We start from the raw sequence: 57671 nt of genomic DNA, 5'->3' as shown, positions 1-57671 counted from the left end.
TGAAAGACCATCTGCTATAGAACTATCCATATTTACCACAATTGCTGTATCATAACTCGTTTTATCTGCTATTAATCCAGCCGTCTCGTATATGTTCTTACCTTTAATGGTATCTGATGTTAATGCACTTACATTAGGTGCGTTCATTAGAAATATAGCTAATGTTAAACCTAATGCTAAAACTCTTTTAATTGTTCTCATATTCTTCCCCCTTGATATATCAAGTTTAATCCAAAAATGACTATAACATAGTAATACATCTACGCTATAGTCATTTATTATAATTTAATAATTATATGTTTCTTATTATATCATAAATTACAAAAAGTTTCCATAATATTAGATAGATTAGAGAAAAAATTTACATTTTAGTTACAATTTTCCATTTTTTAATTCTAATGTATACATATTTGGTAACAATTTGTAATAAAAGATAGTAAATACACTTTGTATTCATTTTAATATTATACAATAATGAAATTTATTGCATATAAAAATTTAATAAAAATTATATAAGACTTTCACTATTGAATAAACATATTATAAAAAGCAATAAAAGATATCTTTTATTGCTTTATTTGAATAAACGAAATATAATGTATTGCGTAGGAGATAAGAACCAAGGAGTCAAAAAAATGATTTCTCTTCTGCTCCTATCTTTAATACCTGTACTGACTAGTGGTACTGTAGCTCTTTTCAATAACAGCACAAAGACAATTTAGGATTTGTTTTTTTCAAAAATCATATTATCATTTATCATTTGCATGTTATTTGCTATTACACTGTTCTTTCTATTTATTGTACTAATTGTTATTTTAAAGTTAATGAGAAAAATAACAATCAATATTTCACTGCTTCTTTCTTTAATGTTCGGTTTTGCTCTTGAAACCCTTATTATTGTATTTGTAACTACATGTGCAGGAACAATTGTAATAAATTTAAGCAGAAATATTATAGTAACAAGTGTAGCAGGTATGACTAATCCTTCATCATGATATTAAAATAGAAAATTTTAGATATGAAAAAGTTAAGAAAGGGCACAAAAATATAGCATTTAAGTGGATGACTATTATTCTAATTGATTATATAAAATGACTTTCCCATTTTAGAAATAGGAATAATTATTTTTTCAAAATAACCTAAAAAATAAGCTTCTAATAACTTAAAAATCTGGAATCTAACTTCTTCTATTAATCTCGTCTGTTATTAATGATTTAGAAATATACATTGCTTTTATTATATTTCTAAATCGTTTGTAATTAGTAGTACCCTCTGCAAATTTTGACTGTGCTTTTTCACATTTGCCTATACTTGAAGATACAGGTCGTAGTGCTTCTATTAATTCTTCTTTTGTATATTTATCAATTATATTTTCATCTGTTATTAATGATTTTGAAATATACATTGCTTTTATCCTATTCTTAAGGAGTGAGTGTTGAGAAGTCCCTTCCATAAACTTTAGTTGTGCTTTTTCACATCTTACGATAACTGAAGATACAACTCTTAGTGTTTGTATCAATTCTTCTTTTGTATATTTATCTATAAGTATTTCACCTCAAATCCTAATTTATTATTGTATACCTTAACTTACTCTAATATTTTTTCATACTATTATAACATATTTTTAGTGCTATTCTAATATATAATGTGATATATTCTAATTAATGGTATTTTCGAACTTAATCAAATGTTATTCTATTATAAGGTCATAGTATATATATGAAAATACATAAAAATACTTAACTTTTTTAAGGAGATCTACGATGAGCAACAAACAAGGTTCTAACATAAAAGATGTAAAAATTAAAAATAAGTTAATAATACTGAAACTACTTTCTACAAATACTCCTATGTCTAGAGTTGATTTAGCTAAATCTACAGGTCTTACTAAAATGACTTTATCAAACCTAGTCACTGAACTTATTAATGAAAATATGATTAGAGAGATAGAATCATCAACTTTAAATGCACATTCATCAGGTCGTAAACCTATTTTATTAGATATTTCTAATATCTCGCCTTGTGTTTGTGGCATTTTGATAAGAAGAAATATTTGTAAGGTAATCATTGCAGATTTAAAAGGTAATATTGTCAAACAACTTTTTGAGACTTACCCTAAATATCTGTCAAATGACGTTTTAAAAGATATAATAAAACGAATGTTTTCTAAAATAATGAAAAATAACAAAAGAGATATAATTGGAATTGGGATTTCTTCAATAGGTCCTGTAGATAATATAAATGGTATAATATTAAATCCTCCAGACTTTGGAAACGTATCAAACCTAAACATAGTAAATTTTATAGGAGAAATATCTGATTTACCTATATTTTTGATAAATGATGCTAATGCAGGTGCTTTGGCTGAAAAAATGTATGGTCTAGGTAAAGATATTCCAAATTATATATATCTACATATAATGAATGGAATCGGAGCTGGTTTAGTATTAGAAAATAAACTTCACACTGGTAATTTAGGGCAAAGTGGTGAAATAGGGCATACATCTATTAATTTTAGTGGTCCAGTATGCAGTTGTGGCAATAATGGATGTCTAGACTATTATACAAGTGTGAGTAAGTTAATTAAAAGAATTGAATCGTTAAGTCATATTTATCCAGATTCTCCACTAATTAATTGTAAAGATTTTTCTCTAGTCAAGTTAATAGATGAAGCCAATAACAAGGATAATCTAGGTATGTTTTTACTTGATGAATTTTGTACATATATATCATATGCATTAGTAAATACACTTACCTTAATTGATTGTAGTTCTATAATAATAGGTTATGACTTTAATATTCCTGGTACATTTATAGAAAATACATTATTAAAGAAATTGACTGCTTCAGCAAGTTTTTCTAAATATAAAAAAATAAATGTAAGGCATTCAAATTTTGGAGCAAATGCACCACTAATTGGTTCTGTAGCCATAGTAAGCTATAATTTTTTTAATGGTAGTATAAGTTTTGATTAAATATGTAAAATATTAAAATATTTAATCACTTTTGTTGAATATTTTTCCATTTAATATTATTATATCTTATAAGAGCGTTTAAAATTTGGAGGTATAAAAATGATTTCAGCTAAAATGGAAAAATTACTTAATGAACAGATTAACCATGAATTATATTCTGCATATCTTTACCTTTCTATGTCTTCTTACCTTGAAGCAGAAGGACTTAAAGGATTTTCTAATTGGTTTTATGTTCAATATAAAGAAGAAACAGACCATGCTATGTATTTCTACAAATACTTACATAATGTAGGAGGAAATGTTCAGCTTGATGCTATACCAATGCCAGATGCAGACTTCACTTCTGCAATGGATGTTCTTGAGCGTACATTAGCTCATGAACAAAAAGTTACTGCTTTAATAAACAATCTAGCTGCTGTAGCAAACTCTGAAGCAGACTTTAGAACTTCTCAATTCTTACTTTGGTTTATATCTGAACAAGCAGAAGAAGAGACAACTTGCGAAGACAATATAAAACGTGTTAAACTTGCTGGAGAAGGTGGGTTATTCTTTGTGGACCAAGAATTGGCTACTCGTACATATTCAGCACCAACAAATCCACCTGTAACAATATAAAAATATTACCATTAAAATTTTTAGTATAATAGATAAGGTGTATTAAATGTGGGGTGACTGAAAATCACAATCTATAAATTAGTGTGATTTTCAGTCAGTACTTTAATTATGGTTGAATACCAAAACTTGTTAACTATTTATATTTAACTATTAAGGCGTCTACTACACATACACCTTTTCCTTTAGGATATACGAACACAGGATTTAAATCTATTTCCTTAACCTCATCCTTGTTTTCATAAGCATATTTACCTAATTTAACCATCATATCTGCAAGAGCATCAACATCACAAGGTTCACTACCTCTGTATCCATTTAAAAGCTTAAATGATTTCAACTTCTTAAGCATCATTATAGCTTCATCATGATTTATAGGCAAAGGATATAAAGTAGTATCTTTAAATACTTCTACAAATACTCCACCTAAACCAACCAATAACATTGGTCCAAACTGGTCATCATTAGTTATACCAATAATTATTTCTATTCCACTTTCAACCATTTCTTGAACCAATATACCATCAATCTTGGCATTTGGCTTTGCTTCTTTTACGTTAGTTAAAATCTCATTATATGCGTTTACTGCCTCTTCTCTATTATTAATTCCTACTTTGACTCCTCCAACATCAGACTTGTGTAATATCTCTGAAGAGTTTATTTTTAGGACAACAGGATAGTTTATATAATTTAAAATTTCATCCAATTCATCAATACTTTTTGCAATACCTTGACCTGGCACTGGTACTCCATATTTCTTCATTTCAATTTTACTGTCTAATTCCGATAAAGCTACTACATTATTTGAGTTTCTTTTCTTAACAGCTTCAAATTCTAAAGTTCTCTTTGAATAATCATAATCTACAAATTTAGCCATTTTATTGAAACAAGTAAATGTAGTCCCAACTGATGACATTATAGGTACTTGGCTGTTTTCTAACCTAGCCCTATAATTCAGATATCTATTTCCTTCAAGTGTAGGAACTGCAAATACAGGTTTCTTTAATCCCTGCTCTCTAGCTTCGCTTACAGCTTGACAAAGAGTCTCATGCATTTCATTTTCTTCATCTCTTATATTTGCACCTATCATAGTAAATCCAACACTATCATCTTTATCAAATGTGTGTAATAATCCTACTATCATATCTTTTTCATGGAATAGTGCAGTCGTAGCATCCAATGGATTTTTAGGTGTTGCAAATCCTGGAAGATATTTTTTCATCTCTTCTTTAGTTTCAGCAGATATTTCTGCAAGTTCTACGCAATTTTCTTCTGCTAAATCTGCACAAATAGTATTTTCTCCGCCTGAGAAGTTTATTGCTGCAAAATTAGAATTTTTAGGTAAATTACCCTCTAAGACACTAAAAGCCTGAGCTAAACTCATAAATTGTTCTAAATTCTCTACAGAAATTACTCCATACTTTTCAAAAATACTTTCAAAAGCTTTACTTGAACCAGCTAAGTTTCCTGTATGGGAAGCAGCTGATATAGCTCCTTTTTCTGACCTTCCTGACTTCAAGATTATTACTGGTTTTCTTTTTTGAGCTGCTTTTTTTAGTGCATTTATAAATTTTTGAGGATTTTTTAGTCCCTCAAGATAAATAGCTATTACTGATGCATAATTATCATCTACAAGAAAGTCTACTGCATCTTCTAGTGTAACTATATTTCCATTTCCTGTTGAAAAACCATAAGATATATTAAAATAATCACTTGAAACAATTTCTGCAGTTATAAATCCACTTTGCCCTACAATTCCTATCCCTGGTTTTTTAGTATCCAAATCCCACTTAGAACCACCAGCCCATAGATTAACTTTATCTATACAGTTTAGTAATCCCATACAGTTTGGACCTAATATTTTCATATCATATGTATTAGATATTTCTATAAGTTGATTTTCTAAATCTACTCCATCTTCTGTTCCTTCTTCTGCAAATCCACTAGCATATACCACTGCCGTCTTTGTTCCTAATTCTCCAGAATCCTTTAATACAGATGGAACTACATTTCTAGGTGTGCATACTACCACACAGTCTACAACTTCTGGAACTTCTTGTATTGTCTTATAACATTTTCTGCCAAATAACTCTTCTCTTTTTGGATTTACATAATATACTCTATCTGTATCTTTACTTTTTACTATGCTAAGTGCAGCACTTCTACCAAAACCAAGTTTATCAGTAACTCCTACTATAGCAATACTCTTTGGTCTAATAAGTTTTTCCAAACTCATAAATTCACTCTCCTATATGTTTATAGTTGTGATTTTAAGTAAATTCCATCTCAAGATAAAGCTTCTCTTGGCACTTAAGATTTGCTAAATCTTGAGATGAATCACTTAAGATAAGGGTAATTTATTAAATGGCGTTATTATAGCCTTCCATGAATGCTGCTTCATTTTGAACATTAAATTTGCCTTTTCCTTTTTCCTCAAAGAAATCACACATAGTTTTTATAGCTAATTCTTTCTCAAATAATCCTGTTTTTGCAATCAATGCTCCAAGAACTACTACATTTGCGGCTTTTGGATTGTTTGCCTTTTGAGCTAATTCCTGACAATTTATTTTAACTACATTTACATCTTCTCTTAATACTATATTTTCATCTATAGCAGACGTATTAATAACTACTGTTCCTCCTTCTTTTACTAAATTTATATAATCTAAGGATGGCTTATTCATTGCTACTAAAACATCTATTTCTTCCATATCAGGTCCACCTATACTCTCATCAGAAAACTTAACCACACTATATGCTTTTCCACCTCTCATAGTTGGACCATATGCTGGCATCCAAGTAACTTGTTTTCCTAATTCAAGTGCTGATTCAGCCACAATTAAACCTAAAGTTAAGACTCCTTGACCACCAAATCCTGCAAATACTAACTCTTTTTCCATAACTATTCACCATCCCTTTGCTTAAATTCGCCAAGAGTATAATATGGCACTATTTCTTCTTCAATCCACTGGATAGATTTTTCTAATGATACACCCCAGTTAGTTGGGCAAGGTGCTAATATTTCAACCAATGAATATCCCTCTCCATTCAATTGAGCTTCTATAGCATTTTTTATATATTTTTTTAGATTAATTATTTCTTTTGGACTATGAACTGAACCTCTTGCTACATAGGCTACATCAAAGTAATTTGCCACCATTTCAGGAACTTTTAATGGACTACCAGTAGTTTTTATATCTCTTCCATTTACACTTGTTGTTGTAACTTGACCTGGCATAGTAGTCCATGACATTTGACCACCAGTCATTGCAAAGTTATTGTTATTTATTACAAACACAGTTATATTATGATTTCTATATGCAGTATTTAATGTTTCAGAAAGACCTATAACATATGCATCTCCATCACCTTGATAAGTCATAACTAACATATCTGGTCGTGCTACTTTTACTCCTATAGCTGTAGATGAAGCTCTACCATGTGCGGTTTGCATCTTATCTCCATTCCAGCTAAAATTCATATTACAAACACAGCCAACGCCTAAAGTTAATACATGATTTTTTTCATATCCATTTTCTTCTATCACTTCTGCTATTATACGGTTTACTATTCCATGACCACAACCTGGGCAAAATTTATTTGGTATTGAAACAATGCTAGGTGTTAATCTATCTGTAGCCATATTAGAACACCTCCTTAATTTCGCCAGATTTTATTTTGCTGTAAGTGTCCATTACTTGTAATGTTTTTGGTATATGATTTCCACTAAATAATCCATAAACAGGTACATTTTCTTTGCATATTTTCTTTGAAGCTAATGCAACATCCTCTACTAACTGCCCTGTATCAGTTGACTCTACTGAGATAAATCCTTTTACATCTTTATTTACCTTTTCAAATGCTTTATATGGGAAAGGCCACACTGTTATTGGTCTTATTATTCCAACTTTTTCGCCTTGTTCTCTAAGTCTTCTAACCGCATTCATAGTTGTTCTTGATGGTATACCGAACGCTACAAACACATATTCTGCATCTTCAACTTGATAATCTTCCCATTGTTGTTCATTTTCAGTTATTTTCATACGCTTTTCCATACAAAAAGCTGGTTTTTGGTTATCTGGAACTTTTGCATGGTCTCTATTGCTTCCATCATAAGTCCAACCTAAGTCTTCTTCTCTTTTCTTAAATTCAGGAAACTCTACTGGTTCCATCATTTGACCTAAAGCTGCTTCTGTCAAAATTTCAACAGGCACTCTATATTTCTCCGCTACATCAAATGAGTTATACATTAAATCTACAGTTTCTTGAATACTATTTGGTGCATAAACTATTAGATGATAATCTCCATTTCCTCCCCCTCTAGTGTCTCTTAGGTAGTCTGTTTGTGCTGAATCTAGTGAACCAAGACCAGGTCCCCATCTTTGCACATTTACAATTACACAAGGATAATGATTTGCACATAAATATGAGATTCCTTCTTGTTTTAAAGATATTCCTGGTCCTGAAGAACTTGTCATAGACCTCATTCCACTTGCATATGCTCCATATACCATATATATAGCAGCCATTTCATTTTCAGATTGTATAAAAGTTCTTCCAAGTTCAGACATTCTATGTGATAAAAATTCCATTACCTCTGTTTGTGGTGTAATTGGATATCCTGCATAAAACTCACAACCACCTCTTAGAGCTGCTTCTGCAATGGCGTGATTCCCCTTCCACATTTTTTTCATATTCTCCCAACTCCTTTTAAGCCTCTTGACATGCTTCTTCTTTAATTATTTCAAATACATTATCTGGACATACTTGATAGCAGATTCCACAAAGTATGCATTTGCTTTCATCGACTTCTACATGAGTATATCCTTCTGTGTTTATATTATCGGATATTTTTAATGCTCCTTTTTTACAAGATATAACGCAGTATTCACAACTTTTACATCTCTCTGCGTTTATTTTTAAACTCATAGTTACACCCCATTTCGTAATATTTCTATCTATTAGCCAATACTTGGCTCTTCCTTAAGATTTAATATTTCTTTTAAAACTGCTACAAATTTCTTGTTTTCTTCCATAGTTCCAATACTTACACGTGCATGTGTAGCATTTGGTCTTATTACAAAACCTCTTTGTTTTAAGTCTTCAAATAGCTTAGGTATATCTGTTTTCATATCTACATAAAGGAAGTTTGATTGTGAATCTACAACATCAAATCCCATTTTTGTGAACTCGTCTTTGAAATAATCCATTCCAACTCTATTTAACTCATATGTCTCCTTTATAAATTCATCATCATCAAGTGCTGCTGTTGCTCCACTTATCGCAACACGATTAGCAGAGAAAGGTTCTTTTACGGTAAATAAAGTTCTTATTATCTCATCTTTAGCAATACCATACCCTACTCTAAGTCCTGCAAGACCATATATTTTAGAGAAAGTTCTTGTCACTATAACATTGTAATTTTCTCTTACATATTTAAGCCCATCCACATAATTAGGTACTGTTAAAAATTCTATATATGCTTCATCTAATATAGTTATAATATTTTCAGGGACTTTCTTTAAAAATTCTTCCAATTCTTTATCATCTACAATTGTTCCTGTTGGATTATTAGGATTACATACACATATTAACTTTGTTTTATCTGTAATCTTATCTAATATACCTTGTAAATCATACTTATAATCCTCTGTTAAAGGTACCTCTACTGGTATTCCTTCATTTTTAACAGTTGCTGTTCTATAAGACGGGAATGTTGGGTCACAGTATATAACTTCATCCCCTCTATTTATAAAAGCTTCACCTATTAGCGTGATAACGTTATCTGCTCCATTAGCAACAATGAAATTTTCTGCTTTTAGATTCAATTTTTCAGCTAATTTTCTTCTAAGTTCATTAGCTTCTGGCTCTGGATAAAGTTGACCTTGTTTTAACATTTCAATCATAGCTTCCATTGCTTTTGGTGATGGTCCTAGAGGATTTTCATTTGAAGCTAGTTTTATTATTTCTTTTACACCATATTTTTCTTTTACTTTTTCTATTGGTTCACCTGGAACATATTGATGTAATTCTTTTACTGTATTTCTCAATAATTTTTCTATCATTTTTAAAAGCCCCCTCTGTATATGTATTTTCATTTATATAAACGCTATTGCGTCTACTTACTCTCACAACTAAACTAAGTCATTTACTCAAATTTTTTATTAAGCGTTTCTTTGATTTAATTCTTCTCTTATTTGATTTAATTTTTTATCACTTACTGGATATAAGATTGCTATAACAACAGCTATTATTAAAGGTATTGCCATAGAGTAAGAAATCATATTTATAAAACCTGTTTTAACTGCTGCTGTAACTACCATATCAGCTTGATATCCCATTGAATTCATTAAAATTGTTCTTATAGTAGTCGCAAGTAATACACCTACTTGTATTGCAACTGGATATAGTGACATACTTAAACCTGGTAAATCTTTTCCTGATTTCCAATGTCCATAATCACAAGAACCAGCAAAGAAGTTAAGATTTATTATTGATACTACATTTGAGAAACCTCCACCAATTGCCAATAACATAGTTACACCTAAAGTTGTTCTCCCCCAAGGAGTCCATGCAACTAACAAGTGACATAATGCACATATAGAGAAAGAAATTATTGAAGCTAATTTTTGTTCTTTACAAATTCTTATAAATACTGGTGCGAAAAACATAAAGCCTACACTTACCAAAGGCATTATTGCTAAAAATACTGCTAATCCACGTTCATCTTCTATTACATACTTAAAGTAATAAGGAGCTAAAGGTCCTAAACCTATAGATCTTATGCATATAAGAAACTCTAAACAGAATGCCATCATAAGTGGTACATTAGTAAATAAAGCTTTTAGCATTTCACTTGCTTTAATTTTTGGTTTTTCTTCTTTTTGAAGTACTTCAGCTTCTGCTCCAGACTTTATTATCTCTGTTGAAGAAAACCAAAATACTAGAAGACATCCTACTGCAAAGAATAGATAAGTACCTAAATAACCCATTCCTTCTCCACCTAGTACATCTGCAAATAAAACTAATAATAACGGATATGAAAAACCTACTAAAAATTTTCCAACTTCTTTGAATATATTTGTAGTAGTCGAACCTATAACTCTGTCTCTAGGTGTTTTAGTAACCACAGGGTAAATAGCATAGATTATAGTGAAAACTACTTGCTGAGCACAAGATGCTATTAACAATAATGCTGTCATTAAAGGTAAAAGCAATGTTGGGCTTATTTTCATTAATGGAACTATGAAAAATACTCCATATGTTAGTGCTAATGCTGCTGGTGTATATCTAAGCCAAGGATAATATTTTCCTTTTTTAAATGGTTGTTTGTCAAATACAGTCCCTGTTATCGGAGCCACAGCCATCTTTATGAAAGATTGTATTATTTGCATACCACCTGCCATAATTACCCCAAGCTTTGCTACATCAGTTAAAAATATGTTTGTTACTGTTGATACAAAGTAGCCTATAAAATTATATGCCAAATTTATAGAACCTGAGTAAGTGTATACTGCTCTCTTTTTAGGGTCTCTCATATCATCTCTAAAGTTTGATATAAGGTTTCCTTTTGGTTTGCTTTCTTGACTACTCACATCTACCCCTCCTTAATATAATTTATTCTTTATTTATTTTTATTCACGTATAATAATTTGAATTTCAAATCCAACTCTACACTTTCTATGATTCGAACCAAATTTTTATATGTGTATAATTTTAATTTAATTATATTCTTAAAATTCATAATTGTCAAACACTTTTTGGTTTTATTTTTTCATTACTTAAATGAACTAAAAAGGCATTTATACTTAATTTAAATCGTTATTTTTATTAATATATCCATATAAAGTGTCACCAAAGCATACATTCTAAATTATTTTATCAAAATTTTACTTATTTTAAATTATTATAAATTTATTCAAGAATAATTTTTATCTTCTTTTTATATACTACAATCAGATATTAAAAATATTTTTTCACCCTTTAAATTCCTTTTATTTTTATACATGTACTATTGATTTTAAAATAAAAGCATGTTACAATTACAAAAAAGAATATATCAAGTAAACGTTTATTATAATCTTTAATTTCAGAATTTTCAATTTTCTTATTTTATCTAACTTTTACATAACATAATATGTTAAATTATTGTAGCTACACTAATCCAAAGCCAGTTAAAGTCAATATTGTCTTACTTTTATATAAAATATATTTTATAAATATATTTTATAAATTTTATTTAAAAAATATTATATAAGGAGAAAAAATTATGTTACTTTTAATTGCTACATGTGCAGTGTACATATGGATTGGCTTTTATTTTTCTAAAAAAGTTAAAACAGCATCCGATTTCCTAATTGCGGGTAGAAATCTTCCTTTACCCATACTTGCCACAACTATTGCTGCTACGTCTTTTGGAGGAGGATGTTTGGTTGGTGGAGTTCAATGGGGAGCTGAAAGAGGACTATGGGTTGGTATGTACTCTACTATAGGTGCGGCTTTAGCTTGTTTTGTAAATGCGTTTTTTGCAGGAAAATTAAGAAGCTTATCATGTGATATAACACCTGCTGACTATATTGAAACTAGATATGGTCATAGTATATTCTTAAGAGCTTATCAATGTCTTGTAACACCAATATCAATATTAGCTATTATGGGCAGTCAACTAATATCTTTTGGTTCTGTATCTACTGCATTTGGTATCCCTTATGATATAGCTGTAATTGTAGGAGTCATAGTAATCATTATATATACTTATGCATCAGGAATGTGGGGAGTTGCAGTATCAGCATTTATTCAACTTGCTATTTGTGTAGTATTTTTGCCAATAGTAGCTTATATAAGCTTAAAATTAGTTGGCGACAATCCTTTACTTATGTTACAATCAATGGTAAAAGAACCATTCTTCCCAGGAAATAAGTCGCTTAGTGATTTTATGTATACAGTTTTACCATTGGTTTTAGGCTCAATATTTTCTTATGAAAGTTTTTTGAGATACCAATGTGCTGATAATGCTAAAAATGCAGTTAAAAGCAGTGTTATTGCAGGATTTATACTATTATTTCTTGCTTTCCCTATAGGCATAATTGGAGCTATTGGTGGTAGTTTATTTCCAAACATATCATCTGTTCAGGTTTTACCTCAAATGATATCAACAACTCTACCTCCTTTAGTTTCTGTATTATTCTTAGCTGCTATATTAGCTGCCATAATGTCCACTGCTGACTCATTAATGACCTCAATGAGTGCCATAATATCGAGAGATATTTATAATAAATTATTACATCCTAATATAGAGTTTAATGATTTAAAAAATACTCTTAAATACTCTCAAATCGCCTCAGCTTTAACAGCTATAATAGGAGCAATTATAGCACTCAAGTTTGACAGTTTATTAGAACTATTATTTTGGCCAGCACCATTATGTACAGGTGTGATATTTGCACCATTTGTCATTGGTCTTTCCTGGAAAGGTGCTACAAAAAAAGGAGCTATCTGTGCTGTCATAGTAAGTGCAATATTAGCATTTTTAAATATCATTGGCCTCCTTACTGTCTTTGACAGAATTTTAGTACCTATAATAGGTGGTTCGGTTACGATATTTATAGTTAGTAAATTTTCAAAAAAAGATTGAAAAGAAAGGTATACACAGTAAATATGTCAAAATCAGAAAAAGGTAAGGAAACAAAAGCTAGTATTATAAGTGCTGCTAGAGAATTATTTTTTGAACAAGGTTATCACAAGACAACCACTAGGCAAATTGCAGAAAGAGCCAATATAAATTTAGGCTTAATAAGTTATTATTTCTCAAGTAAAAGTGAAATAGGAGCTATAATATATGAAGATATAAGGGATGAAATGCAATCTTTAATCTATAATTATCATGAAGAAGGTACAATGATGATGTTCTTTCTTGCTATGAATGCTGACCTTTGTTTTCTTTTAAAAAATGAAGCGTATAGAAACTTTTATTTGGATATAGCTTATGAGGAAGCTATTTTAAGCTATCAACGAAGTGTAACTGAAATGGTCATGAAAAGATATGTTAATGAAAAAGAATCTATAGAACATGACGAATTGATACTTTCCTGTATTGGTATACTCGCTATGAAACCTGAGATAATTAGGGTCTATACTTCACATAAATATGATATATCTTATCAATCTGTAATAAAATATTTTACAAAACAGTTTCTAATTAACCTTGGTCACAGCACTGATTTATGCGAAGATATTTTAGAAGAATTGAGTAAATACTATATAGATATAGTTGATAATTTTACGCCAATAATAACTCGCATAAGAACTTAATAAAATTTTATTGAACTTTTAGAGACTGAAATTTTGAAATCATAATTGTATTTTAATATTTCAGTCTTTATTACGTTTAAAAATACTTTATAATATTTTGCTCTAATGACAATAAAATGCTTATCCAATTGCATCTATAAATTTCTTTATCCATAAATCCCATAGACGCCATTCATGACCACCAACACACTCTTCATATACAATATCAACATCTAAAGATTCTGCATATTTTTTAAAGGTTTGATTATTCTTATATAAAAAATCCCTATCACCACAAAATTGATAAATTTTAGGAATATCTTTATTACTCTCTTTAAGATTCTTAAGTATGTAAAGTAAATCATTCTCACTATTTCTAGCATCTTCTGGTTTCCCAAAGTCATGGAATAGAATATCAGCATTTGTTTCTATTTGCTGATTTTCCAACTCATGAATCATATCAGGTGAACCAGAAAAACTTGCTACTGCTGAAAATTCATTTGGTTTTGAAAGTGCTAATTTTAAAGCGCCATACCCTCCCATAGACATTCCAGCTACAAAATTATCTTCTCTCTTATCTGATAAAGGAAATATAGCTCTAACAAATCTAGGTAACTCTTCACTTACAAAGGTGAAATATTTATGTCCATATAACATATCTGTGTAAAAACTAGTTTCTACCCTTGGTATTACTAAAGCTATATTTTTGCTTTTGGCATAATGTTCTACATTAGTGTATCTAATCCATGAACTTTGGTCATCTTCTAGCCCATGAAATAAGTACAATGTTTTAAACTTACCTTCAAAGTCATATATCTCTTTGCCAGTAAATAGTTCTTTTCCATTTGCTATAGGTAAAACTACGATTATATCAGTCTCTCCTCCTGTATATTTTGATTTAAATTTACATTCTATAAATGCCACAAAAAACACCTCTTCTATAATGAATTTATTATCTAAAAAACACCAAGATTTTAATTGTCTCAGTGCTTTAAATATTTTATTAATTTATATATTTTTAACTACATATAATCAGAAGTATCTGTTGGTAATCCTTTTTTATCTAATTTACCCTCAATAATATCTTTAATTATAGAATAAATTACTGCAAATAGAGGAACTCCTATTACCATTCCAACAAAGCCTAATAATTTACCTGCAACCAACAATGAGAATAAAATCCAAAATGCAGATATCCCAATTGAGTCTCCAAGTATTTTAGGTCCTATAATATTTCCATCTATTTGTTGTATTATTAATATAATTAACAATAACCATAGTGCTTGTATTGGAGAAACAAACATTACTATTATTGTAGATGGTATTGCTCCAAACAGTGGTCCAAAGAATGGAATAATATTTGTAATACCAATTATTACTGATATTAATAATGTATATGGCATTTTTACCACTGTAAGTATTACAAATGTTAAAATACCTATAATAAATGAATCTAGTATCTTACCACCTAAAAATCTACCAAATGTATAGTTACTTCTGTGAGTTAATTCTAGAATTTTAGCAGCTTGTGTTTCTGTAAAAAGTGCATAAGTTATTTTTTTACTTAATCCATAGAATTTTTCTTTATCAATTAGCAAATATACTGAAACAATCAATCCTAGTACAATATTCCATATACTAGAAGCTATATCCTTCAACATATTTCCTAATATTGGTATTAAATCTGTTACAAATTTTATAATGTATGTGACAAATTCATTCCATTTATCTACTGCTAAATTAAAGTATTGTTCATCAAGATTTAAATCAGTCATTAATTTATCAAGAAGCTTAGTTGCGTTGTTTACATACATAGGTATATCATTTGCTAATCCAACAATACTCTCAATTACTTGAGGTAATACGAATTGCATAAATAAGTAAAGTATCAATGCAGCTGTTGCATATGTTAATAAAAGACCCAATCCTCTTTTTGATTTTTGTTTTAGGTTTTTTAATTTTTCACTTTTGATAAAAAGTCTTTCTTCATAAAATTTCAAAATAAAATTCAGAAGATATGCAATAGCAAACCCTATTATAAATGGCTGTAATGTTGTAAACATAATATCTAAATTGTTAGAGAATACATCAATTTGTGATGATATAAGATAGAATATAATACTACAAGCAGATATTATAAACGTATAAATTGCTATTGTCGTGTACTTTGTATTCCAATTAATTTTCATTTTTTCCTCCTTATTTCTATATAATTAAATTTTATCACAAAATTACTACTTTTATAACAAATATGCCAAATTAAAATTTTTAATTTGATAAAATATAATCAAAATATATATTTTTAATTTGATTTGTATTTTTTCTACAATATAGTTTACATCATTTTTTTAAGAATTTTAATTAATTTATCATTATATGGTGCATATCTAATAGGAATATCTAAATTTAATTTTTTCAATACACTTTTGTAATGCGTAAATGTATCAAATCCTGCTTTACCATGATATGAACCCATACCACTTTCACCAATACCTCCAAATGGTAAGTAGTTGGTAGCTATATGGATAATTGTATCATTTACACAACACCCTCCTGCTGGAATCATTTCTAAAACTTTATTTTCCAAATACTTATCTTTTGTAAATATATAAAGAGCTAGTGGATTTGGTCTTTGTATAATTTCTTGCAAAATTTCGTCTAAGTTTTTGTATGTCAAAACAGGAAATACTGGTCCAAATATTTCCTCCTTCATTATATCATCATCCCAACTAGCATCATCTATTATAGTTGGCTCTATTTTTAATGTATGGTTATTATAATTACCACCATATACTACCTTTTCCATATCAATAAGGGATATTATACGCTTAAAATGCTTTTCATTTATAATTTTAGGAAATTGCTCATTATCACATGGATTCTCTCCAAAATACTGTTCAATATAATATTTTATTTTCTCTATTAACTCATCTTTTTTATTCTCATGTACTAAAATATAATCTGGTGCTACACAAGTTTGTCCTGCATTTATTAGTTTTCCCCATGTCAATCTTTTTGCAGCAAGATTTATATCTGCATCTTCTAGTATAATACAAGGACTTTTTCCTCCTAGTTCCAAAGTTATAGGAGTTAAATACTTTGATGCTGCTTTCATAATTACTTTACCTACCGCAGTGCTTCCTGTAAAAAATATATAATCGAATTTTTCTAAAAGTACTTTTTCGCTTTCTTCTTGGTCACCTTGAACTACTGCAATATATTCTTTTGAAAATATACTTTCAAGTATGTCTTTGATTATATGTGAAGTTGATACAGAGTACTCAGAAAGTTTTATTATTGCACAATTGCCTGCTGCTAATGACCAAACCAATGGTATAAGAGCTAGTTGAAATGGATAATTCCAAGGTGACATTATAAGTGTAACACCATAAGGTTGAGGAACAACCTTAGATATAGATGGAAAATTGACCATACTTGAACGAACTCTTTTTGTTTTGCTCCATTTTTTTATATTTTTTATAGCAAAATTCAACTCACTATATAAAATACCTACTTCTGTCATAAATCCTTCAAAATTTGATTTATTTAAATCCTGTTTTAATGCCACAAGTATTTTATCTTCATTTTTTAATATAACTGACTTTAGCTTTTTTAACTGCTCTAAACGAAATGATACATCTCTTGTTTTACCTGTATTATAGTATTCCCTTTGCATCATTACTATCTTATTTATATCCACTATTTAAACCCCCCTCTTTAAGAATTAGACTACTCTATTTTTAAAACAAATTGTTTAAATTTCTATTAATATAATTTTTATACAATAATAAATTCATATCAATATAACATAAATTTACAAATAAAAAAAGCCCCCCTTTTAGATACAGGAGAACTAATAAAAAAATTGTATTTTTAAGAATTAATTACTCTATAAATTACAATATAGTTATAAGCTTGTGTTTTGAAGTTTATCCACATAATCAAGTATAGGATTTAGATACTTTTTATCACACCAATCAAAATCTTCTCCTAATAATAAAGGAGCTTCTATTGGATTAAAACCTTGACGTTGTTTTTTAGCTATTGACTTTTTAAGAAAACTACAAAGAGTGGTATCAAGCCATGACATTTTTGTTTCATTCCATTCGCCACGGCAGTAAAAACAAGGAATATTATTCAACTTATCCTTAAAATTAACTTCTCTCAGTTTTCTTATTACTGAATCATCATATGGAGATGCTCCTACACCAAAAACAACTAGATTTTTACCTGCTAATTTCTCATAGTGCTTTTTAAAAAAAGAAATTCCTGCTATATTACAAGCATAAAGACCTCCACCTAAAATAATTGTATCGTAATCTATAATCTTTTCTAGATTAACATCCTTAATTTCAAAAATATCACAAGCTAATGATTCTGAAAGCCATTTAGCATATTTTTTTGTTGAACCATACTTACTTTTATAAATTATCACTATATTTTTCATGTTAATTATCTCCTTAATCTTGATAATAACTATAATTAGTAACTAGTTACTTTATATTATAGTAATTAATTACTTTTGTGTCAATAATCTTATTTTTTATCATATATAATGAAGCGGTATAGCTTAGATAACTATACCGCTTTATACAAATTATAATTTATAATAATTTTACAACTTAACTCCAAACTAACTACTTTAAATAAATTCTAGATTACAATACCTTTTAAAAAGTTTATTCTAAAACATACTTTTTATACTTGTTATATTCTATATTACTACATTCTACATCTAAAAGAGTTCCCTCTTCCATATATTCTGTATTTATGACACTTGTATTATTATTAAAATAAGAAGCTACATTTCCTTCACTGTATGGAATCAAAAACTTACATCTTATATAATCTTTAAATATGCTATCACAAATGCATTTTACCATTTTGTCTATATTTATATTTTTTTTGGCTGAAACAAATATACCTTCCTTGCCTATATCATCTACAATATCATTTAATAATTCTTCATCAACTAAATCAATTTTATTGTAAATATTTATTATAGGGATATCATTTGCGCCAATTTGATTTAAAGTATCTACTGTTACTTTAATATGATTTTTATAGCTTGGATTTGAAACGTCAATAACATGTAATAACACATCTGCTTCGCACACTTCTTCTAATGTCGACCTAAATGCTTTTACTAAATCATGTGGTAGATTACTTACAAATCCAACTGTATCAGACAATAAAAATTCTTTATTATCTTGAAGAACTATGCTTCTAATAGAAGTTTCTAATGTCGCAAATAACATGTTTTTTTCAAATACTTTCTTTTCTTCAGAGTTTTTAAATATATCAACTAATTCATTCATTATTGAAGATTTTCCGGCATTTGTATATCCAACTAAAGCTACATTTGGAAGATTAGATTTTTTTCTCATATTTCTTTGAGTTTCTCGTTGGAATTTTAAATCATCTAATTCCCTATTTAGAGAAGTTATCTTTTCTTCTATTCTTCTACGGTCGAGCTCTAATTTCTTTTCACCAGAACCTCTATTTTTAGTACCTACTCCTCCACTTTGACGCCCTAAATTTTCATTTGAGCCTATAAGTCTTGGTAACATATATCTTAAACTTGCTACTTCCACTTGAAGCTTGGCTTCTCTAGTTTTTGCCCTTTGTGCAAATATATCAAGTATCAATGCTGTTCTATCTATAATTTCACAGTTTAATTTTTCTTCAAGGTTTTTAAGTTGTGATGTAGAAAGCTCATTATAAAACACAACTATATCTGCTTTTTCTTGCTTTATTATATTTAATAATTCTTCAACTTTACCTATACCAATATAATATGCTCTATTAACCTGCTTTGCATTTTGAGTTATACTTCCTACAACATCAATATTGCATGCAGAGCATAAGTTTTCAAGCTCAATCATTAGTTCGTTGAAATCCTCAGATTTACTATTTATGTTTAGTCCTACTATTATTCCTTTTTTTGCCATATCCATATTCTCCTTATATACTATTTTTTATTTAATATATAGCACGAGATTATGGCTCTATAATTAAATTCATTAAGAATTTGCTTGTTTAATTTTATCCTTAAATGATACTTCTAATTTAATATTATAATAACCATAATCGTGCGTTATTTTCTTAATCTTATATAAAAAATCACTTTAAAACACCTCTCCTCAATTATATTATGTAGTTTTTTCAATAAAAAAACTCCTTATAAATCTAAGTAATACAAAACAATCTACTTACATTATAAGAAGGATTAAAATTCTAAATATATATTAAAAATATGTCAATTTAATTGACTCATATGTGATTATTATATTATATTTAACCCAATTCTTAAATTTAAGTAGTTTTTTACACAACTAATAAAAGTAACTAAAGTAGATAACTTTACATAATTGTTAACTATTAAAATTAAATTTTATTATTAATAAAATTTAAAGAATACGATTAAATATACATTTTGATAATCACCTCCAACATTTTCCTTATTATATATTATAACAAAATACATAACTTTGTAAATACATAAAAAAATAGATAAGATTATATCTTACAAAATATAATCTTATCTAAATAGTTTATTCTATATTTCTCTTACAACGATACTCATATTTTAAAGTAAATTCTTACTACATTGCTTCATCTTCTTCAAATTGAGAATTGTAAAGATTAGCATAGAATCCACCTTTCTTTAGAAGTTCCTCATGGTTTCCTTGTTCAACTATATCTCCTTCATTCATAACAAGAATCATGTCAGCATCACGTATAGTTGATAATCTATGTGCTATAACAAAGCTTGTTCTACCTTCCATAAGATTATCCATAGCTTTTTGAATTAATACTTCTGTTCTAGTATCAACAGAACTTGTAGCTTCATCCAATATTAAGATTTTAGGGTCTGCTAAAATGGCACGAGCTATAGTCAATAATTGTTTTTGACCTTGAGAAACATTGCTTGCTTCTTCATTTAATTTCATGTTGTATCCATCTGGCAATGTTTTGATAAATCTATGAACATGTGCAGATTTAGCTGCTTCTATAACTTCTTCATCTGTAGCATTTAGTTTACCATATCTTATATTTTCCATAATTGAGCCACTAAATAACCATGTATCTTGAAGAACCATACCAAACATTTCTCTAAGCTCACTACGATTGAAATCTTTAATATTATGACCATCAATTAGTATTGAACCACTATTAACATCATAAAATCTCATTAAAAGCTTAACTATAGTAGTTTTACCTGCTCCTGTAGGTCCAACAATAGCAACTTTTTGACCAGGTTTAACATTTACTGAGAAATCATTTATTATAGTCTTATTTGAATTATATCCAAAATTAACATTTTCAAAATCAATCTTACCTTCTAAACCATCTATTGAAACTGCATTTTCAACAACTTGGTCTTCTTCTTCCTCTTCTAAGAACTCAAATACTCTTTCAGAAGCTGCTGCTGTTGACTGTAGTAAGTTAGCAACCTGTGCAATCTGAGTCATTGGTTGTGTAAAGTTTCTTACATATTGTATAAATGACTGTATATCTCCAACCTCAATTGTTTTCTTAATTGCAAGCCAACCTCCTAAGATTGATACCATTACATAGCCTAAGTTTCCAATAAACATCATAAGTGGTTGCATTATCCCAGATAAAAATTGAGATTTCCATGCTGAATTATACAAACTATCATTTAATTTATCAAATTCATTAATTGCTTCTTCTTCACGATTAAATGCTTTTACTATTGTTTGACCACTATAAGTTTCCTCAACTTGACCATTTACATTCCCTAAATATTCTTGTTGGGATCTAAAGTATTTTTGTGATTTCTTTACTATTCTTGAAATTACAAACATTGATATTGGTAATATTAAAATTGCCACTAATGTCATAATACCACTTATAGATAACATCATTATCAAAACACCTATCATAGTTGTTACTGATGTTATAAGTTGTGTCATACTTTGATTTAAACTTTGGTTTAGAGTATCTATATCATTTGTAATTCTTGATAGTATTTCACCATGTGTTTTAGTGTCAAAATACTTCATTGGCAATCTATCCAATTTTACTGAAATCTCTTGTCTTAAATTATAAGATACTTTTTGAGAAATTCCACTCATTATGAATCCTTGTATAAAAGAGAATAGTGCACTTACCAAGTAAAGGCAAAGTAATAATGCTAAAATTTTTCCAATTGCGTCAAAATCTATACCTACATTGCCTCCAGAGACTTTGCTCACTAATCCTTCAAATATCTTTGTAGTCGCCTTACCTAAAATTTTTGGACCTACTATAGAAAACGATGCACTACCAATAGCAAATACAATTACCAAAATTATTGATATTTTAAATTTAGATAAGTATGCAATTAGTTTTCGCATGGTTCCTTTAAAGTCATTTGCTTTTTGTCCTGCTCCTATAGATTTTCCCATAGGACCTTTTCCCATTCTACTCATTAGCTAGCTCCTCCTTTGAAAGTTGTGATAAAGCTATTTGCTCATAAACTTCGCAATTTTTTAGAAGCTCTTTATGTGTTCCTATTCCAACTATTTTTCCTTCATTTAAAACAACTATTTGTTCTGCATGCAAGATGGTACTAATTCTTTGTGCAACTATTAATACTGTACTTTCAGCAGTTTTTGATTTTAAAGCTTTACGAAGAGCTGCATCAGTTTTTAAGTCAAGAGCCGAAAAACTATCATCAAATATATAAACTTCTGGATTTTTTGCTATTGCTCTTGCAATAGAAAGTCTTTGTTTTTGACCTCCAGAGACATTTGTTCCACCTTGAGAAATTTCAGTTTTAAAAGCTTCTGGTTTAGAATCAATGAATTCTGTAGCTTGAGCTATTTCAGCTGCAGCTCTCATTTCTTCATCTGTTGCGTCTTTTCTGCCATATTTCAAGTTGGATTCTATGGTACCAGAGAACAATATTCCTTTTTGAGGTACATATCCAATTTTTTCTCTTAAATCATGTTGAACAACATCTTTTATATTAACTCCACCAAGTAATATTTCTCCCTCAGTAACATCAAAGAAACGAGGAATTAAATTTATAAGAGTCGACTTACCACTACCAGTACTTCCTATAAATGCAGTTGTTTCTCCTGGTTTTGCTGTAAAGGATATATCTGTCAATATAGCTTCTTCTGCATCTGGATACATGAATGAAACATTTTTAAATTCAACAAGACCTTTTTTATCTTCTTTAAATTCTTGTACTTTTGATTTTTCTGGGTCTTTGATACTTATATCTGATACCAACACTTCATCTATACGTGTAGCTGAAACAGATGCTCTTGGAAGCATAATAGATATCATTGATATCATCAAGAATGACATTATTATCTGCATTGTATATTGTATAAATGCCATCATATCTCCAACTTGCATTGCTCCAGAATCAACACTATATGCACCTCTCCAAACTATAAGAACTGTAATAAGGTTCATTATAAGCATCATAGCAGGCATCATACATGTCATAACTCTATTTACAAAAAGATTTGTTTTAGTTAAATTTTTATTTGCTTCATCGAATCTTTTTTCTTCATGTTTTTCAGTACTAAAAGCTCTTATAACTGGAATACCTGTAATTATCTCACGGCTTACTAAGTTTAACTTATCGACAAGCTTTTGAACCAATTTAAACTTAGGCATAACAACTGAGAATAATACAATTATTAAAGATAAAATGGCTACTACTGCAACTGCTATAATCCAAGCCATTGAAGTATTAGTATTTAAAACTTTTATTATTCCACCTATAGCCATTATTGGAGCATAAAAAACTATTCTAAGTAGCATAACCATCAACATTTGTATCTGTTGAATATCATTTGTACTACGAGTGATTAATGATGCTGTAGAAAACTCATTCATTTCACTATTTGAAAATGACATAACTTTTCTAAAAACTCCACTTCTTAAATTTCTTCCTACGCTTGCTGCTACTCTTGCTGCTAAAAATCCAACTGTAATTGTAGCTATCATACTAATCATAGCTATACCAAGCATTTTTGCACCAGTAAGTAATATATAATTATTTTGCATATTTTCTGTATCAATACCTATGTTTTCATATTCTGCTTTTACATATGATACTGAACTTTGTGTTATCATACTTTCTGGCATACTTTCAAAGCTTTTGCTCATCTCTTTAGTTAATTTGTCTAATTGTTCTGTTGGCATCATTGATAACACTTTAAATATATCAACTTCTTCACCTTGAGTCCCTTGTGTAGGAAGTTGACTCATTATCTGAGATTTCATTGCTTTTACTTCCTTACTGTCCCCCTCAAGCCCTGATACAATTAAAATAGATTTACCAAAAATAGTATTTAACTCATCTATAGTATCCTTGTTTTTAGTATTTAACTCATAAAGAGATTCGTCTTTTAAATTTGGATACTTCTCTTTATACTTGCTGTAATCTTCCTTATTCAATAAAGTATAATTGTCTAATATTTTATCCTTATTATCTTTATCCATAAACAAAGTAATCTTATCTAATTCACTTTTTCTAATTATAGATGGAACAGAGTTTTCTACTCCACCTTGCTGTATCCCTATATTTACTATATTAGATGTATATTTTGGTAAAGAAAGGTCACATACTGCTTGAACTACCAATAAGCATACTATTATTACTATTGATAAGGCTGACTTCTTTAAATATTTAATTAATTTAAACATACACTTCTTCCCTTCTGTAATATTAATTAGTCTGATAGCATTAAATTGAAAAACATTGTTTTAAACTTTAGAAATATTTTTCATGCTCATGTTTATGACATCCTGCTTTTAAATTGTCTCTAACTTGCATTAGAAGTCTTCTAAGTACTATTTTTTCTTCTTCACTAAATCCTAAAAAGATTTCTCTTTCTAATTCTTTGTTAAATTCCTCAACTTTCTTACATACTTCTAGGCCTTTATCTGTTAAAAAAATTCTAGAAATTCTTTGGTCCTTTTCATCTTGTTTTCTTTCTACAAGCCCAGTTTTTTCCATTCTTTTTATCATAACTGTCGTTGTAGATGCTTTTACTTTTCTTTTATCTGCTAATTCTTTTTGACTTTGACCATTTTTCATCCTAAGAGAAAAAAGTATTTGTGGCTGACCCTGGTACAAGCCTAATTTATCAAAATAAAAATGAGTTCTTATAAAATATATTCGCATCAATTGCAAGAAAACATCATTTAATTTTTCTTCAGAATTGCTATTCATACTTACCCTCCTTATTTTTATATTACTTAGTCGGCTAATGATTATTTTACTATAACAGCTATCTTTTTTCAATATATTTATAAAAAATTCATATAAATTTCATTTATTAAATATTTTTCTATTGATTAGTTATGATTTTAATAGCTAATAATAAGTTTTTTAATTAGCTAACTACTTATATTTTTCATTAAAACCTTAAGATAAACCTTTTCATAAATTTATCAATTAAAAAAGGTTGTTTCAAAATAAAATAAATTTTGAAACAACCTCTTATTTAATAATATATTACTTATATACTATAAAAATATATTATTTATCCTCATATCCATTTACAACAACATCTATTTTTCCAGTTTCTGGCGATATAATCAACCCATGCACAACAATTCCCTCTGGAATTAAAGGATGATTTTTTATTAAATTAATACTATCTTTTACAGAATCCTCTGCTGAATCAAATCCATGTAACCATTGTTTTGTATCAATTCCTGCACTACGAAGTGTAAGTATTACATCATTTGATATTCCTCTATCTAAGATTTTATTTAGTAATTTATCCGTATCCACATTGCACATACCACATCCATGATGTCCTACAACCATAACTTCATCCACATCAAATTCATAAATTGCAACTAAAATACTTCTCATGATACTTCCAAATGGATGCATTATAGTAGCACCTGCATTTTTTATCAGTTTAACATCTCCATTTTTAAGATTCATGGCTTTAGGTAAAAGTTCAGTTAATCTTGTATCCATACATGATAGGACTACTATTTTTTTATTTGGATGTTTTGAGGTTGCATACTGTTCATATTCTTTATTTTTTACAAATGATTTATTGTACTCTAATATCTCTTCAAGTCTTCGCATATGTAATCTCACTCTCTATAAAAATTTTTTATATTATTATATCACTATTGGACTACAATATATACATATATAATTTAATTTATATTTATCATCTATTTTTATAAAATTATTATTTTTCCATAATTTCACATATTAGTTATATTAGTAAAGACTCTTATAATAATCTTTTAATAATCAAAATTAGAATTATATATTTTTGTTATTTAATTAAATAATTCTTTTAAAACTTTATTACCTAAATTTAATCCTATTATAGTTACTTTTCCATCCTTAACTCCGCTATATTTAAAAACATTAGTTTTGCCAGAAGAATAGCTAAATTCTAAATATACATCAGATGAATTTACAAAACCTTATGCCTTTAATATTTTTTTAATGAGTGTAGCTTTTCCTACTCCTAAAAAACCTGAAACAACATCAACCTTTATCATATATACTCAAGTCTTTTAAACTAATTAATACTTTTATGTAATATGCGTAGTATTGAATTTAGTTCTTCAACTGACATTTGACCTGGTGCAGAAACCTTTTTAACTGCTCCAAAAGTCAATGCTGAGCCAAATATTTCCCCACACAAACGACTTATAACTCCCATTCCTGCCATAGACATAGTTATTATTGGTCTATCTGCATAAACTTGAACCATTTCATTTGTAGCTGTAAGCAACACCAGAACATCTCTTTCATTTTTTGGCATAACAGCTATTTTAGGTAAGTCTGCTCCTAGTTTTTGCATTTTGCATAAACGAGATATAATCTCTTCTTTTTTGGGAGTTTTATTAAAATCATGATTCGACATGACTACTTTCACTTCTTTTTCATGAGCAAACTCGACTATTTCATTTACAATTTCATCTCCCATAAATAGCTCTACATCTATTAAGTCTATTAATCCTGTATTAGAGATTTCCTTATTTAAAATAGTATAATAATCTTTTGATATTAATTTTTGTCCACCTTCTTTTATACTTCTAAATGTAAATAATAGAGGTGTATCTGGTATATATTTTCTTAATTCATTAATAACTTCTTTAACTTGTTGAATATTTTCTACATTCTCAAAGAAATCAACACGCCATTCTACAACATCCAAACAAATTTCCTTTAAGTCATTAACTTCTTCAATAATTTCTTCTTTAGTTTTTCCAACTATTGGTACACAGATTTTAGGTATACCTTCTCCTATTCTAATATTTTTTACTTGTACTATATTATTCATATTTCTCCTCCACACATATAGAAGTTTTATCAGATTTTATATTCTTTACATCACAATATTATTATATCGTAAAAATACTATAAGTCATAACAATACTAATTCTACAGTAGTACTTCAACTTCATTTTATATACTTACATTTAATTTTTTTACACTCTTTCTTGTAATTTCATTATATTACTTAATTATTATTAATAAAATACATATTATTCTTAATATTGATAGAATTAATCTATGAATTATGGTATAATATGGTATAATTTTGTAGAAATAACCCGAATTTTATTACTTATGAAGGGATTGAATATCAATGAACCTAAATCATTTGCATTACTTTAGAGTTTTAGCCAAAGTTGAGCACTATACAAAAGCAGCTACACAATTGTCTATAACTCAACCAAGCTTAAGTCATGCTATATCTGCTCTTGAAAAAGAACTGGGAACTTTTTTATTTGAAAAACAAGGTAGAAATGTTCGTTTAACTAAATATGGTAAATTTTTTTTAACTTATGTTGATAAAGCATTGAGTGAATTAGAAAGAGGAGAAAAAAAGCTTAGAGAATATACAAGTATATCAAAAGGTGTCATAGACTTAGGATTTATTTATACATTGGGAGCTTACTTCATTCCAGATATACTTGGTAAGTTTTTAGAAAAAGAGTCAAATAAAAATATTTCATTTTCATTTGGTCAAGGTACTACTAAAAAGATTATCCAAAGTTTAAAAGATGAAAAATTCGATTTAGCATTTTGCTCTTTTGTTCCAAATGAACCCAACATAGATTTTACAGCTATACTTCAGGAAGAATTGGTTGTAATAGTGCCATATAACCATCCTTTAGCCTCAAATGAAAGTGTAGACTTAAAGGATACAAAGGATTATCCTTTTATATTCTTTAGTGAAGATAGTGGAGTTAGACCAATTATTGATAAGCTCTTTGAAAAAGTTGATGTAAAACCACAAATTGTATGTGAAACAGAAGAAGATACAGCTGTCGCAGGTTTAGTTTCTATTAACTATGGTATAGCAGTTGTTCCAAATATTTTTGCTCTTAAATATTTTAATGTAAAGGTTTTATCAATAACAAATCCTATACATGAAAGGTACATATATTTAGCTACAATGAAAAATAAATATTTAACTCCTGCTGTTAATAGTTTTAGAAACTTTGTTATTAATTACAGTAAAAACAATAATCAAATTGATAAAATGGAATAAGAACAAGTTAAAAAGGGATTGTTTCAGAGTAAATACTCTGTACAATCCCAGACACATTTTAAAATTTATTAAAGTTTATTAGAAATAATCTGAGAAGTATGGATTTTTACGTTCAATAAGATTTTCTAATAAATCTACTATTTCTTTATCACAAGTAATTCTTTTTATTCTATGAAGATAAGTTGGTCTTTTGTAACTAAGCAACATAGTTGTAAGTGTTTGTATATCAAGCTTCAAATCATACTTATCACCACCAGAGGTTAGTATACCTTTACCTTCTTTAGAAACACTTAGTGTAAATACTCCTGTATTCCAATCTAATAAAGGGTCTTTTAATTGAAATACTAACTTTACTTCATTTTCTTGTTCTTTAAATGGATACTGATTTATAAATTGTTCTATATCAACAATTCTACCCATAAAGTATGGTTTTATATTTTCTTCTATGTCTCCATCTTCAAGTAAAAATGCCAATGGTTCATCTGTATATGTATTTCCAACCACTTTATTTATCATTGAAAAGTGAGCACTTATAAAATTCCATAATCCTGTACGTGCCTCTTCTTCTACAAATACCATTTCTTTAATATAGAATATTTCATCAGAAATCCAATATAACACATAACCTTGTGCTTCATGGTTTTTATCATAATAAATTGCACATGTTAAGTCATCTAAATCCCAACGCCAGTATTCTTCCCATGCCAACTCACTTCTAATCATAGATGCATGGCTCTTTTTAGAAAATCGTTCATAAACATTTATGACATCTTCGTGTTCTATACTTACACGCTCAACTTCTCCTGATACCGCTTTAGGTTTCGGCAACTGAGTATCTTTAATTTCAAAAGATATCTTATCTGATATTATTTCCCATCCCTTACGACGATAATATGGAATTGAGTATGGAAATAAATAAGATATAGATTGTTTTCTTTCTCTCATATCTGTTAATGCTTGTCGCATCAATTTATCCATAAGACCTAAATTAGAATATTCAGGATATGTTCCAACACCAGTAAGACCACCCATATCGTATTCTTGACCAAATATATTGATTTTAAATGGATAAACAGCTATTTGAGATACTAGTTTATCCTCATCAAACCAACCAAATACATCTGCTTGTCTTAATACAGGTAGTTTAGCAAGAGTTATTTCTCTTTCCTCCCAACCTACTTGTTGTAAATCATGGTTTGTCACTTGAAATACATAACGTAACAATTGATTGAATTGTTGCAAATGCTTAGTTTCTACTTTCTTCATTTCGAGTCTCTCTAGTCGACTCATAATAAAACCTCCTAAAAATAAATACATATAAATACTACCTATTTATATAATATAGACAATAAATTTACATAAATACTACATAAATATTTATATAAGCATAATTTTATCATACCCAATATATTCTAGTCAAATCACTGTTGAAAATTAAAGTTTAATTCAATAATAGCATTATTTAACTTAATAAAAAATGATTTATATTTAGTATATCTTAAATACTTGTAATTCTTTATCACTTTGATATAATCAAATAAATAGACAATTGTAATAAAATACAATTTAGTTAAAAATATTTTATTTAAAATAAAACAATAAACTATAAATAAATAAGTAATATATAAGGAGTGATTCTGTGAAGAGATGCATTGTAATAATGGGATAGTCAGGAAAACAACATAATATAAAGGAGAGATTTAAACATGACTATTCCAAATTCAGATAAAATATATCCAAGAAGTAATGATTATCAAACTATATATCTTAAAAATGTGATTACAAGAGACAATATAAAAGTTGGAGACTATACAATATATAACGACTTTTATAATGACCCAAGGGATTTTGAAAAAAATAATGTACTATATCAGTATCCTATAAACAATGATAAATTAATAATCGGAAAATTTTGTTCAATTGCATGTAATGTAAAGTTTTTAATGACTAGTGGAAACCACACTGTGAAATCACTCTCTACTTATACATTTCCAATCTTTTATGAAGAATGGGATTTAGACATAAATCATATAACAGATGCTTGGGATAATAAGGGTGATATTGTAATTGGAAATGATGTATGGATAGGCTATGATGCTGTAATTATGCCAGGTGTAAAAATTGGTGATGGAGCAATTATTGGAACAAGAGCTGTAGTTACTAATAATGTCCCTCCATATTCTATTGTTGGAGGAATACCTGCAAAAATTATAAAGAAAAGATTTAATGATGATATAATTTCAAAATTATTAAAAATTAAGTGGTGGGATTGGTCATATGAAAAAATCCAATCAAGTATTCAACACATTCAATCAGGAGCTATTGATAGATTAGTTTAATATTTTATGACTAATTTATCTTAAAACGAGATTTAGGGGAAATCTTTTTAGGAATTCCCTTAAATCTACTATATTACCAATAGTCCTACTTGATATAATTAAAATTAAAAATAGTACTAAGGTTATAAAACAAAAATAAATTAACTTTTCTAAAATTACTTTACTTTTATTATTTATTCTCTACAAGAGATTCGAATTTTCTAAAATCATCTCTATTATTTATTATCATAAAAGATTTAACTTTTCTAAAGTTGTTATTATATTTCTTCCTTCTCTAACTCCATCGATTATTCTTCTAGCTATTTTACTATCTCCTATATTTAGAACTTCCACATTTTTAGCTTCAAAATATTTCTTTAAATTATTCAAAATTGGATTATTAGATTTCATTCCTAAACATATAAATCCATAATCAAAATTTAGTAAGAACTCTTCTTCATTCTTCTTAACTTTAAAATTATCATCCTGAACTTCCAATAATGCTGTATTTGTATAAACATCAACATTATAATCTTTTAACATCTTCATCATTGTCACCTTTGTTATAGGATCTAAATCTTTGCCCACAACTGGTAACATCTCAACTATAGAAGTTTTAGCCTTATTTTCTGAGAAAAATTCTACAACATCTAATCCAACAGCTCCACCACCCACAACTACTACTTTCTTATTTTCTAAGTCTTTTGTTTTAAAATATTCTATATCATTAAATAGCTTAAATATTGAACTCACCTTTCCATTTTCTTGGTCTATCCTATCCATCAAACCAGTTATTGGTGGAAGTAATGGTTTTGAACCTGTAGCATTTATAATTATATCAGGTTTTAAATTTTCTATAAATTTAATATCGGACTTTGTATTTTTAAAAACAATTAAATTTTTTAATTTATTAACTCTCTGTTTTAAATACTTTGGAAAATCATTTATTCTACTTTTATCCGGAAAAGTTGATATTGTCTCAGCAAGCCCTCCTATATCTTCTTTTTCTTCTAATAAAAATACATTACAGCCCACCTCTGCTGCTGTGGCTGCGGCTTCGAGACCAGCCGTTCCTCCACCTATAACAACCACATTTGTTGTCTTATTTACTTTTCTTTGTTTATATTCTTCTCCATTTATTAAGTCTGGATTTACTGTACATCTTATAGGTCTATTTGCTCCAATTCTATTACCTGCACATCCTATATTACATGAAATACACTTTCTTATTGAATCTTCTTTTCCATTTTGTACCTTTTCAGCCCAATTAGGGTCAGCTATAAGGCCTCTTCCCATGCCTATAAAATCCGCTTCATTATTTTCAAGTATTTTTGATGCTATCTCTGGATTCCTTATATTTCCAGTTATTATTGTTGTTTTTCCAAATCTTTTTTTAACTGCTTTAGACATATATGAACGCCACCCATCTTCTAATGTCATTGTATCGATTTGAAATTGTATAGAATCATTTAATGCTGCTGATACATTATATATATCTACTTCTTCATTTAAATATTCAAGAAGCTTTAAAGTATCATCTAAAGTATTTCCTCCCTCTATAAATTCATCAGCACTTATCCTTAAAGATATAGGAAATAAGGCTCCTACTTCGTCTCTAACTTTATCAATTACTAGTTTTGCAAATCTCGCTCTATTTTCAAGACTTCCACCAAATTCATCTGTACGCTTATTGTAAATTGGGGATAAAAATTGACTTATTAGATATGAGTGTCCAGCGTGTATCTCTATAGCATCAAAACCAGCTATTTGAGCTCTTTTTGCTGCCTTTCCATATTTTTTAGCTATATCTAGTATTTCTTCTTTCTTTAATTCTCTTGGTATTGTTCCTCCATTTTTTGAGGGTATGTTCGAAGAAGATACTGGAGTTAATCCATTTATTCTATCTGGCATAGCTGAAGCACCTGAATGATTAATTTGTATAGCTACACATGCACCATGTTTATGTAGACTCTCAGTTAACTTATATAAAGCAGGTATGTATCTGTCATGGTCTATTCTTATTTGTGTGGTTCCATTAGAACCTAAAGGAAAATCTACACAAGCATTTTCTACAATTATAAGTCCAGTTCCACCTTTAGCTCTTTGTTCATAATATTTAATGTGTTCATCTTTAAATTCTCCACTTTCTCCACCAAAGTTTGTTCCCATTGGTGGCATAACTATTCTATTTTTTACATTCATCCTTTTTATAGTTAATGGTTCAAAGATATTTTGATATATTTTCATTTCTATTCCTCCACACGTTTTTATGTTTATAGTTTTTGTGATTTAAATTTATGTCTCTATTATAATGCGTAGAAATCTATTAAACCAGTGCATATTTTTATCATTATTGATAGATTTTTTCTATGATTTTATGATTATGTTTCTTAACAAAAAAAATCATGCTACATTAATAGTGATACACTATTAATGTAGCATGATTACTTAAACTCTAGATAATTTTAATATTTTACATCTACACATATATATTAAGAATAGCTAAATTTTACAGTCTTCTATACTCTTCTCTTTTTAATTTTAAGTTACTTAGATAATAATCTATCTCATCAATTAGACGTTGTTTATCCTCAGGTAATATTCCTTTTAGGTTAACATAATTTGAGGCATGATTACTTCTAAATACGACTTTTTCATTGGTATCTATATTTTTTATCATTTCTTTAATTTCTTGTAGCACAGCTTTATCTTCCAATACTGTAAATTCACCTGATTGAAGCAAATCGTAAAGTTCAGTATTGGGTTCTACCATTAAACTCAATACACCTACATAATCTGGTGAAATTGCTCCTAGCATTTTTCCTGTATCAACTCCATGTTGATTCGTTTTTTTAGTTCCTCCAAGACCCGCTATTACAGTAGCTGATAATTTAATACCATTTTGCTTAACTTTTCTACCAACTTTTATAAGTTGTTCACTATTAAATCCCTTTTTAATATCTTCTAATACCTCATCATTTCCACTCTCAAGCCCTAGATAAATCATCTTAACACCAAGTTTTTTTAACTCTTTAAGTTCATCATCAGTTTTTTTCTCTATAGACTTAGGAGAGCCATATAGAGTAATTCTTTCACACTCTGGAAAAACTTCTTTTATATACAATATTATATCTCTTAGTTTTTCCATTGGTATTATCAATGCGTCTCCATCTGCTAAAAATATTCTGTCTACATTTTTATAATGTCTTCTAAATATATCAATTTCATTTTTTATTACTTCTAATGGTTTTATTTTAAATTTCTTTGATTTGTACATACTACAAAATGTACATTTATTATGAGAACATCCTAGTGTAACTTGTATTATAAGACTATAAGCCTCACTTGGCGGTCTATAAAGTGGCATATCATATTCCATATTAAAATCCCCCTTTTAATCAACTCTTAATTTTATTATATTAATAATATTTACTTAAAATAATACTTTATATATATTATAAACTTCAAGCTTTTGTTTAAGATATATTATTTAAAAATTTAATAATACTATTTGCAGTAATCTTAAGCTGTTTTTCTTGACTTATAATAGCATCATTGTCTCCCTTTTGTTTTCCATAATCTCCAAATTGTGCATGATTTCCCCCTTCAATTTCAACATAAGTTGTATCATCAGGAAGTTTTTCTTTTGCTTCTATAAGATTTTTAAAATTAACTACTCCATCTTTACTTCCCCATATAGATATAACCTTTTTACCTAGCTGTTTTAGTTCATTGCCCATTGGATAAGAAGATAAAAACACAACTCCATCAATTAATTTATTGTCACGTGCAAAATTAGATGCAACAACTCCACCCAATGAGTGACCTCCTATTACCCAATGTTCTATATTATTGTAAGAATCCATAATTTTCTGTGCTTTATTAGTTCCAAGTATAGCTAGATTAAGTGGCATTTTTGCAATTACCACTTCATATCCACTTTCTGCTATTTTTCTTGCAAGTGGTGCATATGATTCAATTTCTACTTTAGCTCCTGGATAAAAAATTAGACCTTTAGAAACTTTTCTACCCTTCGGTGTAAATGAAATATTTTCATTTATGGTTACCTCAACTTTACTATTGCTAACTAATGCTTCTTTTGCTAGTTTTTGAGGTTCATATGTTTTGTTTATCCATATGAAAAAACTAAGCAGAATCAATACAAACAGTATACCTATTCCCATGAATATTTTCTTTTTTATATTAAATTTTCTATTATCATTTTTATCATCTTCGTTTTCAACCTCATCATAAAGTAAAGGTCTTTCAAGTTCCATAGTTATACTAAATGTATCATATTTCTTATTGCGCTTTACCTTTACATCTTTACTCATAAATCTAACCCCCATAATATTTGAATACTATTATAGTTTATCCTAAGTAAATTGTTTTTTCAACCAATGAAAAAAATCAATATTTTAACCTTTTTCACACAAAATTCATAAATATATGGTTTTTGTTTTTAATATACTATTTTCTGTTAACATTGTATAAAAGAAAAAGTCATATACTTTATTTTAAAGCTATGACTTTTTATATAATTTAATTAGATTAGAAAACTATGCAACTTCTTGCACTAACATTTTACTGATATTACTTATTCTATACATTTCTTTTACACCATTTAAGGTTTGAAGTAAATTTAGACAAATTATTTTATCGCCTAAACTTACTGTACTTTCAATACTATCTAAAATTACACTTCTTCCTTCATCATATTTATCAGCATCATAATTTGAAATATAACTAGTATCTCTCAATATTCTTTCTATATCTTCATCTCTAATATTATTCTTTTTGACATTTATATATAAATTGTACATATTACTTATTAGTAATTGTTGATTTTCTAAGAAATCATCTTGATGTTCATCTTTGTATATAGTATTTATCAGCATAAGTCTATCTTCAATAAGTGATGGCACTAATAATAGATTCTTTATATAATGAACATTGGTTGAATTTTCAATAGATTTATTAACTTCATTAATTATATTTTTAACTATACCTTTATACACATCTATAACATGCTGATACCCCATTTTTGCATCATATGGTAAAACAAATTTATTTATTATTAATGCAATAATTGCACCTAATACTACATATGAAATTCTACTCATAGTTAAAACATTAGGGTCTCCCATAACTGCTGCGGAACCAAGGGCTGAAACAGTTACACACACTATCAGTTTTCTATAATCAACTACATATGAGTTTATGTATCCTGCTAAAAGTACTATTAATGACCTTAATGTATTATCTTTTATTATTGAAAATGAAACAATAAATATTACCGCTCCTACTAGTGTACCTTCTATTCTTTTTCTGGATTTCTGCAAACAGTTCTCTGCATAAGGTTGTGTTAATGAAAACACAGTTAACATTATCCATCTTCCATCTTTTAAGTGAAAATAGTCCATAATAAAACCTGAGATTGCTGCAGCCAAAGCGATTTTTATTGCATAAGAAAATCTTATAGATTTTAAATTAAAATGTTGTTTATATATTGACATTCTTCTAAATTCACGTGGTATCTTTATTTTTCTTTCAACTCTTTTTTCCTCTTTTGATTTTACCTTTTTGTACTCTAATAAAAATTCATATAGATTTTCTAAAACACTATAAATTTCTTTCAAATTTATATTTTTAGTATCTTGAGCGACAACATAGTCTCTAAACCCAAGTATTTCTTTATCAGTTATCTTATCTTTATTTTCTAAGCACATCTTGATATAATTTACTTCTTTAGATACTACAACTAAAACATCTTCTTTACTATTTGTACTACTTTCTTTTAGCATATTTTTTATGTCTTCATCCTCAAATTCCTTAGTATCTATTTTATATCTATCTAAGATTAAACTTATTCTTTCTAATGAAAATAAGATATTTATTATATCCATTCCTTTAATACTAATAAAAAAATCATCTTTTCTATTATCAAATATAACCATTTTAAGACCTTTTGATATAGAATTTATTGTGTAATTACAACTATCTATTTTTCTCATATTAGACTTATTTACAGAATTATCACTGTTAATAATATTTTTTAAAAGATTTATTTTTTCCAACAACTCATCACATATAGATATTAATTCTTTGTCACCAATTTTTTTCATTCTATTTCTATTCATAACAAATTGAGCAATCATTATGACAAGTGAACCACTAGCTAAAGCCGATAATCTTATAGGAAATTCGCTTAATCCTACAGGTATACTTATCATAAATATATACATAAGACCAAAAGGTACATATACAGCCCTTTTCAAGTCATAACTAAATAAATATCCTATTATAAATAATGCTATAAAATTTAATAAAATTCCTAAATACATATTTTGTACTGCAAAAAACGATAATACTCCTAATGTTACGTTTATTATCAAGTATTTCAGTAAATTTTTAATTGGAGAAATAGTTAAATCCCTTTCCAAAAGCATTAGCATAGCTGTTACTATAGCCACACCTATAAGTGTATTTTTACTTCCAAATAAAGCTATAAATGCAGATATAAATGCTATTATAAAAATAAACAATTTAGTTTTTGATATTATTAATTTTTTTGTCATCAAATACCTCCTTAAAAATTTCAACAAAGTCAATTTTATCACACTTATTATCGTATTCAAAATCGTCTTTTCTACGTGAGGATTCTAATTTTTCTATTTATAATTCTAATTTTAATTCATATATTAACGAACTTTATAATCATATATAACATATATATTCATATGCCAGCATACGTTTTTTCTTTCAAATATTTTTTTAAAATTAAAAACAACGCTCTCAATAATACAATATTTGTACTTATTGAGGGCGTTGTAAGATTTATCTAGCAAACTTGTTTAATTTTTTCTTTACCTAGTATGTAAGTACCAAGTCCCATAAATAAAGCTCCTCCAACAATGTTTCCAAGTGTTACTGCTACTAAATTATAAATAGCTCCTCCAATACTAACTGTTTGAATTGTTGGAGAAAATAATGAAACACTATAGATTGTCATATTCGCTACACTATGTTCAAACCCTGTTGTTATGAAAGCAAATAAACATAGGAATATCATAATTATTTTTGCACTATCATTGTTAGTTCTAAATGAACATAAAACTGAGACACAAACTAAGATATTACACAAAACTCCTCTAAAGAAAAGAGACATAAATGGCATAGATGCCTTGGCTGCTGCTGTGTTTGCAAAAAATTCTGCTACAGGACCTTTATCTACTAAACCAGTTCCTACAAACATTATACCTAAAATTAAAGCTCCTATTAAATTTCCTACCCAACTGTATATCCATATTTTAGAAGTATCTTTTATACTTACCCCTTTATTTAGCATACCTACAGACATTACCATATTATTTCCAGTAAACAGCTCTGTTCCTGTCATTACAACTAAACTAAGTGCTACTGCAAACGATAACCCCATCATTATCTTTGTCATAGGAGAACCTGCATCTGTCAAAATCCCTCCAATAGTAAATATCAAAAGTATACCGATACCTACATAAAGTCCTGCAAAAGCAGAAGACACTAAATATTTTATCTTACTTGTATTTAATAAATTTATTTTATTTATAGCTGCGTTAGTTAATTTATCCAAAGTTTCTTTATGCATAATTCCCTCTTCCTTCTATTAAATTTATAATTTATTTAAATATATTTTTTTATTACTTATAGATATTTAACACCACTCCAGTATATATTTTCATGTACTTTAGTTATTTCTTCAAATTGTACACCTTCAAGTGCCCATTTTTTAAATTCCATGAATCCAGTCCTGTCAATTATATATCCTATATGCTCTTTCCCTCCTGGTGCATCTTTATCTATATATTGCTCTACATATTTGTAAGTATTAAGTATTATTTTTATTATGTTGTCTTCATCTGCCCATAAAAGAAAATCTTCTGCTAGTCTTGGATTTTTCTTACCTGTTCTACCCATTATAGCTAATCTATAGTATTTTTTTTCATCTCTAGTCCATGCATTTGTTGGGCAATTTAGTACACATTCTCCACAACCTATGCATTTATCTCCATCTCTTACTACTTTATTATTTTCTGTTTTTAATGCTCCAACAGATAGTTTTGAGCATTTTTTTACACACGCTCCACAATTCACACATCTATCTTTTTCATATAGTGGTAAGGTCATTCCTATAATTCCAAAGTCATTCATTCTAGCTTTTATACAGTCATTCGGACATCCAGTCAATGCCACTTTAAAATGTAAGTCATTTGGAAAAATTGCTTTTTCTATTTTTTTTGCAAATTCAGTTGTATTATACTGCGCTTTTGGACAGACTTTATTACCTATACATGCAGCTATGTTTCTCGTACCTGCTGCTGGATAACCTGCATTTTTCTCACTTTGATTTATATTCATCTTTTCAATAACAGGTTGTATGATATTATTTATTTCTTCCATATCTTCCATATCTATTCCTAAGATTTCAAATCCCTGTCTTGTAGTTATGTGTATCTGACCATTACCATATTCATTTGCAATCCTAGAAACTGTGATTAAACTTTCAGGGTCAATAAGACCTCCTGGCACTCTAACTCTTAAAGAAGTTTTATATTTTATTTTTGTAATTCTATAAGCATTTTTCATTACTTTTTTAGTATTTAAATCTCTTATCACAAACTCCACCCCCTAATCAATAAGATTTTTAGCATATGAATAATCAAATACTGGTCCATCTAAACATATATAAGTATCATCCATCTTACAGTGTCCACATTTTCCTATTCCACAACACATTTTTCTTTCATAAGAAACCCAAATATTTTTTTCGTCTAAATCTCTTTTTAAAAACTCTCCTACTGTAAATTTCATCATCATTGGAGGTCCAACTACAATTGCAGAAGTATTATTTATATCTTTTATATCTAAATCTGGAATATATTTTGTTACTAATCCTACATTTCCACTATAACCCTCATCAGCTCCATCCACAGTAACTAAAATATCCAATTTTTCACTCCATCTTTTTAAGTCCTCTGCAAATAGAACATCTTTTGGTGATTTAAATCCAACTATTAATTTAAACTTTTCACACTTATCTTTATTATTATAAAAATATTCAACTATTCCTCTTACAGGAGCTAATGCACTTCCTCCTGCTACTACTACGATTTCTCTTCCTTCATATAAAGATACATCAAATCCATTTCCATAAGGTCCTCTTATAAAAAACGAATCTCCTTCTTTGTAATTGAATAATTCACTAGTAACTTTACCTACATTTCTTATTGTAAAATCAATATAATCTTCTCCATATCCTGATACTGATATTGGACTTTCACCATATTTAGGTATAGATATTTCATAGAATTTTCCAGGCAGAACCCCTTTTGTATCACAATTCACTTTGAATGTCCATTCTTTATCAGTATGTTTAACTATGTCTAGTATTTTTGCACTTACTGGTATATATGAGTTCATTTATATCTCCTCCTTACTAGTTACTAAATCATTTATTTTTTCTATACATTTTGAAAATGATATATATTGTGGACATGCATCATCACATCTTCCACATCCAACACACATGTTATATCCAAATCTTTTTTTGAAATCATTTATTTTATGCATAGTTTTAAATCTCATTCTTTCTCCTTGTTTTTTTCTGAAAGAATTTCCACCTGCTATGTCTGTATATCCATCTACTTGACATGAAGCCCAAACTCTTCTTCTTTCACCTACATTTTCATTTTCCTTATAAAAAATATCCTGCATTGTAAAGCATGAGCATGTTGGACATACAAAATTACATCTTCCACATCCAATACATCTTGTGTCATATTCATCCCATATTGGATTTCCTATTATCTCATTAGAATCAATATTTTCTGGTATATCTATAGAAATTAAATTTTCTGTTACATGACTAACATCAAATTCTGATGGCTCTCCATTAAATACTTCAAATTCATTGTCTTTTATGTCTAAGTACAATGTTTCTCCTTCTATATTCAATCCAAGTGAATAGTTATCAGTTTTATTAGAATCCATACTTACACAAAAACAATTTCTAAAACTCTCTTTACATCCTACAAGTGCAAATTTTATTTTTTCTCTAATATGTTTATAAAAATAATCTTTTTCTTCTCCATTATTTAAATATATTTCATCGAGTCTCTTTATTCCATTTATGTCACAAGCTCTTAGAAAAATTAAAATCTTTTTATTGTCTAAATCGCTTTCCTTAAATTCTTTTTCAGTAAAGTAAAATAAGACTTGATTAATAGGAAGCACTACTTCTTTTGGTGAAAAGTTTGATTTTTGAGCAAATTCCATTTCTTCAAAAGTATTTACTTCCTTGTATCTTATCATGTCCGTATCTGAAAAAGTACCTTTAAATGGCATTATGACTGGTGCAAATATTTTGTAGTCTTTTTTTAGGAAATTCAGACCTTCATTGAATTTGGATGAATCTAATTTTAATTTCATTTTTATCACCTTTCTTATATTTTAGTTTTGCTTACTTATTATCTTGTTTAAATCTTAACACTTTATTTTAGATACTTCTGTGATAATTATCACAGTTTTAAAAATAATAAAAAAAATATTACTAGAGTTTATTAAACTCTAGTAATATTTCTTTATTATTTATAACTTTAAATTAAAAATCTGTTCTTTTAAATACAAGCTTTTCAAATGATTCTATATCCATAGGTCTTGCAAAGTAAAATCCTTGTCCAATATCACAGCCTGCATTTTTTAATAAATTTAATTGACCTTCAGTTTCTATTCCTTCAGCTACAATTAGCATATCTAAATCCTTACCTAATGTAATTATATTCTTTATAACTTTTTCTCCACGTGTAGATGTAATTGTCTCATTTAAAAATTCTCTATCAATCTTCAATACATCAATTGGTAATTTTTTTAAAAGACTAAGTGAAGAATATCCACTTCCAAAATCATCCATAGATACAATAAATCCAATATCATGCAAATCATTTAAAATATCTAAAAGCATGCTTATATTTGACAAAAATAAACTTTCTGTTAACTCAAGTTCTATTAGATGCGCTGGTATATTATGCTTATTTATTAAAGATTTTAAACTAGTTACTATATTTCTATTATTTAAATGAATTCTTGATACATTTATAGAAATTGGTGGTGGCTTTATTCCATTTTTTATCCATTTTGACATTGTACTAAAGACATTATCCCAAACATACAAATCAAGTTTTTCTATAAATCCATTTTTCTCAAATAGTGGAATAAAATCATTAGGCGATATAGTTCCCTTAATTGGATGAATCCAACGAACAAGAGCCTCTGAACCTACAATCTCATCTGTTATAAGGTTAATTTTAGGTTGCAAATAAATTACAAACTCTTTATTTAAAAGTGCATTATCCATATTATTTTCAATTTCTTTTTCACGAAGTATAGAAAGCCTTATTTTATCATCATAAAAAGCAACTTTACTCTTATAATTGGTTTCTATTGTTTGACAAGCTATCTTAGCTCTATCAATCATTACATCAATATTTACATCATCTTTATCAATTAAATACGCTCCACATTTAAGTATTATATCTATTTTAAATGTATTTTCTTTATCACTATTCACAATCTCAAAAAAATCATTTGCTCTTTTTCTTAAATTTTCTATATTACTTTTTTTAGTCATTACAATAAATCTATCGTCTGATAATCTTGCATATATTTCATCCTTAAAAATACTTTCACCTATTTTTCTTGCTATATATTTTAAAATATTGTCTCCAAATTCAAAACCAAACATATCATTTATATATTTAAATTTATCTATGTTAATATAATATATAACAAAGTTATACGTTCCATATTTTTCAAAAAGCTTATTAGCATCAATTTTAAATTTCAATAGACTTCTTATACCTGTTACTTCATCAACATATGCTATCTTTTTTAATTTATTCATTTGTACCTTATAATTTACAATAAATATTCCAAAAACTATAAATATAATAAATAATATTATCAAAATAAATGCCATAATATTATGCTGTATAAAATCTAATAGAGTAACTGTATGCTCTAAGTACTTCGTACTGCCTGTAACTGCAATTGCAACCTCTTCTTCTGTAACTCTATTGATGGATTTATTGAGTATTGACAATAATGCAGGATTTGCTTTTTCAGAAACCCCTATTCCAATATCCACGACTTGATTTTTTATTGGCATAAACATAAGCCCATCAGATTCTTCAGTATTAATTATATTATTTAGGATATAGTTGCTTCCTATAAATACATCACTTTCTTCTTTCTTGACAGCTTCAATACATTTACTAGCATTTGGATAAAAACTTACTTCTTGATTTGGATAATATTCTTTTACGAATGATTCTATCCCTGTCCATTTAATCATTGCTACCTTAGTTTTTTCATCCATTCTAATATCATTTTTTGCCAAACCTAACATGGTAGTTTCAAGGTAGCCATCAGTAAATATAATATTATGCTCTAACTCAGTACTCCGTGACATAAACATATTTGCACAAATATCTACCTCACCATTTTCAACCATTTTTAAACCCTCTGAAAAATTATCTACCTTTATATACTCAAACTTTAAACCTGAGTTATTTGAAATTGATTTTAATATATCTATTGATATACCTTTGTAGGAATTTGTATTTTTATCATAAAAAGATAGTGGTGACGTATCAGGACCTGATACAACTTTTATTACAGGATGTTTCTTTATATATTCTTTTTCCTCCAAAGTAAATACTTCTGTAGCTATTGCAGTACTCTTATAATGTTTATTAAATAAATTACCATCATAATATATATCTTCTCGCTTAATCTCATTTAATGCATAATTCAAACCATCTAGTATTTTTTTGTTTCCCTTAGTTGTTGCATAATAGATAGGCTCTGATGAAAAACGTAATACTACCTTTGTATTTGGTATATCTCTAATGCTTCCTGTAAGTATCATATCAATGGTTCCTTTTTCAAGTTCCTTTTGAAGTTCTTCTGCACCTTCTATGTACTTATATTTTACAGATATTTTATTTTTTTTACAGTATTCATCAAATACACTTTTAAAATGATTATCTGAAACTGTACCTACTACTTTTCCATCAATCTCTTTTAGATTATTATAAGATATTGTATTGTTTTTGGAGTTCACATACAATGCTCCATATTCATATCCAAAATTTAAATTTGTATAATCATAGTATTCTTCACGTTCTTCATCCTTTTGCAATGCTCCAAATATATCAATTTTTCCCTCTTTAAGCATTTCTATACCTTGACTCCATCCACAAGGTATATATTCTAATTTCCAATTATTTATTTTAGCGATTTCATTCATATAATCATATGTATATCCATATAACTGACCATCTTTTGTAACAGAAATTCCATAACTAGGCCAATATCCAACCCTTACTTTTTCTTTCTCAGAAGTGGCTAAAACAAATGATGTATTTAATATAAGTAAAAAAATAACCATAGTAATAGTAAATCTATATTTTCCATTCATAATATGCCTCCATTTATAACTAAATCATATCAAGATAGTTAAAATATTCTTATTCAACTTAATATTCTTTATATTAAAAATTTAAGCCCTCCATTTGCATTTAAACTTTAAATAGAGTCATTAAATATAATAAATCTATCTTTTCCTTGATTTTTTGAATGATAAAGAGCTTTATCTGCTTTTTCATATAATTCAATAAAAGTTGTTCCATGATTTGGCATAATAGATATTCCAATACTACAAGAAACTTTATATGACTTATTTTCTCCAGTATAATAATTTCTAAATGCATTACATAGCTCAATCGCTTTGTTTTCAATAAATTTTATATTCTTCATATTTTTTATGAAAACTACAAACTCATCTCCACCAATACGTCCAATTATATCATCCTCTCTAAAAATAGAAGTTAATTTTTTTGATACTTCAACTAATACTTTATCACCAAAGACATGCCCTAAATTATCGTTAATAGCTTTGAAATCGTCTAAATCAATAATAAAAAATGCATGACTACTTTCTTTAACTCTGTCTAAACTCAAAAATCTCTTTATTAGAGTTTCAGTTGTACCTTTATTATAAATTCCTGTTAATATATCACGTTCAGCTTTAAATTTAAGCTCAATCTCTTCTTTTTTCTGTTTGTCTATATCTTTAATGTACGCAAATCCTTTAAGTTGATTGCTTTGGGGGTCTTTAAGTAAATGCATTGTACAAAGTTCCCATAAAATCTTACCATTAATGTCATATCTTCGATACTCTAACTTTAACTCATTTACTCCCTTATTATATGAATCTAAGACATTTTCATAATAAAATACTTTTTTAAAGTTTTCCCTATCTGAAATAAAAACTATATCGTCAACAATAGCCTCCATTACTTCAGAATATTTTCCAGCAGGTCTTAAGCCTAAATTGTTATCAGGCTTTATATTACTTGATATAAATTTATCTTGAGAAAAATTAATTTCATATATAGCAATTGCTTCAGACAACATAGCTTTTCTATATTGCTCTTCTTGATTATATTGCATTTCAGCTTTTTTTTGCTCATTTATGTCTTCTAGTAGACCTATCGCTCTAATTGGAATTTCTGCTCCATTAAATAGACTCGTTAGAGTCATTCTATTCCATATATATTTTCCATTGACTAGTCTTGTTTTTATTACAGATACTACACTTTCTTCACCTTTTTCCATTTTATTAAAAGATTCTCTAAACACATCAACAAAGTCAGGATGTATTATCCCAGAATCTATAAAATATTCTATGCCATTTTCAATATTTTTTTGTAGTCCATATATTAAAGATACATCACTAGAGACATGTATAGATTTTGTATGCATATAATAGTCAAATACTATGTTAGAAGTCTTGGATAAGGCTATTCTAAGCCTTTCTTCATTAATCTTAAGTTCTTCTTCTACTTTTTTTAAATCTGTTATATCAACCAACACACAGTAGAAATACTCTTTTCCATCAGAATCTTTTATAAGCTCACACTTATTTACAACCCACACAAAATTCCCACTCTTAGTAATCATTCGATACTCTATTTCAACTACTTTTGATTCTAATATTTGAAGTGCAAATTCATTTTTCACTCTATCTACATCATCTTTATAAATTACATCATAAAAATTATTATTAAACATAGATTTTATCTCTTCTTTAGTATATTCAAACAGGTTAATAAATCCATCACTTAAAAACACAAATTCATATTTTTCACCTACACTACATTTAAAAACACCTCCTGGTATATTGTTAGTGAGTGAAGATATCTCTAGATTTGCTTTTACAAGCTTTTCTTTGGATTTTTTCTCTTTATAAAATACAATTAAAATCAAAATTGAAAGTGCTATGAAGTTTTTAGTTGTTAATATAATTGCAAGTTTGTTTATCTTAGAAATCTCTTTCACTATCAAAGTCTTTGGAATAAAAGACAATACATACCAATCATTTATACCAACTGGAGTATACGTGGCATATTCCTCATTTCCTTTAAATTTATATTCTAAAAATCCACTTTTCTTATTTGATATATCTTCAATAAAGTTTTTATAACTGTAATCTTCTCTAACATAAATAAAATCAAAAAAATCGCTAACATTATTTATGGTATCATCAGTTTCTCCTGGAGTAGATTTTAAGACAAGATTTCCTGATTTTTCAAATATATATGTACTTCCTTCTCCATTAAAACTAGTCACATCTATAAATTCACTTAATTTACTTGTATAATAAGAACCATACAGAACCCCTATCACTTTACCATTTTTGTACATAGGAGACGCTACTATAAAACTATTTTCATTGTTAACAGATGATTTTATGATTTCTGAAATATTGCTTTCCCCTTTCATTGCTTTCTTAAAATAGCTATGTTGTGATATATTATAGACCTTTCCATCACCTGTATAGGCTGTACCATCTGGATATGCAATATAGATTTTTTCAAAATCAGATTCCTTTGATACATCATTTAGCAATTTCATTATATCTTCTTTCTTCATACCCTCTGACTCTGAAATAATTTTAGAAATACTATTTATAAACTTTGTTAGTGAGTTAAGCTTAACATTTATAGTATTTGAACTTTGCAATGACAACTCTTCTAAATGCATCTTTTTACTTTTTTCTACTAATGAATTAACATTATAGGTAAAATCCCAAAGAGAAAACATCACAAATACACATATAAAAATCAAACCTAAAGCATAACCTATGAATTTTTTATTTTTCATTTTGATACATCCCTTTCTGAGTATAGAAGCTGTGTCAACATCTGTATATTTACTGTTTATATTAAATTAATTATACTATCAGAATTAAGCTGTTTCAATAAACTTAAGGCAAATATTATCATTTTAGATAAATAAAAAAGAATCTATGGATAGATTCTCTTAATAATATCTTTATTTAATTATAATTAATTATTTTTAAAGTATTTTGATAGTTCGGCTTCTTTTACATAAAAACCTTTATTATCAATCTTTATAAGTTCTTCTTTTTGCAATACTTTTATCATTCTAGAAACTGTCTCTCTTTTACAGCCAAGCATATCAGCTAAATATGTAACTGTAAGATTTACATTTAATAAGGTCCATTCTCCACAATAAATTCCAAACTCTTTACTTAATCTATACAATTTTGCTGCTAATTTCTTATCTACTTTTATAGATATTGAATTTTTTAACTGTCTATATAAACGTCTTGTCCTTCTCTCCATATAAGAAATAATATCTTTTGTAAGCTGAAAATCATTTTTCATAATTTCTGTAAATTCTTCAATGCTATAATAAGACACAATTGAATTTTCAAATGCCTCACATCCAACAGCAGAATTCTTCGTAAAATCAAAGGTAATGTCATTTATAATTTCTCCATTATTTAATATAAAAATCACCTTTCTCTCACCATTTTCGCTTATCTTAAAAATAGATACTTTCCCATCTAAAAGTACGTATACTCTGTCCAATTGTTCTTTTTCATAAAATAAAATTTCTTTTCTTTGTAATCTTTTTAGTTTAGCTTTTTCCTTAAGTTGATTCTTAGTTTCACTACATAAATTATTAAAAAGTATTACTTTGTCAATATCATAGTCTTTTAATTTAGACATGTAAAATCTCCCCATTACTAAATTTTTAAGAAAACCACATAAAGTATTACAAATATCTGATTTTATTCATTTTTAAACAGTTTTATAGCATTTGTAGTCTTGATTTTTCTTTCAATAGCTTCATTTGAAAGTTCTTTTACTACCTGTGTATATACTAAATCAATAATAAAAAATTGTGCCAATTTAGAGGATATTGAACCAGTTTCCAATACAGTTTCCCCAGATACATAAGATAAGTGCACATCTGAAATATCCTTTAATTCAGAATTTTTATTTTCAGTAATAGATATAATTTTAGCATTATTAGCTCTCGCAAGTTTTACAGTTTTTATAATTTCTTCAGTTTCCCCAGAATGAGAAATTGCAACTATTAAATCTCCTTCTTCCATTATAGAAGACATCATTATCATAGTATGACTACTATCAAAACTTACACAATTAAGCCCAATTCTCATAAACTTATAGTTTGAATCTTGTGCTATTATACCTGAATATCCAATACCAATAAAGTAAACCTTTTTAGCATTTATTATAAGTCTTGCACAGTCATGAACATCTACACTATTGATTATCTCAACAGTATTCTCTAAAGTAGTTATATTTGAGTTTAAAAGTTTCTTGGCTGTATCTAAAGCTGGCTCATCATTTTGTATATTCTTATTTATAATATTTTTTTTATTACTACTTGATATTTCTTGCGCTAAAGTAACTTTAAAGTCTTGCAACCCATTAAACTTCATTTTTTTAACAAATCTAGTTATAGTTGCTTCACCAATATTACTCTCTTTAGCAATTTGTGATATTGGTTTATAAAATACATCCTCTATATTTTCCTTTATATAAGCTATCAATAATTTATCTGACTTTGTAACTTTAAAAGCTGGTGATTCCAATTGTTCTAAAATACTCATTAAAAAACCTTCTATTCTCTATATTTTGTTTAAAAAATTATACAATGCCCCAAGCATACCTGCATCATTTTGTCTCTTTGCAAATTCTACATTAGTATTTTTATAAACTCTTTCTATAAGAATCTCCTTTAATGCTCTATCTATTTTAGGTTTTAGAAATTCTTCTTGTGCCATTATTCCACCACCTAAAATTACAACTTCAGGATTTATTACATAACATATATTTGCAATACCAATTGCTAATGATTTTATCATATTATCCAATTCTTTTAAACAATCTTCGTCATTATTCTTTGCTAAATCAAAAATTATTTTCCCATTTAGGTCATTTTCATCCATATTTTTTATTTTTGCTAATTTTTTTACCAAACTACTAGTTGATGCTAGTTCTTGGAAAGTACTTCCATTCATATTCATATATCCTACTTCACCAGCACTATTACTAAATCCATTTATAAGCTTATTATTTATTATAACACAACCACCAATACCAGTACCTATTGTCATACATATAGAAGAAGTTGCTCCCTTACCTGCTCCAAGCCACATTTCACCAAGGCCAGCACAATTAACATCATTTTCAACTTCACATTTTATATTAAATTCTTTTTCTATCTCTTTCTTTAATTCCATACCTTTATAGTTTGGAATTAATTCTTCTAACGCAAATACTATCCTACCTTCAATTGGGTCAACCATACCTGCAGTTGATATACATATCCCATCAATATTGTTTTCTTTCATATATTTTTTAACTATTTTCTTTATTTTAGATAATATTCCTGGTCCACCTTTTTCTTTTGCTTCAGTATCTAAACTGGATTTATCGATTATTAACCCATCTTCTCTAATAAATCCATATTTTATTGAAGTACCTCCAATATCTATACAAACGTAATTTTTCATAACATATCTCCATACAAATTATTTTTATAACCAATATTACTAATTAAAATTTTATATTACATGAATTTTTTATTTATTTTTTCCAACTCACAGATATATTTTCTCGCTTCTGATAAATCTATGGTATCCTTTAATATAATTTTTTTCTCAGTTATATGATATTTATAAATATTCTTACATAAATCTTCTCCCAACATATTAAGACCTTCTTGACTATAATGTACATCATCAATAGTTAGACCTTGGTCATGAAATTTCATAGCAATTTTGCTTCCTATGCTTAATATGTCACATTCATTACAAGCAAATTCTTGTGCTGCTGCAATTCGTCTTGTTCTAACAAAATATTCATCTTCTCCAAGCCAATAACCAGTTAAACTAACAAACATTTTATCAATGATACATTCTTCCTTTAGTCTATATGCAATTTTTTTTAGACTCTCTTTATAGTATAAAACATCACTACCATACTTTGCATCACTTTCACCTTGAATCCAAATAACATATTTATTTGTTATTTTATAATTCTTGCTTAAAGTATTACACCCTGCATTAAATTTTTCTATAGTGTCATTTAAAAACCAGTTATTATCATGATTCCAATTTTTTATTCTTGACCCATCCTTTGCATTGTGTATAAAACAAACTTTATTACCAGTAAGTCTATTCCACTCATTTGAAAATGCAGGTGCTATAGTACCATCTCCTTCAGAAGTCTCTAATTCACATCTCATGTTTATAATCTCGTTGCTACTTAAGTATTCAAAACAATTCTCATTTGGAATAACACTGTCTTTTGGATTTCCTAAGCCTCTCGCATTACTTTGTCCTATTAATAAAAATACATCTATTTTATCCATAAATTAACTCCTCTATACAATTCTAAACCTTTTAATATCTATTTAAACTTTCTTATAAAAAACTAAGGCTGAAAATAGTAATCTAACTAAAATTTACGAAATATCACTAATCGCTGAAAGTTAAATCACTATTTTCAGCCTTAGTAGTTATATAAATTTTTATTATCTAACCAAAACCTTAAAAATAGCTTTTTTTATATTTTCTTTTTCTGAAACTTTTATTGCTGTCATATGTGCATCTTCTGGATAACATACTAAGAAATCACCTTTTCTAAGTTCAACATAGCCATTGTTTTTCCCATCAAGAGGCAAAAAGTCACTATCTTCTTCATATGTCTTTTGCTCTAAATTTTCTATAAAATTCAAATCTATTCTTTCGCATCCATCTAGCATCAAGTGTACATCTATATATTTCTTATGAGCTTCCCAGAATCTTTCTTCTTTTTCACAAGTTTTATACTCAACAATATTTACAAAGATATCATCACCATCTATTGTATGAGTCCCTTTTTCGTAATCTATCAATGAATTTTCTTTAGCATATTCAAAACACTTAAGTAAGTCTTCGTGTAATGTTGAATATGTCTTACTATGATTTATACTTCCAAATATCATAATCACTATCTCCCTATATAATTTTAAGTATATTCTACTTTCAGGTTTTTTACATATACAGTTCTTTATACATTCTTATAGAGTAGCTAGATTATTTATATATCTAATCACTCTAATCTAGCCACTCTATAGGATAATTTCTTATTTAAATTCTATATTATTTTTCATAATAAACTGTAGTTTCAGCTTTTGGTAAAGATACTTTTGCTTTAACTTTAGATTCTATTGCACTAAATACTGTTCCTACTACTACAGAAGTAGTTATTGTTATTAGAGAATAAGCCCAAGAAGTTACTTCTGGCATTCTATATTTTAGATAAACAACTAAAATTGCTGATACTGCAAATCCAATATATGCTCCCATTTTAGTTGCTCTTTTACAAAACGCACCAAGTACAAATATTCCTGCTAAAACTCCTAGAACTAGCCCCATAAAACTATTGAACCATTCATATGCTGACTTTATTTCTCCATTTGCTAAGATTATTGCAACAACTATAGAAAGTATACCTACTCCTAATGATATATATTGTGCAACCTTAGTTTGTCTTTCCATACTCATATCTTTTGTTATAATAGTTTGTATATCTAAAGTCCAGCTTGTAGCAACTGAATTAAGCCCTGTTGATAAAGTTGACTGAGATGCTGCATATATTGCTGCAAGTAGTATTCCTGTTATACCTACTGGTAATTCATAAGCTATATATGATGCAAATACTTGGTCTTGTTGAACTGTTTGTGCTAAATCTGGGTTTTGAGTATAGTATATAAATAAACAAGTTCCAATTAGATAAAATACTGTTGCAAGTCCCATTGATAAAACACCATTTCCATATGTCATTTTGTTAAGTTGTTTTATATCAGTTGTTGTAGTAAATCTTTGAACTATATCTTGACTTGATACATATGATGAAAAAGTATTAAGACCAGCTCCAACAAATATTATAAATGCACTTGTAGATAGTATGTTTTTATCAAACATAACTTCATTTGTTGCTAAGAACTTATGCCCACTTGTAAGAGTATCCATCACTGTTCCAAATCCGCCATTTATACTTGATATTAAATAAAATAGCGTACCTGTAACACCTACTATTAGTACCATGCCTTGTATAAAGTCAGTCCATAAAACAGCTTTTAATCCACCTGTATATGAATAAATTATTGCTATTACCCCCATAACTATTATTAACACATTTACAGGTATTCCTGTAAGACCTGCTAAAACTACTGATGGTAGATACATTATTATAGACATACGTCCTATTTGGTATATTATAAACATTAAAGCTCCAAGTACTCTAAGTCCTTTACTTTCATATCTCATTTCTAAGTATTCATATGCAGTATCTATCTCTAATCTACTGTATAAAGGTAAGAAGAATTTTATTGTTAAAGGTATAGCTATAAACATACCTAATTGTGCAAACCATAAAATCCATGTTCCACCATAAGAATTACCTGCTAGTGATAAAAATGATATTGGGCTTAATAATGTGGCAAATATTGATACTGATGTAACCCACCATGGAATAGTTCCATCACCTTTGAAGAACTCTTTTCCTTTCATTTCCTTCTTTGAAAATAACAATCCTGCAAATAAAACTGCCAATAAGTAAACTACTAGTATTGCAAAATCTATCCAAGTAAATCCTACCATTTGACCAATCCTCCCATACTAAAAGTATTTTTATTAAAAATACTTTCTGTATATTTCTTTCGCTCTTGATTTCATTTCATCAGTTGCTTCTTTCATAGGTTGTCTACAGTATCCAGCTTCAACGCCTTGTTCTTCAAGTAGTAATTTAATTGTTTGATATAGACCATTTCCTAATATATCTGTTATTAAATCATTTGTCACATGTTGTACTTCAAGTGCTTCTGATATTTTTTCACTCTTCGTTAGTTCAAATATTTGTCTAGCTCTGATACCGTTTACATTAAATGTAGAACCAATTGCCCCATCTACACCTAAAACTGTAGCTGGTAACATCATTTCATCAAATCCTGCAAATATTAATTTATTTGGGAATGTTTTTCTCATTCTTTCTAATAAGTAGAAATCTGCTGCTGTAAACTTAACACCTATTATTTTTTCATTTTCAAATAATTCTCCAAATTGATCTAAACTCATATCAACACCAGTTAAAAATGGTATAGAGTATATTATTAATCTATTGTCTACAGAATTTATTATTGTATTGTAATAATGTTTTATTTCTTCAAAATCGAATTTATAATAAAAAGGTGTAACAGCACTTATAGCATCATATCCTAAATCAGTTGTAAATTTAGCAAGCTCTACAGCTTCTTTTAAATTAACTGAACCAACTTGAGCTATTAACTTTATTTCTTCTTTTACTTCGTCCTTAGCTATTTCAAATATTTTTTTCTTTTCATCAGTTGAAAGCATGAAGTTTTCTCCTGTACTTCCTCCTACATAAAGACCATCTATTTTACAAACATCTATATTATGTCTAATTATTTGTCTTAACCCTTTTTCGTTTATATTTCCTTCCTTATCAAATGAAACTAATAATGCTGAATAAATTCCTTTCATATCTGTTGTTCTCATATCTTTACCTCCAATTTTAATTTTCAAATATAGTTAAATATAATTAATTTTTAATTAATTTCAATTGCTTTAACAAATTTTTCTGTTATCAATTGTGGTCTTGTTATTGCTGAACCTACAACTGATGAATGAACTCCAATTTCAAAGACTTTCTTTAAATCTTGAGGAGTATTTACTTTTCCTTCTGCTATTACAGGTATTTTTAAATCTTTAACCAATCTTTCCATCAATACAAAATCTGGACCATCTAAAATTTCTGTATATGGAGTGTATCCAGATAATGTAGTTGAAACGCAGTCTACACCGTATTTTTGCGCCTTAACAGCTTCATCATAATTTGAAATATCAGCCATTACTAAAACATTATTTTCTTTTATATAATTTATAATTTCTTTTAAATCTTCATTGTTTGGTCTAACTCTATTAGTAGCATCCAGTGCTATCATCTCACATCCTGTTGCTAAAAGCTCATCTACTTCTTTTTTAGTTGGTGTTATATATATATCTGAATCTTCGTAATTTCTCTTTATAATACCTATAACAGGAAGTCCAGTAACTTTTTTTATTTCAATAATATCATCAACTCCTTGTGCTCTAATGCCAACTGCTCCGCCTTCTTGAGCAGCTTTAGCCATTCTACCCATTATAAAAGAACTGTGAAGAGGCTCATTTTCTAAAGCTTGGCATGATACTATTAGTCTTCCCTTTACCTTATCTAGCATTTTTTCGATTACCTCATTTCTGAAATTTATTTTCTTAATTTATGTATTAATAATAACATGAAAACTTTTTCTTTGCAATATTTTTTCATATTTTTTTATTAATTCTATTTTTTTATAGATTTATTCCAAGTATTTCCTTATATTTCACAGTTTTAAGAAAATTTATTTCATTTTTTTGGTTTTTATTTTCATTCCTATATAGATACAAATGATTTCAATAAAAAAACCCATGTATATAATACATAGGTTCCCCAATATTACTCTAAATCCATAATAATTTTTCTACCACAACATGGACAAAACTCAGATTCCGAATCTACTTCACTTTCACAATAACCACAAACTATAAAATTATCGCAATCATTATCTAATTCAAATTTTTTACCACATTCAGCGCAATATTTGTCATTTATATTTCCAATATAGCCACATTCACAAGTTACATTGCTTTCTGCAATTTCCATATCATTAATTTCCATATTTTTTTCATAAATTATCTTATCAAGTTCTAATAACTCATCACAGAATTTATCAAAACACTCATCATCAATAGAATTTTCTCTAATTTTTTGATAAGTCAACATTCCCATTTCTAAAAATATTTTACTCTTCTTTTCTTGAATATCATCAATTTCTCTATTTATCTTTGATTTTTCTTTATATAATTCAATCTTAAATTTTCCATTACCAAATCTTTTCTTAACCTTAGAAAATTTATCATCTACTGTCTTTTTATTATTTTCTTCCACAGAAGTTTCCTCCAATCATATTTAATCAGCTGAGTTTAGCTTATATCCTATTAAAGATATCACAAAACTGTATATAAATGAAATTATAATAGTTGAGAACAATTTAAATTGCATAACTAGAGTTGTTCCATAGCTAGTTGTATTAAAGAAGTTAATATTACTATCAAGTATAAAAGTACTAAATAGAGCCAACATACCCATTAAAAATGCATAATATATACTAAATATTATTACAGGTTTAATATTATCTGTATCATATTTAAATCTTAATTTATATCCATTTAATAAAATTATTAATGCAGACAAAGCTCCCATTGCATAAAACATTAATTTAGTATCTCCAAATAAAGAGGATGAGCCTAAGCTAAGCATTGAAACTGTTGAATTTATTATTGTTACCGAAATTCCATTTGCAAAAGCCCACATGTAACTAGCAATTTGTGGCAATATAGCAAATAAATCGATACCACTTGAATATCCACTCATATTCAATTCATTTAAATAACTACTATCAGATATAGTTAATATAAAAAGTATTGCTAACACTAAAACATAACCTAATATGAATATTTTAATAGCATTTGAAAAAAGGAACATATACATATTTTCTTTTTCATAGCTTTTTCTATAATTAGTTATATATGTACATATAAATCCTAATACAAATCCATTTAAAAGTGCACTAAAAAATTCATAACTATACTCTAAGGCATATCCATACTCTAGCATACTATGTGAGCTAGTTTTAACATTAGTAAAAGTACATAAAATAGCTAAAATTAATCCATAGAAAATTCCCACTCCAAGAGAATTGGCTAATGTAGTTTTTGAATCCTTACATCTTTTTCTCATAAAAATTAAATTTGATATAATTAATCCTAAAACAGGAATTATAAGTAATATTAACAATCCTATATTTGCACTTATAAATCCAGAACCCATCATGGTAGACATAGATACACTAATTTGACCTAGATTAAGGGCTAACATTATATGTGCTGGATTTATCATGTAACTGATATCATTAAATTGAATAGTAATTATAGCCTTAAATATTAACGAAATAACAAGCAATATGAATATAGTTGAAAAGGTCGTTAAAAATATCCCTCTTGTATTTGCGTGATATGAGAGTTCTTTTATTTTAGATTTTAAGTCAAGTTTTGTTTCGCTCGATTTTAATGATACTATTTCATAAAGTTCATTTCCACAAAATTTACAGTAATTATCTTTAGGATTATTTTCTTTGTTGCAACTAGAACAAAGTTTATCTTCTTTAGTTTCAAGTGTAAGGTTATTATTTTTTATTTTTCTAGTTGGCTTACCTGTTTTTTTAGAATAGTTACTATATGAATAATTCATATTATCTATTTTTTTTTCATCCATTTTTTCCCTCCAAGTTTTACCATTGTCAATTATCAAATATAACTATATCATATAAAACTTAATTATACCTTAATTGGATATATTTATCTATTTTATTTGTTTATTGTTGTTATTTTTTCACAAGTGTTGGTATTTCAATAATTTATTGATGTCAGTTTTGTTGTTTATGTTTTATTATGCTTAATTTAAATTTATTCTATTCTTTATTTTCGGTGGCAAGATGGTGGCAAGTTAGGTTTTGCCACCGTTTATTTTTATTTTAAAGAAACATAGTTCATTAATATAAATTTATTGAAAAATATGGAATATATATTGACTTTCACGTCACGTGATGGTATAATATAAATATAGAAAGGAGGTAAGAAAATAAAAAATTAAGAAGGGAGGACAGAGAAAGTGGGGAGATTAGAAAGAAGAAAAAATAAAAGAGAAAACAAATTTAATAAAATTAAAAATGTTTTCTCTTTCACATTAGTTTTAATTAATCTAGTACTCGCAATACTTAGATTGATTAAAGAATTATAAGTTCCAATCCTAGAAGGAAAAGTCCTTCCTTCTAGGTAACTTCTTTCTAACATTATAACACATTTTTTAATTTAATATGAATAATAAATTTTATAGAATTTGTATGATTATCCTTGGTATCACTATAGTTTTAAATATTATTAACATAATAATAAGTTTTACTTTTAAAGCTCTTATAGCTTTGGTATTCACTTTATTATTGTTGGCATTCATTAATAGTAGAAAGGAATGATATTATTGGAGCAAAGAAAACTTAGAATTGGATTTAATAAAAGTGGCAAAGGTTCTTTTACACCAAGACTGATACTTCCAATGTCATGGATTAAAGAGATGAATATTTACCCTGATGAAAGAAATGTTCTTGTTACTTTCGAAGATGGAAAAATAATTATTGAGAAAGCTGAAAATGAATAAAAAAAGAGGTAGTAACTATTTCCAGTTACTAGAGACTGTAAATTAATTTGTGCTTTTAAAGATAATTTCTACTTTATAGCAACAATTATTTATTTACTATTAATATTTCCCAATATATGAATTTTATTCTAATAAATTGTAAAAAATATATACTGG

At 27.8% G+C, this 57671-nt stretch carries 50 protein-coding genes (1 of these 50 running past the window's edge); 9 read left to right on the top strand and 41 right to left on the bottom strand.

The genetic code is table 11. The features are described from left to right. On the bottom strand, positions 1-201 hold the 5' portion of the coding sequence (locus IC173_RS05470) for a cell wall-binding repeat-containing protein (protein WP_227434856.1). It extends 1242 nt beyond the left edge of the window; 201 of the gene's 1443 nt are visible here — the first part of the coding sequence; the start codon lies at positions 199-201; its stop codon lies off the left edge, out of view. Between the two features lie 665 nt (positions 202-866). Between IC173_RS05470 and IC173_RS20675 the strand changes: the two genes are divergently transcribed. Then, complete coding sequence (locus IC173_RS20675; RefSeq protein WP_255613215.1) at positions 867-995, top strand: hypothetical protein; 129 nt, start codon at positions 867-869, stop codon at positions 993-995. Between the two features lie 182 nt (positions 996-1177). Here the strand turns inward: IC173_RS20675 and IC173_RS05465 are convergent, their stop codons facing one another. Next, entirely contained in the window at positions 1178-1519 is a 342-nt protein-coding gene (locus IC173_RS05465; protein WP_255612860.1) for a hypothetical protein, read from the bottom strand. 244 nt (positions 1520-1763) lie between these two features. Here IC173_RS05465 and IC173_RS05460 point away from each other — a divergent pair, with 244 nt between their 5' ends. Continuing rightward, entirely contained in the window at positions 1764-2975 is a 1212-nt protein-coding gene (locus IC173_RS05460; protein ID WP_227434857.1) for an ROK family transcriptional regulator, read from the top strand. 99 nt (positions 2976-3074) lie between these two features. Next, the gene (locus tag IC173_RS05455; protein ID WP_227482506.1) at positions 3075-3590 is read left to right on the top strand and encodes a ferritin; all 516 of its coding nucleotides are present in this window, start codon (positions 3075-3077) and stop codon (positions 3588-3590) included. Positions 3591-3723: 133 nt separating this feature from the next. Here IC173_RS05455 and IC173_RS05450 read toward each other — a convergent pair whose 3' ends face one another. From IC173_RS05450 to IC173_RS05420, 7 genes are all read right to left on the bottom strand, one after another. Next, positions 3724-5823: an acetate--CoA ligase family protein gene (locus tag IC173_RS05450; protein WP_227855265.1), complete on the bottom strand. Its 2100-nt coding sequence runs from the start codon at positions 5821-5823 to the stop codon at positions 3724-3726. Positions 5824-5947: 124 nt separating this feature from the next. Further along, positions 5948-6487 carry a 2-oxoacid:acceptor oxidoreductase family protein gene (locus IC173_RS05445; RefSeq protein WP_227840925.1) on the bottom strand — a complete coding sequence of 180 codons (540 nt, stop codon included), beginning with the start codon at positions 6485-6487 and terminating at the stop codon, positions 5948-5950. 2 nt (positions 6488-6489) lie between these two features. Then, a complete protein-coding gene (locus IC173_RS05440) occupies positions 6490-7230 on the bottom strand; it encodes a thiamine pyrophosphate-dependent enzyme (protein WP_227434863.1) in 741 nt (246 codons plus the stop codon). A 1-nt stretch (position 7231) separates the two neighbouring features. Continuing rightward, on the bottom strand, positions 7232-8281 hold the full coding sequence (gene vorB / locus IC173_RS05435; RefSeq protein ID WP_227482503.1) for a 3-methyl-2-oxobutanoate dehydrogenase subunit VorB: 1050 nt from the start codon (positions 8279-8281) through the stop codon (positions 7232-7234). A gap of 16 nt (positions 8282-8297) precedes the next feature. After that, positions 8298-8516 carry an indolepyruvate ferredoxin oxidoreductase subunit alpha gene (locus tag IC173_RS05430; protein WP_227434869.1) on the bottom strand — a complete coding sequence of 73 codons (219 nt, stop codon included), beginning with the start codon at positions 8514-8516 and terminating at the stop codon, positions 8298-8300. 32 nt (positions 8517-8548) lie between these two features. After that, positions 8549-9652 (bottom strand): histidinol-phosphate transaminase, encoded by a 1104-nt coding sequence (hisC, locus tag IC173_RS05425; protein WP_227835427.1) that lies wholly within the window; start codon positions 9650-9652, stop codon positions 8549-8551. Between the two features lie 99 nt (positions 9653-9751). Further along, positions 9752-11182, bottom strand: coding sequence for an MFS transporter (locus tag IC173_RS05420; protein WP_227434873.1), 1431 nt, complete (start codon positions 11180-11182; stop codon positions 9752-9754). Positions 11183-11856: 674 nt separating this feature from the next. On the opposite strand from IC173_RS05420, the gene IC173_RS05415 reads away from it, so the two are divergent. Both IC173_RS05415 and IC173_RS05410 read left to right on the top strand, forming a co-directional pair. Next, complete coding sequence (locus IC173_RS05415; RefSeq protein ID WP_227855264.1) at positions 11857-13221, top strand: sodium:solute symporter family protein; 1365 nt, start codon at positions 11857-11859, stop codon at positions 13219-13221. Between the two features lie 23 nt (positions 13222-13244). Then, positions 13245-13898, top strand: coding sequence for a TetR/AcrR family transcriptional regulator (locus tag IC173_RS05410; RefSeq protein WP_227434875.1), 654 nt, complete (start codon positions 13245-13247; stop codon positions 13896-13898). 120 nt (positions 13899-14018) lie between these two features. On the opposite strand, the gene IC173_RS05405 is transcribed toward IC173_RS05410, so the two are convergent. From IC173_RS05405 to aroD, 11 genes are all read right to left on the bottom strand, one after another. Next, positions 14019-14801 carry an alpha/beta hydrolase gene (locus tag IC173_RS05405; RefSeq protein ID WP_227434876.1) on the bottom strand — a complete coding sequence of 261 codons (783 nt, stop codon included), beginning with the start codon at positions 14799-14801 and terminating at the stop codon, positions 14019-14021. A gap of 98 nt (positions 14802-14899) precedes the next feature. After that, positions 14900-16066, bottom strand: coding sequence for an AI-2E family transporter (locus tag IC173_RS05400; protein WP_227434877.1), 1167 nt, complete (start codon positions 16064-16066; stop codon positions 14900-14902). Between the two features lie 146 nt (positions 16067-16212). After that, positions 16213-17577, bottom strand: coding sequence for an aldehyde dehydrogenase (locus IC173_RS05395; RefSeq protein ID WP_227434878.1), 1365 nt, complete (start codon positions 17575-17577; stop codon positions 16213-16215). Between the two features lie 207 nt (positions 17578-17784). After that, entirely contained in the window at positions 17785-18324 is a 540-nt protein-coding gene (locus tag IC173_RS05390; protein ID WP_227434879.1) for a flavodoxin domain-containing protein, read from the bottom strand. A 232-nt stretch (positions 18325-18556) separates the two neighbouring features. Further along, positions 18557-19828 carry a GTPase HflX gene (hflX, locus tag IC173_RS05385; protein WP_413927137.1) on the bottom strand — a complete coding sequence of 424 codons (1272 nt, stop codon included), beginning with the start codon at positions 19826-19828 and terminating at the stop codon, positions 18557-18559. 654 nt (positions 19829-20482) lie between these two features. Further along, a complete protein-coding gene (locus tag IC173_RS05380; protein ID WP_227434881.1) occupies positions 20483-22315 on the bottom strand; it encodes an ABC transporter ATP-binding protein in 1833 nt (610 codons plus the stop codon). Beyond that, a complete protein-coding gene (locus tag IC173_RS05375; RefSeq protein ID WP_227830638.1) occupies positions 22308-24554 on the bottom strand; it encodes an ABC transporter ATP-binding protein in 2247 nt (748 codons plus the stop codon). The genes IC173_RS05380 and IC173_RS05375 overlap by 8 nt, the downstream gene beginning before the upstream one ends. A gap of 67 nt (positions 24555-24621) precedes the next feature. Continuing rightward, on the bottom strand, positions 24622-25083 hold the full coding sequence (locus IC173_RS05370) for a MarR family winged helix-turn-helix transcriptional regulator (protein WP_227434883.1): 462 nt from the start codon (positions 25081-25083) through the stop codon (positions 24622-24624). A 309-nt stretch (positions 25084-25392) separates the two neighbouring features. After that, on the bottom strand, positions 25393-25959 hold the full coding sequence (locus tag IC173_RS05365) for a beta-class carbonic anhydrase (protein ID WP_227434884.1): 567 nt from the start codon (positions 25957-25959) through the stop codon (positions 25393-25395). Between the two features lie 353 nt (positions 25960-26312). Beyond that, positions 26313-26390, bottom strand: coding sequence for a GTP-binding protein (locus tag IC173_RS20930; protein ID WP_413927138.1), 78 nt, complete (start codon positions 26388-26390; stop codon positions 26313-26315). A 20-nt stretch (positions 26391-26410) separates the two neighbouring features. Then, entirely contained in the window at positions 26411-27178 is a 768-nt protein-coding gene (gene aroD / locus IC173_RS05360; protein WP_227434885.1) for a type I 3-dehydroquinate dehydratase, read from the bottom strand. A 309-nt stretch (positions 27179-27487) separates the two neighbouring features. On the opposite strand from aroD, the gene IC173_RS05355 reads away from it, so the two are divergent. Continuing rightward, positions 27488-28396, top strand: coding sequence for a LysR family transcriptional regulator (locus IC173_RS05355; protein ID WP_227855263.1), 909 nt, complete (start codon positions 27488-27490; stop codon positions 28394-28396). 78 nt (positions 28397-28474) lie between these two features. On the opposite strand, the gene eis is transcribed toward IC173_RS05355, so the two are convergent. After that, positions 28475-29686 (bottom strand): enhanced intracellular survival protein Eis, encoded by a 1212-nt coding sequence (gene eis / locus IC173_RS05350; protein WP_227855262.1) that lies wholly within the window; start codon positions 29684-29686, stop codon positions 28475-28477. A gap of 416 nt (positions 29687-30102) precedes the next feature. Here eis and IC173_RS05345 point away from each other — a divergent pair, with 416 nt between their 5' ends. Further along, complete coding sequence (locus IC173_RS05345) at positions 30103-30735, top strand: CatB-related O-acetyltransferase (protein ID WP_227855261.1); 633 nt, start codon at positions 30103-30105, stop codon at positions 30733-30735. Positions 30736-30960: 225 nt separating this feature from the next. Here the strand turns inward: IC173_RS05345 and IC173_RS05340 are convergent, their stop codons facing one another. From IC173_RS05340 to IC173_RS05245, 20 genes are all read right to left on the bottom strand, one after another. After that, positions 30961-32961 carry an FAD-dependent oxidoreductase gene (locus tag IC173_RS05340; RefSeq protein ID WP_227855260.1) on the bottom strand — a complete coding sequence of 667 codons (2001 nt, stop codon included), beginning with the start codon at positions 32959-32961 and terminating at the stop codon, positions 30961-30963. Positions 32962-33223: 262 nt separating this feature from the next. Then, positions 33224-34093 carry a radical SAM protein gene (locus tag IC173_RS05335; protein ID WP_227434897.1) on the bottom strand — a complete coding sequence of 290 codons (870 nt, stop codon included), beginning with the start codon at positions 34091-34093 and terminating at the stop codon, positions 33224-33226. A gap of 97 nt (positions 34094-34190) precedes the next feature. Beyond that, complete coding sequence (locus IC173_RS05330) at positions 34191-35048, bottom strand: alpha/beta hydrolase (protein WP_227434899.1); 858 nt, start codon at positions 35046-35048, stop codon at positions 34191-34193. Positions 35049-35273: 225 nt separating this feature from the next. Beyond that, on the bottom strand, positions 35274-37292 hold the full coding sequence (locus tag IC173_RS05325) for an FUSC family protein (RefSeq protein ID WP_227855259.1): 2019 nt from the start codon (positions 37290-37292) through the stop codon (positions 35274-35276). A gap of 263 nt (positions 37293-37555) precedes the next feature. Beyond that, entirely contained in the window at positions 37556-38341 is a 786-nt protein-coding gene (locus IC173_RS05320) for a formate/nitrite transporter family protein (RefSeq protein WP_227434902.1), read from the bottom strand. Between the two features lie 56 nt (positions 38342-38397). Next, on the bottom strand, positions 38398-39369 hold the full coding sequence (gene asrC, locus IC173_RS05315) for a sulfite reductase subunit C (protein ID WP_227830642.1): 972 nt from the start codon (positions 39367-39369) through the stop codon (positions 38398-38400). A gap of 12 nt (positions 39370-39381) precedes the next feature. Continuing rightward, positions 39382-40173, bottom strand: a complete 792-nt coding sequence (gene asrB / locus IC173_RS05310) for an anaerobic sulfite reductase subunit AsrB (RefSeq protein WP_227434905.1) — start codon at positions 40171-40173, stop codon at positions 39382-39384. After that, positions 40174-41181, bottom strand: a complete 1008-nt coding sequence (asrA, locus tag IC173_RS05305; protein ID WP_227434906.1) for an anaerobic sulfite reductase subunit AsrA — start codon at positions 41179-41181, stop codon at positions 40174-40176. A 172-nt stretch (positions 41182-41353) separates the two neighbouring features. Beyond that, positions 41354-44230 carry an EAL domain-containing protein gene (locus tag IC173_RS05300; protein ID WP_227855258.1) on the bottom strand — a complete coding sequence of 959 codons (2877 nt, stop codon included), beginning with the start codon at positions 44228-44230 and terminating at the stop codon, positions 41354-41356. 107 nt (positions 44231-44337) lie between these two features. Further along, positions 44338-46977, bottom strand: coding sequence for a diguanylate cyclase domain-containing protein (locus tag IC173_RS05295; RefSeq protein ID WP_227855257.1), 2640 nt, complete (start codon positions 46975-46977; stop codon positions 44338-44340). A gap of 185 nt (positions 46978-47162) precedes the next feature. After that, the gene (locus IC173_RS05290) at positions 47163-47852 is read right to left on the bottom strand and encodes a Crp/Fnr family transcriptional regulator (protein WP_227434918.1); all 690 of its coding nucleotides are present in this window, start codon (positions 47850-47852) and stop codon (positions 47163-47165) included. A gap of 62 nt (positions 47853-47914) precedes the next feature. Continuing rightward, positions 47915-48763: a MurR/RpiR family transcriptional regulator gene (locus tag IC173_RS05285; RefSeq protein WP_227434919.1), complete on the bottom strand. Its 849-nt coding sequence runs from the start codon at positions 48761-48763 to the stop codon at positions 47915-47917. A gap of 18 nt (positions 48764-48781) precedes the next feature. Then, the gene (locus tag IC173_RS05280; protein ID WP_227434920.1) at positions 48782-49669 is read right to left on the bottom strand and encodes an ROK family protein; all 888 of its coding nucleotides are present in this window, start codon (positions 49667-49669) and stop codon (positions 48782-48784) included. 56 nt (positions 49670-49725) lie between these two features. Next, positions 49726-50529: a sialate O-acetylesterase gene (locus tag IC173_RS05275; protein WP_227434922.1), complete on the bottom strand. Its 804-nt coding sequence runs from the start codon at positions 50527-50529 to the stop codon at positions 49726-49728. Positions 50530-50691: 162 nt separating this feature from the next. Then, positions 50692-51144, bottom strand: coding sequence for a YhcH/YjgK/YiaL family protein (locus IC173_RS05270; RefSeq protein WP_227434923.1), 453 nt, complete (start codon positions 51142-51144; stop codon positions 50692-50694). A 157-nt stretch (positions 51145-51301) separates the two neighbouring features. Further along, the gene (locus tag IC173_RS05265; RefSeq protein WP_227434925.1) at positions 51302-52804 is read right to left on the bottom strand and encodes a sodium:solute symporter; all 1503 of its coding nucleotides are present in this window, start codon (positions 52802-52804) and stop codon (positions 51302-51304) included. A gap of 33 nt (positions 52805-52837) precedes the next feature. Continuing rightward, a complete protein-coding gene (locus IC173_RS05260; RefSeq protein ID WP_413926681.1) occupies positions 52838-53719 on the bottom strand; it encodes an N-acetylneuraminate lyase in 882 nt (293 codons plus the stop codon). A gap of 50 nt (positions 53720-53769) precedes the next feature. Then, complete coding sequence (locus tag IC173_RS05255) at positions 53770-54441, bottom strand: N-acetylmannosamine-6-phosphate 2-epimerase (RefSeq protein WP_227855256.1); 672 nt, start codon at positions 54439-54441, stop codon at positions 53770-53772. A gap of 257 nt (positions 54442-54698) precedes the next feature. Beyond that, complete coding sequence (locus IC173_RS05250; protein ID WP_227434928.1) at positions 54699-55190, bottom strand: zinc ribbon domain-containing protein; 492 nt, start codon at positions 55188-55190, stop codon at positions 54699-54701. A 21-nt stretch (positions 55191-55211) separates the two neighbouring features. After that, a complete protein-coding gene (locus IC173_RS05245; RefSeq protein WP_227855255.1) occupies positions 55212-56576 on the bottom strand; it encodes a hypothetical protein in 1365 nt (454 codons plus the stop codon). Positions 56577-56972: 396 nt separating this feature from the next. On the opposite strand from IC173_RS05245, the gene IC173_RS20670 reads away from it, so the two are divergent. Both IC173_RS20670 and IC173_RS05240 read left to right on the top strand, forming a co-directional pair. Beyond that, the gene (locus IC173_RS20670) at positions 56973-57101 is read left to right on the top strand and encodes a hypothetical protein (protein ID WP_255613314.1); all 129 of its coding nucleotides are present in this window, start codon (positions 56973-56975) and stop codon (positions 57099-57101) included. 228 nt (positions 57102-57329) lie between these two features. Continuing rightward, on the top strand, positions 57330-57515 hold the full coding sequence (locus tag IC173_RS05240; RefSeq protein ID WP_227855254.1) for an AbrB/MazE/SpoVT family DNA-binding domain-containing protein: 186 nt from the start codon (positions 57330-57332) through the stop codon (positions 57513-57515). Positions 57516-57671: the final 156 nt, after the last annotated feature.

This window comes from Clostridioides sp. ES-S-0048-02, from assembly GCF_020658495.1.
In the GTDB taxonomy this organism is placed as follows: Bacteria; Bacillota; Clostridia; order Peptostreptococcales; family Peptostreptococcaceae; genus Clostridioides.
Note: the sequence above shows the minus strand (reverse complement) of the source record. Positions and strands in the feature narration are given on the sequence as shown.

Excerpts from the sequence above, each read along its gene's own strand:
- IC173_RS20675 (WP_255613215.1), top strand. The coding sequence starts at position 867 with ATGTTCGGTTTTGCTCTTGAAACCCTTATTATTGTATTTGTAACTACA.
- IC173_RS05460 (WP_227434857.1), top strand. The coding sequence starts at position 1,764 with ATGAGCAACAAACAAGGTTCTAACATAAAAGATGTAAAAATTAAAAAT.
- IC173_RS05455 (WP_227482506.1), top strand. The coding sequence starts at position 3,075 with ATGATTTCAGCTAAAATGGAAAAATTACTTAATGAACAGATTAACCAT.
- IC173_RS05450 (WP_227855265.1), bottom strand. The coding sequence starts at position 5,823 with ATGAGTTTGGAAAAACTTATTAGACCAAAGAGTATTGCTATAGTAGGA.
- IC173_RS05445 (WP_227840925.1), bottom strand. The coding sequence starts at position 6,487 with ATGGAAAAAGAGTTAGTATTTGCAGGATTTGGTGGTCAAGGAGTCTTA.
- IC173_RS05440 (WP_227434863.1), bottom strand. The coding sequence starts at position 7,230 with ATGGCTACAGATAGATTAACACCTAGCATTGTTTCAATACCAAATAAA.
- vorB (WP_227482503.1), bottom strand. The coding sequence starts at position 8,281 with ATGAAAAAAATGTGGAAGGGGAATCACGCCATTGCAGAAGCAGCTCTA.
- IC173_RS05430 (WP_227434869.1), bottom strand. The coding sequence starts at position 8,516 with ATGAGTTTAAAAATAAACGCAGAGAGATGTAAAAGTTGTGAATACTGC.
- hisC (WP_227835427.1), bottom strand. The coding sequence starts at position 9,652 with ATGATAGAAAAATTATTGAGAAATACAGTAAAAGAATTACATCAATAT.
- IC173_RS05415 (WP_227855264.1), top strand. The coding sequence starts at position 11,857 with ATGTTACTTTTAATTGCTACATGTGCAGTGTACATATGGATTGGCTTT.
- IC173_RS05410 (WP_227434875.1), top strand. The coding sequence starts at position 13,245 with ATGTCAAAATCAGAAAAAGGTAAGGAAACAAAAGCTAGTATTATAAGT.
- IC173_RS05400 (WP_227434877.1), bottom strand. The coding sequence starts at position 16,066 with ATGAAAATTAATTGGAATACAAAGTACACGACAATAGCAATTTATACG.
- IC173_RS05390 (WP_227434879.1), bottom strand. The coding sequence starts at position 18,324 with ATGAAAAATATAGTGATAATTTATAAAAGTAAGTATGGTTCAACAAAA.
- hflX (WP_413927137.1), bottom strand. The coding sequence starts at position 19,828 with ATGGCAAAAAAAGGAATAATAGTAGGACTAAACATAAATAGTAAATCT.
- IC173_RS05380 (WP_227434881.1), bottom strand. The coding sequence starts at position 22,315 with ATGAGTAGAATGGGAAAAGGTCCTATGGGAAAATCTATAGGAGCAGGA.
- IC173_RS05375 (WP_227830638.1), bottom strand. The coding sequence starts at position 24,554 with ATGTTTAAATTAATTAAATATTTAAAGAAGTCAGCCTTATCAATAGTA.
- IC173_RS05370 (WP_227434883.1), bottom strand. The coding sequence starts at position 25,083 with ATGAATAGCAATTCTGAAGAAAAATTAAATGATGTTTTCTTGCAATTG.
- IC173_RS05365 (WP_227434884.1), bottom strand. The coding sequence starts at position 25,959 with ATGCGAAGACTTGAAGAGATATTAGAGTACAATAAATCATTTGTAAAA.
- IC173_RS20930 (WP_413927138.1), bottom strand. The coding sequence starts at position 26,390 with ATGATAAAGGTTGATGTTGTTTCAGGTTTTTTAGGAGTAGGAAAAGCT.
- aroD (WP_227434885.1), bottom strand. The coding sequence starts at position 27,178 with ATGAATAATATAGTACAAGTAAAAAATATTAGAATAGGAGAAGGTATA.
- IC173_RS05355 (WP_227855263.1), top strand. The coding sequence starts at position 27,488 with ATGAACCTAAATCATTTGCATTACTTTAGAGTTTTAGCCAAAGTTGAG.
- eis (WP_227855262.1), bottom strand. The coding sequence starts at position 29,686 with ATGAGTCGACTAGAGAGACTCGAAATGAAGAAAGTAGAAACTAAGCAT.
- IC173_RS05345 (WP_227855261.1), top strand. The coding sequence starts at position 30,103 with ATGACTATTCCAAATTCAGATAAAATATATCCAAGAAGTAATGATTAT.
- IC173_RS05340 (WP_227855260.1), bottom strand. The coding sequence starts at position 32,961 with ATGAAAATATATCAAAATATCTTTGAACCATTAACTATAAAAAGGATG.
- IC173_RS05335 (WP_227434897.1), bottom strand. The coding sequence starts at position 34,093 with ATGGAATATGATATGCCACTTTATAGACCGCCAAGTGAGGCTTATAGT.
- IC173_RS05330 (WP_227434899.1), bottom strand. The coding sequence starts at position 35,048 with ATGAGTAAAGATGTAAAGGTAAAGCGCAATAAGAAATATGATACATTT.
- IC173_RS05325 (WP_227855259.1), bottom strand. The coding sequence starts at position 37,292 with ATGACAAAAAAATTAATAATATCAAAAACTAAATTGTTTATTTTTATA.
- IC173_RS05320 (WP_227434902.1), bottom strand. The coding sequence starts at position 38,341 with ATGCATAAAGAAACTTTGGATAAATTAACTAACGCAGCTATAAATAAA.
- asrB (WP_227434905.1), bottom strand. The coding sequence starts at position 40,173 with ATGAACTCATATATACCAGTAAGTGCAAAAATACTAGACATAGTTAAA.
- asrA (WP_227434906.1), bottom strand. The coding sequence starts at position 41,181 with ATGAAATTAAAATTAGATTCATCCAAATTCAATGAAGGTCTGAATTTC.
- IC173_RS05300 (WP_227855258.1), bottom strand. The coding sequence starts at position 44,230 with ATGAATGGAAAATATAGATTTACTATTACTATGGTTATTTTTTTACTT.
- IC173_RS05295 (WP_227855257.1), bottom strand. The coding sequence starts at position 46,977 with ATGAAAAATAAAAAATTCATAGGTTATGCTTTAGGTTTGATTTTTATA.
- IC173_RS05290 (WP_227434918.1), bottom strand. The coding sequence starts at position 47,852 with ATGTCTAAATTAAAAGACTATGATATTGACAAAGTAATACTTTTTAAT.
- IC173_RS05285 (WP_227434919.1), bottom strand. The coding sequence starts at position 48,763 with ATGAGTATTTTAGAACAATTGGAATCACCAGCTTTTAAAGTTACAAAG.
- IC173_RS05280 (WP_227434920.1), bottom strand. The coding sequence starts at position 49,669 with ATGAAAAATTACGTTTGTATAGATATTGGAGGTACTTCAATAAAATAT.
- IC173_RS05275 (WP_227434922.1), bottom strand. The coding sequence starts at position 50,529 with ATGGATAAAATAGATGTATTTTTATTAATAGGACAAAGTAATGCGAGA.
- IC173_RS05270 (WP_227434923.1), bottom strand. The coding sequence starts at position 51,144 with ATGATATTTGGAAGTATAAATCATAGTAAGACATATTCAACATTACAC.
- IC173_RS05265 (WP_227434925.1), bottom strand. The coding sequence starts at position 52,804 with ATGGTAGGATTTACTTGGATAGATTTTGCAATACTAGTAGTTTACTTA.
- IC173_RS05260 (WP_413926681.1), bottom strand. The coding sequence starts at position 53,719 with ATGAGAACAACAGATATGAAAGGAATTTATTCAGCATTATTAGTTTCA.
- IC173_RS05255 (WP_227855256.1), bottom strand. The coding sequence starts at position 54,441 with ATGCTAGATAAGGTAAAGGGAAGACTAATAGTATCATGCCAAGCTTTA.
- IC173_RS05245 (WP_227855255.1), bottom strand. The coding sequence starts at position 56,576 with ATGGATGAAAAAAAAATAGATAATATGAATTATTCATATAGTAACTAT.
- IC173_RS05240 (WP_227855254.1), top strand. The coding sequence starts at position 57,330 with ATGATATTATTGGAGCAAAGAAAACTTAGAATTGGATTTAATAAAAGT.